Raw genomic sequence first — 57,671 nt, forward strand, 5'->3', positions numbered from 1 at the left:
ACCCGTTGCAACTGGGTCGTAGACTCTTCGGCAGCGACCGCCGGCAAGGTATTGATCGCCAGCAGCAAGGCCAGGCTCAAACGGGATCTAACAGGTGAAAAATGGATCATGAACAGCCATCCCTGCGTTTTGGTTTATGCAGGGATGTGCAATGGACAGCGGCGTTTTATAGAGCCCGATTTAGACCGTTGGGTGATGAGGTTATGCAAAAAATGGCACGTGTGGCTCAGGCCAACTCCATCTCCCTCAGCAACCGGGTATCCAGCCCAAATCGCTCCTGGGAAACCATCCTGAACTGCCCCTCCGCCAATTCGCAGCTCACCAGCAGATTCCACGAGTGGCGGGTTGCCGCCGAGGGAATCAGTACAAACGGATGCTCTGCCAATAACGCATCGGCGAACAGTTGTTGATTGGGGGAAGGCTTGGCGGGGCTCAACCAATAAGGATTCGGCACATCCTCCGGCTGGACGATTTTCACTTTTGCTTCGCTGACGACCTCAAAACACGTGAGCACATAAGGTTCACTGTCCAGCGCATCAAAGCTGTGATTGGCTGCCACCTCCAGAATGGCCGACGACGGATCGACTGATGCATAAACGACTCGCCGCCCGGGTATGTTCCATCGGCCACCATTGAGATTCGAACCCATGCCGCTGTCCCACGTCCCGCCATAAACCTCGGGGTCCAGCCGCCAGGCATACCAGTGCTCGTCCCAGGGCAAGGGATTCATGTGTAAACCCCGTATATCAGCTGCCCCAGATACTGCTCCACCATCTGAAAACCCAGTGAATGCCGGATCAACTCCACCGGTACGCGCCCATTCAGGTAGGTGCTGGGTTTGCGCAGCCACTCCTCGGCCCGTGACTGCCTCCCGAAGGCGCGAGTGGCCTTTTCCAGCACCAACGCATATTGGTAGGCGACGACGCTCTGCTGCGGGTCAAGCCGTACCGTTTTACCTTCCTTCAGTAATCGCCGTACGGTGCTGACCGACTTGCCGGTGATGCGTTTGACCATGTCGCCTTGCAGATAAAGCTCAGAGGTTGAAAGCATGTTGACGACATCGCTCAGCTCAAAACCTTCGTCGGTCAGGTCGACGATCAGAAAGGCATCGTCACCTATGTTCCGGCCATTCACGAGCAAGTCGACAGGTCTGCCCTCGGCCCTCTTTACCCCCGTCAGCCGGGGCACCTTGACGCTGGGCATGGCGACATCCTCCATGGGGCATCTGGCACGATCGGTGCGCCAGTGAAGGCGATGGGAATAAGCAGGCGTTTCGTATTCGAGGTGGGGAGTTCGCATAATCCATCCGTTATCAGAGGCCTGAGCGTCCAAGCCGTTTACGACTTCAATGTCAGCTCCGATGCTATAGATCGCGCTTCCGACGACCAACCTGAGAATGTCGTCGGAAATATCCCCGTTTCTGCAAAAAACTCCCCCGCTTCCGTAGGACGTTACTCACAAATTCCGCGCACTCAACTGCCGAAGTGATAACTCACATCCAGCCACCACTGCCGCCCGTACGGGTCATAGTTACCGGTTGGGTAATACGGCCAGCCGGCCGAGTCATCGTGCTTGATCTGGTTGAGCACGTTGTTCACGGTCAGGCCGACACTGGCGCGGTCGTTGAGTTTGTAGCGGGCGCTGGCGTTGAACACCGTCCAGGGCGACAGACGCCCGTCACCCGCGCCGTTGGTCACGGAGCCGTAACGAATCCCCATCAGCGTCGCCGTGGCCTTCTGATAATCCCAGGTCAGACTGGCGTTGACCTTGCTGCGCCAGTCGTAATTGGTCCGCGACGTGCGCCAGTCCTGAGTCGGCGCTTCGTCCGACTCCTTGTAGAAATGCGAAAGCACCAATGTATAACCCAGCGCCGAGCTGAACGCGCCGTACTCACCAGCACCCCAGCGGATGTTGCTCTTGAAGTCCAGCCCACTGACGCGCTCGCTGGCGGCGTTGATCGCATTGACCCGCACCCGTTGCAACTGGTTGGGGTCAATCGCCGCATTGCCCGGGTTGCGGTCGATGCGCGCCAGGGTCGACTGGCAGTTGGCCGAATTGATGTCCTGGGTGCCGTTGCGGCATTCGTTCTCTTGCTGCAACAGGCGGTTTTCGTCGACGGTGGTCAGCAGGTCGTCGATCTCGACCCGCCAGAAATCCGTGGAGAAATCGAAGTTGCGCGACGGCGACCAGACAAAACCATAGGTCCAGGATTTGCCGCGTTCGGACTCAAGATCCGGGGTGCCGCTCTGGGTGTAGTCGACCCGCCCACGATCACACGCGCCCTGCACGCCCTGGCTGCAACCGTAGTAGTCGATCTGCGCCGGGTAGTAACCGTTGCTGTCGGACTGGTAGATGTAGTTCAGATCCGGCGCGCGGAAACTGGTGCCGTAACTGCCGCGCAGCAACAGGCTGGTGATCGGGCGCCACTCCAGGCCGAGGTTGTAGGTCTTTTGTTGCTCGCTACGGCCGCTGAATTTGTACTGGTCCCAACGTCCGGCGGCGGTGGCCAGCACGGTGTCGGTGACCGGAATGCTGAACTCGCCGCCCGCCGCGTAGCGCTTGCGCGAACCGCCGGAGCTTTGCGCCGGGCTCACGCCATAAAAAGTGCCGTCATTCAGACCGTCGTCCGGGTCGACGCGATATTCCTGTTTGCCCGCTTCCAGCACGCCGGCAAACCCGACCGGGCCGGCCGGCAGGTCAAACAAGTCGCCATTGATCGAGGCGTTGTAGCTGGTGGAAACCGACTTGCTGCGCTGGGTCAGGTTGCTGCGAAACTGCTCCCACTCTTGTGGCGTCAGCGGGCGATCGAGACGCGAGGCGTCCGGGGCGAACACCGGATAACCACCACTCACGCCCAATTGCGGGCCAAGGTAGAAATCCTGAATCGATGACAGCGGCGTGTAGCGTGTGGTTCTGACGCTGCGATATTCCGAACGGTTGGCCGCCAGATCATAGCTCCAGCCAGTGTCGGCGATCTTGTCCGAGAGGCCGAGGGTGCCGGTCCATGAAGTGTCGGTCCACTTGCTGTTGTTGCTGGTGCGGCCACCGATTTCCTCTTCACCGTAACGCCGATACCAGCGCTCAAGATTGCCGCTGTTCTGGTTGATGAAGTCCGGCGAAGTGAAGGTCGGGCCACGGGTGTTGTTCTGGATGTGATCGAGGCCATACATCAAGTCGGCAAACACCTGACCGCTGTCGCTGAAGTGCCAGGTGCCGCGGGTGTAGCCGTCGTAGTTTTCCTTTTGCGTCTGGATCGTCCAGTAATCGTTGTACATCTGATCGGTGCGGCAACGACCCGCGTTGTTCAGCAGCTTGTTATCGAAAGTGCCTTGATAGGCGCCGCAACCGGGGCCGAGGTAGCGATTGTTGCTCAGGTCGCGACGGTAACCGACATCCGCCAGCGGGCCGCTCTGCATGAAGCCGCGATCATCGGCCCAGATCGGATCGCGGTTGGTCAGCTCCAGGCCGAACAAGACGTCGAAGTCGCCCCAACTGCCGCCGCCGCTGATTTGCAGGCGCTGATTGTCGCCACCGCCACGCTCGCTGGTGCCGCCCTTGAGATTGACGTCGATGCCATTGATCTGCTTCTTGAGGATGATGTTGACCACCCCGGCAATCGCGTCCGAACCGTAGATCGCCGAGGCGCCGCTGCTGAGAATTTCGATACGTTCGATGACTGCCGAAGGAATATTCGCCAGGTTGGTGAAGTTGACCTTGCCATCGTATGGCGTCGGATAATCGGCGACGCGCCGGCCGTTGATCAGCACCAGCGTGTGGTTGGGGCCGAGGCCACGCAGGTTGATCGCGCTGGCCGCCGGCTGCCAGGTGTTGCCGTAGTCCTCGCCTTGGGTCATGCCGGTGTTTTGCGTCTGCGTCGCCAGCGCGTCATAGACGTTCTTGTAGCCGCGCGCTTCCATCTCTTCGTGGGTGATGACGTTGACCGGGGTCGCGCCATCGCTCTGCGCGCGGGCGATTCGCGAGCCGGTGACGGTGACTTTTTCCATGCGGTAATCGGCGCTGGTAGCCGGGGCCACGGCGCTGACTTTGGCCGCTACCGGCGTACTCGTCGCGCCTTCGCGCACGCTCAGGCCCTGAGCACTTTGCTCGACTTGCAGGCCGCTGCCGCGCAATGCCTTCTCGACAGCCTGACGCCCGTCCAACGCACCGCGCACGGCACTGCTGCGCTTGCCCTGCACCAGATTCTGGCTGAAGGAAATTGGTACGCCGGTCTGGCGTGAGATATCCAGCAAGACCTCGTCGAGCGGGCCGCTGGCAATGTCGAAGGTGTAGACCTGGGCCGCAGAATCCTGCGCATACACCGCGATCGGCCCTAGCCCCATCGCCAGTGCGGCGGCGAGGGTCAGGCGCGGTAATTGTTGTTTGAATGAAATCATCAAGGGCTTCCCTGTTGAAGGCGTCTGCAGGGAATGAGCAGCGGGCCGGCACTTTTTATAGGGCGGCGATTAGGCCAAGAAGTCATAAACCTATAACCGTATTTCACGCACCTCTGTGTAGGAGCTGCCGCAGGCTGCGATCTTTTGATTTTTGCTTTTCAGATCAAAAGATCGCAGCCTTCGGCAGCTCCTACAGGTAATGCGGTGGGCTTAAGGGCGGGATTGGATGCTGACCCAATAGGGGTTGTGCCAGGTGACGCGGATCGGCAGCGAACGCTCCAGCAATTGCAGGGTGCGGTCACTGTCGTCCAGCGGATAGAGGCCGCTCAGGCGTAGATCGGCCACCTCGGGACTCAGGTGCAGAACGCCCCGGCGATAGCGGCGCAGGCTGTCGATCACTTCGCTCAGCGGCCGGTCGCGCACTTCCAGGCGGCCTTGCACCCAGGCGCTTTCCTGGCCGGTGCTGCGCTCCAGAGCCAGAATGTCCTTAGCGTTGAACAGCACACTTTCCCCCGCCTCCACCACTTGCCGCGCACCACCGGCGGTGAGCACTTCGACCTGCGAATGCAGCATCACCAGCCGGGTAGCATCGTCGACCTGTTGCACGAGAAATTTGGTGCCCAGCGCCCGCATCCGTCCGTGTTCGGTCGCAACCACAAACGGCCGCGCGGGGTCCTTGGCGACGTCTACCAGCAACTCACCCGAGCGCAACGCCAGCAAGCGTTGAGTCGCATCGAATTGCGCCACCACCCGCGTCCGCGCATTCAGGCTTAGCGCGCTGCCATCCTCAAGGGTGAAATCGCGTCGCTCGCCGGTACCGGTCGCCAACTCCCCCGCTTCCGGTAGCCAGCCATAGCGGCGCCCGAGCAACCCGGCCAGCACCGCGACACCGAGCACGCTCAAGCTGCCACTGACAAAGCGCCGCCGGCTCGACGGCGCATTCAGGCTGTGCAGCAGACTGTTGCGCGGCAGCCCGCGCAAGGTCGGGTTGCGCAACAGGTTCAGGCCGCCGCCCATTTGTTCGATGATCCGCTGGTGGCGCGGATCAGCCGCGCGCCACGCTTCGAATGCCGCGCGTTCGCCAGCGCTGGCTTCGCCGGACTGCAACAACGCCATCCACTGCGCCGCCTCGTCGATCACCGCCTCGTCCGGCCTCATGCCTGCATTGCCTGATAGCAACGTTTGAAGGCTTCGACCATGTATTGCTGCACACGGCTAGTGGAAACCCCGAGCCGTTCGCCGATTTCGCTGTAGGTCAAACCGTCGAGCTGATGGTAGAGAAACGCGGCTTTGGCCTTGGCCGACAAGCCATTGAGCAAGCGATCGACTGCCAGCAATGCCTCGATCACCAGCGCCCGTTCTTCCGGCGATGGATGCACCGGTTCCGGCGCCAGCGCCAGGCTCTCCAGATATGCGCGCTCCAGATCCTGGCGGCGCCAGCCTTCATAGACCAGCCGCCGGGCGATGGTGGTCAGCAGCGCCCGGGGTTCACGAATGGCGCTCGGGTCCGGCAGGGCCAGCACCCGTAAAAAGGTTTCCGAGGCGATGTCCTGTGCGCTGTGCGGGCAACCCAGCGTACGGCCAACGGCAGCGCACAGCCAGCGATAGTCCTTTTGGAACATGTGCCCAATCATCCGGTAATGCGGGTTCTGAACATCACCCATGCCTTGCTCCCTGAAACGGGTCCCACCCGCTGCGAAAATCCGTGGTTCTGCCGGGATCGTCCGGCCTTTGATCAGGCGCGACTGTGCAATAGCGCTGCGGACATTTGAAGTAATAAAAAAACAGGATAGGCAAACCTTTGAGAATAAGACGTTCCGTCGCCGCAGAAATATTGACTGACACAACGTTGACCCGGATCAGTTGCCAGCGCGCAACCACTCTCTAATCTGCGCGCTTCATCGAAAGCCAAGGACGGCTCACCGGGAGCCCGCGGCTATCCCTTCAAGGAAGAAAACCATGCGATCACTGAAGATTATTCTGCTGTCCTCGGCCTTCAACGGCCTGACTCAACGTGCCTGGCTCGAACTGCGTCAGGCCGGGCACTCGCCCAGCGTCGTGGTATTCACCGACGAAGCGTCGGTGTGCGAACAGATCGAACACAGCGGCGCCGATCTGGTGATCTGCCCGTTCCTCAAGGACCGCGTACCGCAGGCGCTGTGGAGCAATGTGCGGCGCCCGGTGGTGATCATCCACCCGGGCATCGTCGGCGATCGTGGCGCCAGCGCGCTGGACTGGGCGATCACTAACGAACTCACACGCTGGGGCGTGACCGCGCTGCAAGCGGTGGAAGAAATGGACGCCGGCCCGGTCTGGGCCACCTGCGAATTCAATCTGCCGTCGGGCTTGCGCAAGTCCGAGCTGTACAACGGTCGGGTCAGCGATGCGGCGATTCGCTGCATTCGCGAAGTGGTCGAGAAATTCATCGACGGCGTGCAACCGGTTGCACTGGATTACACCGACCCCAAAGTCCGTGGCCGCCTGCAGCCGAACATGAAACAGGCCGATCGCACCTTCAGCTGGCACGACTGCTCGCGCTTCATCAAACGCTGCATCGACGCCGCGGACGGCCAGCCCGGGGTTCTGGCGAGTCTGGCCGGCGGGCAGTATTACGTGTACGACGCGCACCTCGATCAGCGCACCGGCATTCCCGGCAAAATCCTCGCGGTGCATGACGACGCGGTGCTGGTCGCCACTGGCGATCACAGCCTGTGGATCGGCTCGTTGCGGCGCAAACCACTGCCCGGCGAAGCGACCTTCAAGCAACCGGCGCGACATGTGCTGGCCGGGCAACTGGAGGGTGTGCCGACCCTCGACTGGTCGATCGCCAGCGAGCCATTCAACGACGAGGCGTATCAGCCGATCCGCTACCGTGAATCCGGGCATGTCGGGGAGCTGACGTTCGAGTTCTACAACGGCGCGATGAGCACCGAACAGTGTCAGCGCATGGTTGAAGCGCTGCGCTGGGCCAAGTCTCGGGACACTCGGGTGCTGTTGATCAAGGGCGGGCGCGGCAGCTTTTCCAACGGCGTGCACCTGAGCGTGATCCAAGCGGCGCAGGACCCGGGCGCTGAAGCCTGGGCGAATATTCAGGCGATCGACGATGTCTGCGCCGAGCTACTCAGCGCGCGGCAACTGGTGGTCAGCGGCGTGACCGGCAATGCCGGAGCAGGCGGCGTGATGCTGGCGCTGGCCGCCGACATCGTGTTTGCCCGGGCCGACATCGTGCTCAATCCGCACTACAAGAGCATGGGCCTGTATGGCTCGGAATACTGGACCTACAGCCTGCCGCGCGCCGTCGGCCCGGCGATGGCCGAGCAACTGACCCAGGCCTGTTTGCCGGTCAGCGCCACGCAAGCGCTGCAACTGGGCATGATCCAGGAAATCGGCCCGCGCTGCCCGGATGAGTTTTCGCTGTGGTTGCTGCAACGAGCCAATGCGGCACTGAGCGACCCGACCTACGCCGCCGTGCGCGAGCGCAAGTTGCGCGTGGATCAGGTGCTGATCGAGCAATGCCGGGAAAACGAACTGCAAGAGATGCAGGAAGACATGCTCTACAACCGCAACCAGTTTGCCGAGAAGTGCAGCCACTTCGTCTACAAACGCAAGGCCTGCGGCACGCCGGCGCGATTGGTCGAAGACTGGGCGCGGGTGCGCAAGGTTGAGCTGGCGGGTTGATTTTGTGGTGATCGGCGGACCTCTTCGCGAGCAAGCCCGCTCCCACAGGGTTCTGTGTCGTTCACAAAATCCATGGCCACCGCCCAACCCTGTGGGAGCCGGGCTTGCCCGCGAAGGCGGTGGGTCAGGCGATGTTGGTTTGACGGTTCACGAAATCGATGGCCACTGCAGAGCCTTGTAGGAGTGAGCCCGCTCGCGATGAACGATGACGCGGTGGCGAGCCGGCACTTACAATGCCCGCACCTCAGACACCGGCCCGCCCATGGACATCGACCTCGCCCGCACCTTTCTGGAAATCGTCCGTCACGGCAGCCTCGCTGCGGCGGCGCAGAAGCTGTTCGTCACGCAGACGGCGATCACCGCCCGGGTGCAGAAACTCGAAAGTCAGCTGGGCAGTACCCTGTTCGTGCGCAACCGCGCCGGGGCGAAACTGACCGCCAACGGTGAGGCCTTCGTGGTCTACGCCAATCAACTGGTGCAGACCTGGGAAGCCGCGCGGCGCGACCTGCCGCTGTTGGACGGTTATCACAACGTGCTGCACATCGGTGGCGAAGTCAGCCTGTGCAACCCGTTGATGCTCAGTTGGGCCGCCGAACTGCGCGAGAAAATTCCCGGCCACGCCCTGCGCATGGAAATCCGCGACGGCGAAAACCTGCTGCGCCAACTCGAACTCGGCGTGCTCGATGCCGCGCTGGTCTATCAGCCGGAATACTGGCCGGGCCTGCAGGTCGAGCAGGTGCTGGAAGAAAAACTGATTCTGGTGCGCGCGCCGAACCGCCCGGATCCCTACGTCTACATCGACTGGGGGCCTGATTTCCGTCGCCAGCACGACGCTGCCCTGCCGGAAAAGGCCAAAGCTGCGCTGAGTTTCAACCTCGGCCCGTTGGCCCTGCAATACATCCTCGAACATGGCGGCAGCGGCTACTTCCGTACCCGCGTGGTGCGCAGCTATCTGGAAACCGGCGCCCTGGAAGCAGTGACCAAGGCCCCGGAATTCGGCTATCCAACCTATCTGGTGTATGCCCGCGAGCGCGACTCGGCGACGCTGCAACAGGCGTTCGATCTGCTGCGCCAGGTAATCGCCACCGATGACGACTGGTCGCAACGCTGGAACCCGTTGAGCTGAGTCGGCCGCTTTACACCGGAGCATGGCGCAACTGACCTCAAGGTGCGGCCTGCACAAACGGCCGGATCGGCTAATCTGCCGGGTATAACAACAATACCCACAGGTGAACGCAGTGAGGCAGACCACCGAGGCATTTCGCAGCCGCTACCGTGTGGCGATTCATCCGTTGTACAACCCGTGGCTGCACGGCGCCTTCGTGCTGCTGTTCGGCGTGCTGGCAATCGGCGCCTTCTGGAGCAGCACGCATCAGGTGCAGCCGCTGGAATGGCTGAGCGTGCCGCTGACCCTGCTGCTGTTCAACTTTGGTGTGTACATGGTTCATCGCCACCTCGGTCACCACAAAAAGACTTTCGCCAAGCTGTTCTATGCCCGACATGCCGGTGACCATCACAGCTTTTTCACCCCCGGCCACATGACTTACGACGGCGCCCGCGACTGGCGGGTGATTCTGTTTCCGGCCTGGCTGATCGTCGTGCATACGCTGGTTTTCACCCTGCCGCTGTGGTGGCTGCTCGCGCAGTTCAACACCAATGTCGCCGGGCTGTTCGGCGGCTGCATGGTCCTGGGTTATCTGACCTACGAGGTGTTTCACGCCTGCGAGCATCTACCGCCGAATAATCCGCTGACCCGCCTGCCATGGATCCGCCAGATGCGGCATCTGCACGAGCTGCATCACCGCCGCGAGTGCATGCAGGAGCGTAATTTCAATATCGTTTTCCCGCTGATGGATTACCTGTTCGGCACCCTGTACTGGGAGCCGCAACCCGCCCCGTTGCGCTATTCGAGATCACCCATGACCCGCATGCAGCACCAGATCGATATCGCCGGCGAACCGGTCGCCGTGCTCCGCTACGCCGCCAGCGTCAACCACTGGCCCGAGTGGCACCCGTCGTCGCTGAAAATCGACGGCCCGCAAGGCCCGCTGCATGCCGGCGCGCGTTTCGAAGAAGACATTCATGCCGGCGGCCGCGCCGGCCATTTGCGCTGGGAGGTCACCGAGTATTTGCCCGGTCGCCGCTGGTGCGCCCGGGCGCGGGGCGATCATGGCTTGTCGCTGCTGCTGACCTACGAGTGCGCGGCGCAAGGTGACGGCACGCGGTTCGTGCGCACTCTGGATTACCGGTTCGATGGCCTTGGCATGCGCCTGGCCAATCTGCTGCTGCTCAAGCGCCGCATCGAACGTGAATCGGCAACCTCGATGCAGGCCTTGCGCGACATGGCGCTCAGGCACCTGACGCTGACGGGGCACCTTTCATGAAGCGCCTGCTGTTATTGCTGGTGATCCTCGTCATCGCGTTTGTGCTGCTGATGCCGACCAAGGTGCAGCCGGTGGCGTGGAAACCGCCAGCGGCTCCGTCACTGAACGAAGGGGTTTACGCAGAAAACCAGCGGCTCAAGGCCGTCGAACAGGTTGGCCCGAGCGACATCGACGGCCCCGAAGCACTGCTGCTGGAGGGCGATTACCTGATCACTGGTCTGCATGATGGGCGACTGATCCGCACCAGCCTCGATGGCAAGACGCGCAAAGTGCTGAGTGACACTGGCGGCCGGCCGCTGGGCCTGGCACGGCATCCCAACGGTTTGCTGGTGATTGCCGACGGGGTCAAGGGTTTGCTGTCGCTCGACGCTCAGGGTCAGTTGATTCCCCTGACCACCGAGGCCAATGGCCTGCCCTTCGGTTTCACTGATGATGTGGCGATCGACAAGTCCGGGCACTACGCCTATTTCAGCGATGCCAGCAGCCGCTGGGGCTACGGCCATGACGGTGAGGCGATCATCGAGCACGCTGGCGACGGGCGTCTGTTGCGTTATGACTTCCAGACCGGCAAGACCAGCGTGCTGCTGGACAAACTGCAGTTTGCCAACGGCGTGACCCTCGGCCCGGATGACGCTTATGTGCTGGTCAATGAAACCGGCGCCTATCGCATCAGCCGTTACTGGCTGACGGGGCCCAAGGCCGGCACCCATGATCTGTTCATCGAAAACCTGCCCGGCCTGCCGGACAACCTCGCGTTCAATGGCAGCAATCGCTTCTGGGTCGCGCTGTACGCGCCGCGCAGTGCCTTGCTCGACGGCACCGCCGGGCATCCGCTGCTGCGCAAGATGATCGTGCGCGCGCTGATGGTGCTGCCGAAACCGGTGGAGAAACGCGGGTTTGTCCTGGGGCTGGACCTTGAGGGCAAGGTGATCGCCAATCTGCAGGACGCCAGCAGCGGCAATTACTCGCCGATCACCACAGCGCGCGAGTATGGGGACTGGTTGTATCTGGGGTCGCTGAAGGCTACGCACATGGCGCGATTGCCGTTGGCGGATGCGTTGAAATGATGCATGGCAAATGTGGGAGCTGTAATCCCAATGTGGGAGCGAGCCTGCTCGCGAAAGCGGTGTGTCAGGCAACGATGATGTTGAATGGGCTGGCCTCTTCGCGAGCAAGCCCGCTCCCACAGGGGAACCGCATTCCAATGTGGGAGCGAGCTTGCTCGCGAAAGCGGTGTGTCAGGCAACGATGATGTTGAATGGGCTGGCCTCTTCGCGGGCAAGCCCGCTCCCACAGGGGGATTGCGTTCCAATGTGGGAGCGGGCTTGCTCGCGAAAGCGGTGTGTCAGGCAACGATGATGTTGAATGGGATGGCCTCTTCGCGGGCAAGCCCGCTCCCACAGGGGGATTGCGTTCCAATGTGGGAGCGAGCTTGCTCGCGAAAGCGGTGTGTCAGGCAACGATGATGTTGAATGGGCTGGCCTCTTCGCGGGCAAGCCCGCTCCCACAGGGGGATTGCGTTCCAATGTGGGAGCGGGCTTGCTCGCGAAGGCGGTCTGTCAGTTACCGGATCTGTCGAACTTGTCCGGATCTTCGTCTTCAGGAAGATCTTCGTCCGGTTCTTCAGGAAAAGTGGTGGTGTGCGCTGGGCTGTTGGGCTCAGGGTGCGTGGGAACCGGGTCGAAACCGCCCTGCTCTTCACTGGGGAATCTGGGTGTGTTCATGTGGCACCTCGCAGAGAGTCGCTGAATGAAGACTCTGAACATTCGAGGTGCCGAGGGTGGTTGTCGTTCCAATCAATCCGCAACCGTGGGTCGGCGGATCATCCGGGGATCAGGACGGCGCCTGCAAATGGCTGACTATTTCGTCCTTGACCTTAAGACGCTTCTCTTTGAGTTTTTTCAGTGCGTCGTCGCTGGGGGCGTCCGAGGTGGCCGTTTCGGCCTTGACCACGTCGGCGTCAGCCTGGGAATACTTGTTGATCAGTGAATCCAGTCGTGGATCCTGGGTGCGTTTTTGCTGGATCTCTTCCTTCGTGCAGCTCAAGTCCTGAAACAGGTCATGGGGAACCGGCATGGAACACCTCCGTCAGTTGATCGGCAGCCGACGCGACCGATGCGTCAGCCCGTATCAGAATGGCCTTGGTTGAGGGGTTCTGTCGACCACCTGTCAGACCAGCGGTGGCCGTTCGTCGCCCTTTCGGAAACACGATCAAACCTTTTCCCTCTCCGCTCCCTCCATTGCATAACGTCAACAAAAACCTGTGTGGAGATACATCAATGGACGGATTCAACCTGCGTCATCTCGTTCTGGCTGTCGCTCTGAGCAGCGGCATGGGCAGTGCCTTCGCCGCCACTTCGAACGACTTCGTCGACAATGCCGCTGCCGGTGGCATCGCCGAGATCGAGACCAGCCGCCTCGCCCTGGAAAAAAGTCAGTCGGCCGACATCAAGGCGTTCGCCAACATGATGATCACCGACCACAGCAAGGCCAACGATGAGCTGGCCAGCATTGCCAAGGCCAATGACATCGAAGTCCCTGACACCACCACCCTGGTCAAGCAGGCCAAGGAAAAGATCCTCGACATGCGCGATGAATCCTTCGACGCGGCCTACGCCAACAACCAGGTCAAGGCCCACGAAGAAACCATCGAACTGTTCAAGAAAGAAGCCAACACCGTCACCGACGACAAGACCAAAGGCGCACCCGAGCTGAAAGCCTTTGCGCAGAAAATGCTGCCGGCGCTGGAAAAACACCTGACCGCGGCCAAAGAGCTGCAGGCCAAACACCCGAGCAAGTAACCCGGGCGCTGTACAGCAAAAGGCCGCATTGATTAATGCGGCCTTTTGTCGTTTCAGTGCGATCAACCGCCGTCAGTATCGATGTCGGCATCGGTTTCTTCACCGGGCTTCGGACGATCAGGCTCAGGTTCGAAACCAGGGCTGAACTCGTTGTCGTTGTCGGTGTGTTTGTTCTTCTGGTCCACCGTAGGGTCAGCGCTCTGGACCTGTTCGCTCTCGCCCTTCGGCGGGATTGGCGGGCTCTGCCCCGGCACTTGCGGGTCGATGGCCGGGTCGTTGCGATTAATCGGTTCGGCGTCCGGTTTCTGCTGCTGTTGCGATTGCTCGTTCATAGCCACCTCGTTTTTCAATGCTGGCGCGACTCAAACCCGTCGGCCTTGTATATTCGAAGCCGCTACGGTGCCAACGTTCAAAACATCGCTGGTTTGAGGGGCGCCGACTAGAGTTACCGGGGCACTTCTTGCGCCAGATCAAAAATATCCCTGAGCAACCGAACAACTATTTTGAACGGCAAAGGTCACTGACTTCGCACCGGTCACTTTTTACAGAACCGGCCCAATACGCTACGGAGCAACAGGCACATGGCAGCACTGCAGAACAGCACATTCGATGCGATGAAAAACAAACAACCCCAACTGCTGAGCGAATGGATCAACGGCCTGGAAGCCAGCGGCGCCACCCGCAATCTCAAAGACCATGACCTGCAACAACAGACCAGCGAATTCCTGCAACTGGTGATCAATGGCCTGCAGGATGACAACGGCACCAACATCAATGCGCCGGGTTGGGAAGCCACCCGCCAGTTCCTCGAAAAGCTCTCCCACAGCCGCGCCCAGCTCGGTCAGGATTCGCAACAGACCGCCAGTTTCATCTTCGCCCTGAAGGGCCCGCTGTTTGCCCTGCTGCAAGCGCACTATAAAGAACAGCCAGCGCTGCTCGCCGAACAACTCTGGGAAATTTCCGAACTGTTCGACGCCTTCGGCATGCACACCATCCGCACCTTTCAGAAGTCCCGTGAAGCGGTGATCAAACGCCAACAGGAAGAACTGCTGGAGCTGTCCACGCCGGTGGTCAAGCTGTGGGACGGCGTACTCGCGCTGCCGATGATCGGCACCCTCGATTCGCAACGTACCCAAGTGGTGATGGAGTCCTTGCTGCAACGCATCGTCGACACCGGTTCGGAAATCGCCATCATCGACATCACCGGCGTACCGACCGTCGACACCCTGGTCGCCCAGCACCTGCTGAAAACCGTGACCGCGATTCGCCTGATGGGCGCCGACTGCATCATCAGCGGCGTGCGTCCGCAAATCGCCCAGACCATCGTCCACCTGGGCCTCGATCTGCAAGGCGTGGTGACCAAGGCCAATCTGGCCGACGCGCTGAAGCTCGCCCTCACCCGCCTGGGCATCAGCCTCGGCAAAGCGGTCTGAGCCGATGGAACGTATCCCGATTCTCCAAATGGGCAAGTTCCTGCTGGTGACCATTCAGGTCGACATGCATGACCAACTCGCCCTCACGTTGCAGGACGACTTGTCCGAGCGCATCAGCAACACTTCGGCTCGCGGTGTGCTGATCGACATCTCGGCGCTGGACATGGTCGACTCGTTCATTGGCCGGATGATCAGCACCATCTCCGGGCTGTCGAAAATCATGGACGCCGAAACCATGCTGGTCGGCATGCAGCCGGCCGTGGCGATCACTCTGGTCGAACTCGGCCTGACCCTGCCCGGCGTCAGCACCGCACTGAACGTCGAGCGCGGGATGAAACTGCTGCAGGAACGAGTAGACCGGCAATGACCGTACGCAGCAGCGGTACTCAACCCATCCATATCGAGCAGGATGTCGTGCTCGCACGCCAGACCGCCCGCAAGCTCGCCACCGAATGCGGGATGCGCCTTATCGACCTGACCAAAATGGTCACGGCGGTCAGCGAACTGGCCCGCAACACCATGGTGTACGGTGGCGGCGGCGACATGGACTGGCAAATTCTCGATGAAGATCACAAGGTCGGTCTGCGCTTGACGTTCCGCGACGAAGGCCCCGGTATTGCCGATATCAAACTGGCGATGACCGACGGCTGGACCTCCGGCAGCGGCATGGGCTTGGGCCTGACCGGGGCAAAACGCCTGGTCGAAGAATTCGAACTGGACACCGAGCCGGGCAAGGGCACGCGAATAACGATCACCCGATGGACATGAATATCGCAGGGTCACTGACCCAGGTGCTGCTGATCGAAGACAGCAGCCAGATCGGCCACGCCCGGCGCACCGCGCAACGGCTCGCCGAGCAGCATGGCTTTGATGAGACCGATGCCGGGCGGGTAGCGCTGGTCGCCACCGAACTGGCCAGCAACGTGCTCAAGCACGCCAGCCGCGGCGAAGTTCACCTGCGCCTGCTGCCGCGCCCCAACGGGTACGGCATCGAGATGCTCGCGGTCGATCGCGCACAGGGCTTTGACCTCGACGCCTGCCTGACCGATGGCTTTTCCACCGGCGGCACCCAGGGCATCGGACTGGGTGCCGTGGCGCGGCAGACCGAAGTCTTCGACGTGCATGCCGACGCCCGTGGCGCGGTGCTGCTGGCGCGTCTGTATCCGCGCGGCGACCGGCAGCCCGACTTGCGCTACGGCGTCAGCCAGCACTCGTTGCACAACGACCCGGCGTGCGGCGACACCTGGCACCTGGCGTACAACGGCGCCAATGTCAGTGCGCTGATCATCGACGGTCTCGGCCACGGAGAGGATGCCGAACGCGCGGCCAAGGCCGGCGAGCGGGTGTTCGCCGAGACCCCGTTCGCCAGCCCGGTGCTGCTGATGGAGGATATGCACCGCGACATGATCGGCAGCCGTGGCGGCGCAGCCGCGTTCGCCCAGTTCAATGCCGCCCGCGACGGCCTGACCTTTACTGGCGTGGGCAACATCGGCGCCAGCCTGATCACCGCCGACAAGTCGCGGGGCCTGGCCTCGCACCCGGGCATCGTCGGCGGCCAATACCGGAAAGCCCAGCCCTTTGACTATGCTCACGTGAACGGACATCTATTGATCATGTACAGCGACGGCCTGCAGTCCCGTTGGAATCTTCAAGACTACCCCGGTCTGGTGCACCGCCATCCTGCCGTGATAGCCAGCGTCCTGCACCGTGACTTCTGTCGCGGGCGCGACGATGTCACCGTGCTGGTCGTTGCTCTGGAGGCCGCCCATGGCTGAGTCACCAAGCCTGAATGCCGCCGAACAGGCTGCGCTGATCGCCCGATTGCAGAGCGAGACCGCGGCCCTGCGCGAGGAACTCGACGAGACCAACCAGGGCGTGCTGGCGCTCTATGCCGAACTCGACAACCAGGCCGAAGAACTGAGGCAGGCCTCGGACCTGAAAAGCCGCTTTCTGTCGTACATGAGCCATGAGTTCCGCACGCCGCTGGGTTCGATCCTGAGCATCAACAGCTTGCTCGCCGACGAGCTCGACGGCCCGCTCAGCCCCGAGCAGCACAAGCAGGTGGCGTTCGTCAGCAGCGCCGCCCGCGAACTCAGTGACATGGTCGATGACTTGCTCGATCTGGCGAAAATCGAAGCCGGACGGATCAGTATTTCTCCGGCGTGGTTCGACATGTTCGACCTGTTCTCTGCCCTGCGCGGGATGTTCCGGCCGATCGTCGATGCCTCGGCAGTGGATCTGATTTTCGAAGAGCCGGTCGGCCTGCCACGGCTGTACACCGACGACAAGAAACTCGCGCAGATCCTGCGCAATTTCATTTCCAACTCGCTGAAGTTCACCACCCGGGGTGAAGTGCGGGTCTCGGCGCGCCTGGAAGGCTCGGACAAAGTACGTTTTGCCGTCAGCGACACCGGGATCGGTATCGCGCCGGAGCTGCACGGCGCATTGTTCGAGGACTTCTCGCAGGTCGACTCGCCGTTGCAGAAACGTCTGCGCGGCACCGGCCTCGGCTTGTCGCTGTGCAAGCGCTTCGCCGCCCTGCTCGGCGGCGAGGTCGGGATGGACAGCAAGCCGGGGGTCGGATCGACCTTTTTCGTGATCATTCCACTGGCGCTCGCCCTGGAGAATGTCGATGAAACGTGACATCCGTCTGTTGATCGTCGACGACAACGTCGCCACCCGCTACGCCTTGCGCCGGCGCCTGGAGCGCCATGGCTACGAGGTGCTGGAGGCCGGCACCGGCAGCGAGGGCCTGGCGCTGATCGCGAGCGAGGGACTTGATGCACTGATCCTCGACGTCAACCTGCCGGACATGAGTGGCTTCGACATCGTGCGCATCTTGCGTGCTGATGCACACACCGCGCTGCTGCCGGTGATCCACGTGTCTGCCGCGTCGATCCAGACCGGTGACATCATCACCGGTCTGGATGCCGGGGCGGATGCCTACCTGATTCACCCGGTAGACCCGGACGTGCTATTGGCGACCCTGCGCACTCTGCTGCGGGTACGCGATACCGAAAACGCGCTGCGCGAGAGTGAGGCCCGCTTCCGCGAGATTTTCGTCAATGTCTCGGCGCCGATTGCCGTGCTCGACGCCAACCTGAAAGTGCATGAGTGCAACCACGCCTTCACGCAGATGATTCAGGACAACCGCAACCCGGAAACGCTCAGCGAGTGCTTTGACCAAGACCAGGGCGCGATCCTCAACGAGTTGCGCCTGCGGCTGGTCGATGGCGAGCGCTGGAAAGGCACGTTGAACATGCGCGTACAGGGCGAGGTTCGCGAAACCGAGTGGCAGATTTCGCCATATCGCACGCCGCAGCTGAGCCTGGTATTCGTCGAAGACGTCACCGAGCATCGCCACCGCGAGCGCTCGCACCTGGCACAGCTGGACGACACAACCACCCAACTGGCCAAAGAAGTTGCCGAGCGGGTGCGCGCCGAATCGCAGTTGCTGCAAGTGCAAAAGATGGACGCACTGGGCAAGCTCACCGGAGGCATCGCCCACGACTTCAACAATCTGCTGACCGGGATCATCACCAGCCTCGAACTGATCCAGAAACGCATGGCCGATGCGCGTCCGGACAAGGTGCAGTTCTACGCCGAAGCCGCACTGAATTCGGCGATGAGTGCGGCGTCCCTCACTCATCGTCTGCTGGCCTTCGCCCGCCAACAGCCGCTGGATACCCGGCCGGTGGACATCAATGAGCAGGTGCGCTCGCTGGAAGAACTGCTGATGCGCACCATCGGCGAACGCATCACCCTAAAACTTGAGCTGACTAACAAACCGGCGGTTGCCCTGGTCGACCCGGTGCAGTTGGAAAGCGCTGTGCTGAATCTGGTGATCAATGCCCGGGATGCGCTGCCCAGGGGTGGCAATATCTGGGTCAACACCTATGCGGCGTATTCCCATGGCGACCCGAATCTGGCCGATGGTGCGTATGTCGCGCTCTCGGTGCGCGATGACGGCACCGGTATCGAGCACAGTGTGATCGACAAGGTGTTCGATCCGTTCTTCACCACCAAACCGCTGGGCCAGGGTACTGGTCTGGGGTTGTCGACGATCTACGGTTTCGCCCGCCAGTCCGGTGGCGATGCGCACATCCGCAGCGTCGCACGGCGTGGCACCGAAGTGACCATCATGTTGCCGGCGACGAACGACCCGACCGGCGCCGACATCCCGGCACCGAAGGTGGATCCGCAGGGTGCCGGCGAGCATGTCCTGATTGTCGAGGACATGCCGGCAGTGCGCATGTTCGTCACCGAAGTGCTGGAAGACGCGGGTTACCGCTGCACGCAGGCGGCGGATATCGAAACCGCGCTGGAGCGCTTGCAGAATGATCCGACGATCGACCTGCTGCTGAGCGACGTCGGCCTGCCACGCATGAGCGGTCGGGAGCTGGCGGATGTAGCGCGCGGCTGGCGTGAAAGCCTGCCGATCCTGTTCATGACCGGTTATGCCGAGACCGCGATCAATCGCCAGGTGTTCCTGGGTAGCGGCATGGAAATGCTGGTCAAGCCGTTCCAGATCAGCGAACTGCTGGACAAGGTCCGCCGCACACTTGATGGCGCCTGACACACCGCCACCAGGTTGCTCGGTTGAGAACACAGCCCCTGTAGGAGTGAGCCTGCTCGCGATGGCGTCAGGTCAGTCAATTCATTTCTGGCTGACACTCCGCTATCGCGAGCAGGCTCACTCCTACAAGGGATTGCGGTGTGACATCTTCCGAGTACACCGCAGCCCTCTGTGGGGGCCAGTGGGATCGCCGTGGTTATCGGCTCAAGGCCCGGGCCAGAAACGGTGCGGTTCGGCTCTTCTTGCTCGCGGAGACTTTCTGCGGCGTGCCGGCGGCGACGATTTTGCCGCCCTGATCACCAGCCCCCGGGCCGATGTCGATCACCCAGTCACTCTGCGCCACCACGCGCATTTCATGCTCGACGACGATCACTGTGTGCCCTGCCGTGACCAGGTTGTCCAGTTGCTCCAGCAGTCGGTCGACATCACGCGGGTGCAGTCCGGTGGTCGGTTCGTCCAGCACATAAAGGGTCGCACCGCGCTGATTGCGCTGCAGCTCAGTGGCCAGTTTGATCCGTTGTGCTTCACCACCGGACAACTCGGTGGCCGGTTGCCCAAGCCGCAGATAACCGAGGCCAATGTCACGCAGCACCTCCAGCGAACGGCGAATCCCCGGCTGTTCGCCGAACACCTCAACCGCCTCATCCACCGTCAGTTGCAGCACCTGGGCAATGCTCAAGCCCTGCCACTGAATCGCCAACGTGTGCGGGTTGTAGCGCGCGCCGTGACAGGTCGGGCACGGCGCATACACGCTCGGCATAAACAGCAACTCGACACTGACAAAACCTTCACCCTCGCAGGTCGGGCAACGGCCCTTGGCGACGTTGAAGGAAAACTGCCCGGCGTCATACCCCGCCGCCCGTGCTTCAGGCGTGGCGGCGAACAGTTTGCGCACGTTGTCGAACAGCCCAGTGTAGGTCGCCAGATTCGAACGTGGCGTGCGGCCGATGGGCTTTTGATCGACCTGCACCAGGCGCTTGATCGACTCCAACCCCGCAGTCACCTGACCGCTGCTGGCCTGCGGCGCATCGTCTTCGAGGCTGAGTTCTTCCGACTCGTTCTCAACCAGCGGCCGCCCGAGTTGCGCGCCGACCAGTTCGAGCAACGCCTGACTGACCAGACTCGACTTGCCCGAGCCGGAAACCCCGGTCACCGAAGTGAAGCAGCCCAAGGGAAATTCAGCGCTGAGGTTGTGCAGGTTATTGCGGCTGATGCCATCGAGTTTCAGCCAACCGCTCGGCTTGCGCGCGGTGCGGGTCTGCCGCTGGCTCTCGGCAAACAGGTAGGCGCGGGTCTGCGATTCGTCGATCTCGGCCAACCCTGCCGGCGGACCGCTGTACAGCACCCGGCCACCCTTCTCGCCCGCCGCCGGACCGACGTCGATCAGCCAGTCGGCGCGGCGCATGGTTTCCAGATCGTGCTCGACCACAAACAGCGTATTGCCGTCAGCCTTCAGCCGCTGCAAGGCCTCGAACAGCGCCTCGCCATCGGCCGGATGCAGACCGGCGGATGGCTCGTCGAGCACGTAGATCACGCCGAACAGTTGCGAGCCCAATTGCGTCGCCAGACGCAGGCGCTGCAGCTCGCCGGACGACAACGTCGGCGTGCTGCGCTCCAGCGCCAGATAACCGAGGCCCAGATCGGTCAGGGTGCTGACCCGCTCCAGCAAGTCTTCGGCAATCCTCTGCGCTGCCAGGCGTTTTTCCAGCGACAGGTTCGGCGTGTGGCGCACGTCCGGTGCACTGGCGTGGCCGCTGGCACCGTGCGCCACGCGCTGCTGACGGGCCTCGCGGGTTTGCGCATGGCTGAGGGTTTCGCCGCTTTCCTCGACCTGTTGCAGATAGGTCGCTGCGGCCACAGGCTTCAATACTTCGGCCACTTGCAGCAACGGCATCTGCGACAGTTCACCGATGTCGTAACCGGCAAAGGTTACCGATAACGCTTCACGCTTGAGGCGTTTGCCGTCGCACAACGGGCAAGGGCTGCCAAGCATGAATTGCGCAACGCGCTTCTTCATCAGCGCGCTTTGCGAGTGGGCGAAGGTGTGCAGGATGTAGCGTCGGGCGCCGGTGAAGGTGCCCTGATAACTCGGCTCCATCTTGCGCTTGAGAGCGACCCGGGTTTCCTCCGGGGTCAGCCCGGCGTACACCGGCACGGTCGGGGTTTCTTCGGTGAACAGAATCCAGTCACGCTGCTTTTTCGGCAGTTTCTTCCAGGGAATATCGACGTCGATGCCCATGGTCACGAGGATGTCGCGCAGGTTCTGCCCTTGCCACGCCAGCGGCCAGGACGCCACGGCGCGTTGGCGGATGGTCAGGTTCGGATCGGGCACCATCAGCGCCTCGGTCACCTCGTAGACCCGGCCCAGACCGTGGCACTCCGGGCACGCGCCTTGCGGGGTGTTCGGCGAAAAATCCTCGGCATAGAGCATCGGCTGCCCCGGCGGATAACTGCCTGCGCGGGAATAAAGCATGCGGATCAGGCTCGACAAGGTGGTCACGCTGCCCACCGACGAACGCGTGCTCGGCGTACCGCGCTGCTGTTGCAGGGCCACGGCGGGCGGCAGGCCTTCGATGGAATCGACATCCGGCACGCCGACCTGATCGATCAGCCGCCGTGCATACGGCGCCACCGACTCGAAATAACGCCGCTGGGCTTCAGCGTACAACGTTGAAAACGCCAGCGACGACTTGCCCGAACCCGAAACCCCGGTGAACACCACCAGCGCGTCGCGAGGGATATCGACGTCGACATTCTTCAGATTGTGTTCCCGGGCGCCACGCACCCGAACCATGCCGGCGGGTGCTTTGGAGGTGCGTTTGGAAGTCATGGGCTGTCCCTGCAGAAAAAATTAGGGGCGAAACTGAACCCTGTGGTGAGGGGATTTATCCCCGATCGGCGGCGCAGCCGGCGCAGTCACTGCAAATTCCATGTAGGTGGAAAAATGCTGGGGAGTGCTGCGCACTCCATCGGGGATGAATCCCCTCGCCACAGGGAATCGGGGATTAGCCAGCTAGGCACTGAGCACCGAGCGAATCATCTGCAACAACGCCTCCGGGCCATAGGGCTTGCCGAGCAAATGCGTGTCCGGACTCAACTGGTGGTTGCGCGAGATGATGTCGCGGGTGTGGCCGGAGGTGAACAGCACCGCCACCGGTGGCGTCTGCACCTTGGCCCAGGCTGCCAGATCGGAGCTCTTGATCAGCCCCGGCATCACCACGTCGGTGAAAATCAGATCCACGTCGATCCCTTCCAGCAGCATCTGCATCGCCACGTCGCCATTGCCGGCGGTCAGCACGCGGTAGCCTTCTTCGCGCAGCAACTCCACGGCCGAAGCGCGCACCGCGTCGTTATCCTCGACCACCAGAATGGTCTCGTGGCCGCCGCCCTGGTGCGGGTCGACGCTCGGCGTCTCATCGAGAACCGGACGCAGGCTGCGCGGAAAGTACAGTTGCACCCGCGTGCCTTCGCCCACGGTGCTGTCGATCTCGACGTGGCCGCCACTCTGTTTGACGAAGCCGAACACCATGCTCAAACCGAGCCCGGTGCCCTGGCCGTCAGCCTTGGTGGTGAAGAACGGCTCGAACACTTGCTCGAGCATTTGCGGCGCAATGCCGACGCCGGTATCGCTGACCACCACCCGCACGAAATCGCCGGCGACGATGCCTTTGCCCGCGCAAAAAGTGCTGTCCAGCCGAGTATTAATGGCACTGAGAACAATCGTGCCCTCGCCTTTCATCGCATCCCGGGCGTTGATCGCCAGATTGAGAATGGCGTTTTCCAGTTGATTGCGGTCGACGTTGATGTGCCACGGTTCCTGCGGCAATTGCACGTCGATCTGAATGGTTTCACCGAGGGCGCGCTGCAGCAATTCGCCGACGCCGTCGAAGATCTGCCGCGGATCGCACACCGCCGGTGACAACGGCTGGCGCCGAGCAAAAGCGAGCAGTTGCGACGACAGCTTGGCGCCGCGCTCGACCGCTGCCAGCGAGGCGCTGACCCGGCGCTGCACGTTGGCATTGTCCGGCTCATGCCGCGCCAGCAAATGCAGGTTGCCGGCAATTACCTGCAGCAGGTTGTTGAAGTCGTGGGCCACGCCACCGGTCAGTCCGCCGATGGCTTCAAGCTTCTGCGACTGGCGCAATTGCTCTTCCGCCGCCAGCCGGGCACCCACTTCACTGGCCACCCGCTGCTCCAGGTTGCGCGTGAATTTGAGCAGGGATTCTTCGGCAATCTTGCGTTCATGGATGTCGATCAACACCCCGGGAAAACGAAACGGCGCGCCGTGTTCGTCGAACTCGCAGGCGCCACTGGCGAGCACCCACAGGTAGCTGCCGTCCGCGCGCCGCACGCGGTATTCGGCGTTGTACGGCTCGCCAGTCTGCAGCGAGTGACTGACCCGGTCATGCACCCACGCCAGGTCGTCCGGGTGGATCCGCGACTCATTGACCGATTGCGGCAGGTTGCTCAGGTCCTGATCCGGCGGATAACAAAAGGTCCGGGCGAAACGCTCGTCGGCCGACAGCACATTGTTCTTCACGTCCCAGACGAACGAGCCAAGCAAGGCCCCGGCATTCAGCGCCAGACGCACCCGTTCGTTGTCGGCTCGATAGGCATCTTCTGCCGCCTGACGCAGGCGCTCGGAGCGCACTAACTCGGTGGTCTCGACCACCATCGCCATCACGCCGGAAGGCACGCCGTCATCGTTGGCCACCGGGCTGTAATACAGATCCATCCAGACATCTTCGGGCACGCCATCGCGCAACAGCACCAGTTCCTTGTTGCGGTAGGACAAGGTGCCGCCCGCCAGACAGGTGTCGACCACGTGCCGGTTGAACTCGGCGACTTCCGGCCACCCCAGTTCCACCGGTGCGCCCAGCAGATACGGGTGGCGACCACCGGCAAACTGCGAGTAGGCGTCGTTGTAGATCATGTACCCGGCGTGGCCCCAGAGCATGACCATCGGCAAGGGCGAGGCCAGCATCAATTGCACGGTGCTGCACAGACTGGCAGGCCAGGTGTCGAGCGGGCCGAGTTCGGTGAGGCGCCAGTCGAACGCGCAAATGCGTTCGGCCATCTCGCCTTTCCAGCCGTCGCAACCGTGGCTATCGGATAAAAACTGCATCGATTGACTCGGTGTCCTGTGGTGTTTGCCCGATGTATCGCAACGCTGAACGAACGCGGCGCCCCTGTGTTTCGAGCGCCGCCGGCCGCATTGGTTTCATTGAAGGTATAGCCGATTTCTCGCTGCGGCCCGGGTTCAGACCCCGATCAGGTGTTTGAGCGGATGGTAGCCAGTTTTCATCTTCGCGGCGACGTCGAGAATCGCCTTCTCGATGCCGTTCAAATGCGTGCAGGTCAGTTCGATGGCGGCGTTCTGGTCGCCCGCCTCGATGTATTCGATCAGGCGCAGATGTTCGTTGTCACGGCAGGCTTCATGGCTGTCGTCATCGAGTGCGGCGACATACAGCGAGGCGCGGGAAATCAGCTTCTGGAACCAGTCGAGCAGCACCGGGTTGTTGAGGCTGCGCGCCAGTTTGAGGTGGAACTCGCCGAGCAGGTAAATCAGTTGCTCGTGGTCGCCCGCCGCGTGGGCTGCGTCCTCCAGTAGCAGGTGCTCGCGCAGGTCCTGCATCGCTGCGGTGTCCTTGCGCCGACAGAGTTCGGTGACGATGCCGATCTCGATCAGCCGCCGGGTTTCGAACAGCGAGCGGATCTCTTCGTTGCTCGGCAACGACACCGATGCACCTTTATTCGGCTCGGTGGTGACCAGCCCCTCGGCTTCCAGTTGCTTGAGCGCGGCGCGTACCGACGTACGGCTGACATTGAACAGCTCGGCCAGCGACGCTTCACCCAGCTTCATCCCCGGACGCAGCGAACGCTTGCTGATCGCCTGGTAAACCCCTTGGTAGACGCGGTCGACCGTAGTTTCCAGTTTCTTCTCGGTCATTCGAACACTCCTTTAGCCTCGGGCAAACACGGTTTTCCAGAGTTGTGCGCTGTTTGCACCGATAAGTGTGGCGCAGGATATCGCCTTCGGCCTCCTGATGCAGGGTCTGGATACGATTAGGGCGGGATGACTTCGATTTGCCGACCCGCTCATTGCAAGCGTGGACGGAAGCACCGGGCGGTGGCGAGCGGTTTTGGCCGACGCCAAATAAATTGGCTGCGAAACGCCTTCCCCTTGTGGGAGCGGGCTTGCTCGCGAATGCGGTGGGTCAGTCGCCAATGTTTTACTGACCCACCGCATTCGCGAGCAAGCCCGCTCCCACAGAGGATTTAAGGCGTGCCGGTAATTTTTTAGTCCGTGCCGTATTTCGGCGAACGCGGGCCGTACAACAGGCCGGCGTGCTGACCGGCCGACAACAGGCGATTGCTCGCCACGCCAGCAATCGGGAAACCGGCATCGGTCGAACTGTTGATCACCTGCTTCACCGCCGCCGTGATCAGCATGCCGACCAGGCCGCCACCGCTGTTGTTGCCGCCCTCTTCGCTCGACGCCCGGGCCGAACCGGTCCACAGCGTGGTGCCGGATTTCAGGTCGACCAGTTTGGCGGTGGCGGTCACAGCAGTTTCGCTGCTGATCACCATGTAACGCGTACCGTACTCGGTCACGGTGATGTACAGCGCAGCGTCGGCGCCGAAGATTTCCTTGAGCTTGTTGGCCGGTGCCTGATGAATGTCATCCGGGGTGGTCAGGCCGTTCTGGCGGAAGGTTTCGTCCACCAGGGTGATCGGCAGCACGTAATAACCGGCCTCGGCCAGTGGGAACGTCACTTGCGACAACAGGCTGTACGACGCCTTCACGTCGGGCGAGGTGTTCAGCGGTGGCAGCACCAGAATGGTCTTCGGCCGCGCCTGCTTGTACGCCGAATAATCCACGGTCTTCGGCGCGACGCAGCCACCGAGTACGGTCAAGGCCAAACCGGCGGCCAGCAGTTTCAGGGTACGCGAGATCATTTGGCGTCTCCGGTCTTGGCATTTTTAAGCAGAAAATCCATGTACGGGCCGGACTCGGGGAACAGCGCTTTCTCGGTGCGGAACTGCTGCACCATCTGATCGTCCTTGCCCATGCTCAGGTACAGCAGACCCAAGTGCGCGTGGTAACCCGGCGGCACGGCCTTGCCGGTGGAGCGGATCTTCTGCAGGTCGCGCTCCAGCACTTCGGCCTGGGCTTCCTTCGGCTCTTCGCCTTTGAAGTATTCGTAGACCTGCGGTTGGTAGTCTTCCCACTGGTACAGGGTTTTCGGGCTGCTGCAACCGGCCAGCAAGGCGCTGGCGGCCAGCGTCAGGGCCAGCAGCGACCGCGACAAAGTCAGATTCATGGGTGTTGCTCCTTGCAATGAATAACGATCAGTTGCCCGGTTTCCAGGCACCGGCGTTCATACCATCGACCAGACGATTGATCGCCTCGCGCATGGCCAGATCGAGGACTTTGCCGTTGAGGGTGGAGTCGTACGCGGCGGTGCCGCCGAAGCCGATGATTTCGCGGTTGGACAAGGCGTATTCACCGGCGCCCTGAGTCGAATACACCACTTCGGAGGTGCTGATGTTGACGATGTTCAGGTTGACCTTGGCGTAGGCGACCTGGGTCTTGCCACGGCCGAGAATGCCGAACAGCTGGTGGTCGCCGGTTTCTTTGCGGCCGAACTCGGTGACGTCACCGGTGACCACGTAATCGGCGCCCTTGAGGCGCTGGGCCTGGCCCTTGATCGCCGCTTCCTGCTGGATCTCGCCCATGTTGTCGCGATCCAGTACCGAGAAACGGTTGGTCTGCTGCAAGTGAGTGATCAGGATGGTCTTGGCCTGGCCGCCGAGACGATCGACGCCATCGGAGAAGATCCCGCGCATGTAGCTGGAGCGGTTATCGAACTTGCCCACCGCCATCGGTACGCGCGCGCCGGTCCAGACTTGCGTGGCGCTCTCGACCTTGGCCACCGGCAGTGCGCGGGAGCTTTCGGTGGCGCACCCGGCAAGGGAGCTGGCGAGGGTGCCGAGCACGGCAATCGCAACGCCTGAGACCAACATCCGGGAGATCATTCTCACTGTGCATTCCTTCTGAAAAAAACGGTGTGTCCCGGCACGGCTACGCGGTGGGGAGCGGAAAAGGGGCGGCATTATGACAAAGTGCCACCATTGGTGACAGAGATTTTTGACGCCAATCAATTGGCTTGTTTGGACACACACAAATCCCCCATGTGGGAGCGGGCTTGCTCGCGAAGGCGGTGTGTCAGCCACTTATTTGCCAACTGACACACCGCCTTCGCGAGCAAGCCCGCTCCCACAGGGGGGGATTTGTGGTGTCCTGGGGTTTAGTGAAAGTCGCGGCTTTGTACGCGGATGCCATCGAGCAGCGGACTCAGGTCGCTCAGCCTTCCGGCGATCAAATGCCGTACTTCGCCCTCCCGCTCCCAGCGGCCATCGACCTTGAGCAATTGCGAGCCGACCAGCACCTGACGCTGGCGCTCGGCCAGATCGCGCCAGACCACCACGTTGACGTTGCCGAATTCGTCTTCAAGGGTGACGAAGGTCACGCCGCTGGCAGTGCCCGGTCGCTGCCGTCCGGTGACCAGCCCGGCAATGCTCACTGGCCGGCCGTGTTCGACCTCCAGCAACTCCCGCGAACTGCGGCAACGCCGCGCCTTCAGCTCGCCACGTAGCAGCGCCAGTGGATGCGGCCCCAGCGTGGTGCCGATGGTCGCGTAATCGGCCTGCAGGTCCTCGCCGACGCTCGGTTTGGGCAGCAGCACATCCGGCTCTTCCTGACTCGGCAACCCGGCAAACAGGCCCAGTTGTTTCTGCACCCCGGCCACTTCCCAGCGCGCGCGATGCCGATGCCCGGCCATCCCGCGCAACGCGCCGGAGTCAGCCAACAGCGCCTGAGCGCGGCTGTCGAGCGCGGCGCGTTCGCCCAGATCGGCGACATCGGCAAACGCCCCCCGCGCCCGCGCCGCTTCGATGCGCCGGGCGTCGTCCTCGCGAAAACCCTTGATCATCCGCAGGCCCATACGAATCGCCGGTTGCGCGCCGCTGATCGGTTCCAGGCTGCAATCCCAGTCGCTGGCGCGCACGTCCACCGGACGGATCTGCAATTGATGGCGGCGCGCGTCCTGCAGAATCTGATCCGGGCTGTAGAAGCCCATCGGCCAACTGTTGATCAACGCGCAGGCGAACGCCGCCGGTTCGTGGCACTTGAGCCAGCAACTGGCGTAAGTCAGCAAGGCGAAACTGGCAGCGTGGGATTCGGGAAAGCCGTAACTGCCAAAGCCTTTGATCTGCTCGAAGATCTGCGCGGCGAATTCCTCGGTGTAGCCGTTTTTCTTCATGCCGGCGGCCAGTCGCGCCTTGTGCGGCTCCAGCCCGCCGTGGCGTTTCCACGCGGCCATGGAGCGACGCAACTGATCGGCCTCGCCGGGGCTGTAGTCGGCGGCGACAATGGCGATCTGCATCACCTGTTCTTGAAACAGCGGCACGCCGAGGGTGCGTTTGAGCACCACTTCAAGTTCCGGCGAGGGATAGGTTTCCGGCTCTTCCTTGTTGCGACGGCGCAGATACGGATGAACCATCCCGCCCTGAATCGGCCCCGGGCGGACGATCGCCACCTCGATCACCAGATCGTAGAACTTCGCCGGTTTCAGCCGCGGCAGCATCGACATCTGCGCCCGCGATTCGATCTGGAACACGCCAATGGTGTCGGCACGGCTGATCATCTCGTAGGTCGCTTTGTCTTTATCAGGGATCGTCGCCAGGCTGAGATCCAGATGCCGATGACGGCGCAGCAAGTCGAAACAACGACGGATCGCACTGAGCATGCCGAGGGCGAGGATATCGACCTTGAGCAGCCCGACCGCGTCGAGGTCGTCCTTGTCCCACTGAATGATCGTGCGCTCGGCCATGGCGGCATTTTCCACCGGCACCAGCGTATCCAGCGGTTGCTCGGAAATCACGAAACCGCCGGGGTGCTGCGACAGGTGCCGGGGGAAGCCGATCAGTTGCCCGGTCAGGCTCAGCACCCGACGCAGCACCGGGCTGTCGGGGTCGAAGCCGCCTTCGAGCAAGCGTGCCAGCGGTGGTGTTTCATCGCTCCAGTGACCGCAGCAATCGGCCAGTGCATTGATCTGATCCGGCGGCAGCCCAAGGGCCTTGGCCACGTCACGCGCCGCACCGGCGGCGTGGTAAGTGCTGACCACCGCCGTCAGCGCCGCCCGCTGCCGGCCATAACGGCGGAACACGTATTGCAGGACTTCTTCGCGGCGCTCGTGCTCGAAATCGACGTCGATGTCCGGCGGCTCGTTGCGTTCTTTCGACATGAAACGTTCAAACAGCAGCGTGGTGCGGTCCGGGTCGATCTCGGTGATACCCAAGGCGAAACACACCGCCGAGTTGGCCGCGGAACCACGGCCCTGACAGAGGATTTTTTGCTTGCGGGCGAAACTTACTACGTCGTGCACGGTGAGGAAGTAGCTTTCGTAGCCGAGTTCGGCGATTAGTCGCAGCTCATCGTCGATTTGCTTGAGCACCTTGGCCTGCGGCCCTTTCGGCCAGCGCCAGGCAATGCCTTCTTCGGTCAGTTGGCGCAACCAGGAACTGCCGGTATGCCCCTCCGGCACCAGCTCCTTCGGATACTCATAGCGCAACTCGCCCAGCTCGAAAGTACAGCGCCGCGCCAGTTGCACCGAGGCGTCGAGCAACGCCGGCGGATACAACTCGCGCAACACCTCAAGGCTACGCAGATGGCGCTCGCCGTTGGGATGCAGGCGCAATCCGGCCTCGGCCACCGGGACGTGATGGCGGATCGCAGTCATGGTGTCCTGCAAGGCGCGCCGGCCACGGGCGTGCATGTGCACGTCGCCGCTGGCCACGGCGGCGATCTGCAGTTGCTCGGCCAGACTCAGCAGTGCCGCCAGCCGCCGCTGATCGTCCTGCCCACGATGCAGCTGCACCGCCAGATACAGACGCTCGCCGAAAGTCTGTTTCAGCCAGCGCCCCTCCTCCACGTCATCGATGCTGTCCGGCACCCACACGGTGAACAACCCCGGCAGCGGCTCACTGAAATCCTCGCGCAGCACCTGATACTGGCCCTTCTGCGTACGCCGCCGGGCCTGAGTGATCAAGCCGCACAAGGCCTGATAGCCCGCAAGATTTTCCACCAGTAGTAGCAGTTTCGGGCCGTTGTCGATGCGGATTTCGCTGCCGATGATCAGCGGCAGCTCTACCGATTTCGCCGCTTGCCAGGCCCGGACGATCCCGGCCAGCGTGCACTCGTCGGTAATCGCCAGCGCCTGATAGCCGTGTTTTTTCGCCCGCTGAAACAACTCAAGGGCACTGGAGGCACCGCGCTGGAAACTGAAGTTCGACAGGCAGTGCAGCTCGGCATAGCCGTGGCTCATGCAAACCAGCCCTGCAGCCACAACGGCCCGCCCTCGCCCACGGCCCGATAGGCCCAACCCTGCTGACCGGCGCGGTTCTGGATCAGGTAGTAATCGCGGCGCACATCGTCGCCGTCCCACCAACCGGATTCGATGCGCTCCGGGCCCATGAGAATCCGCGCTGAACCTTCGGCCACGCTCTGCGGTTCGCCGAGCAGCCAACCCGGACGCTGCACGCTCGGCAAACCGCTGCAACGCTGCTTGTCGACGCCGTTCTGCCACGCACATTCGGGGCGGTGGTCGGCCTGAAAGCGCAAGCCCTGCACCGCGTCATCGCCAAGCCGTGCACGCAGGCGTTCGCGCAATTGCTCCCAGGGCAAGGTCTGTTGCGGACGGTCATCGAACAGTTCCTGAAACTGCGGCACGAAACTCGGCAGGTCTTCGGCGCGCAGGCGAAAGCCGCGTACCGGGGCCTCGACCTGGACTTGTTCCAGTCGCCCACGAGCCAATTCGAAGAGCATCGCCGGATCGCGCTCGGCGCTGAGCAGACCAACCTTGATCAGCGTGTCCGGCAGCCCGGCGTGCTCCAGATGCAGGTCGAAACGCTGCACGCCGCTGTCACGCCCGCAGAGGAACGCCGACAGGTCAGCGGTCAGACGCCGCAACGGGAACAACAGTGCCTGATGGGATTGCACGTCGAAATTCAGTTCGATGCGCACATCGAAACGATCCGGCGGCAGGTAGAACGCCAAGGCCAGCGGCCGTGCGCCGAACAGAGTGTCGAGGTGTTTGAGCATCGACGCTTCGAAGCGCCGGGCCAGGGCCTGACGCGGCAGGCTTTGCAACTGGTTCAGGTTGCGCAGGCCCATGCGCGCCAGTGCCGTGGCGACCTGCGGCTCCAGCCCGACACGGTCGACGGGTAATTGCCCGAGGTGATGTTGCAAGGCTTCGCCGTCGGGCACCACCAGGCCGTCGTAGGCATTGGCCAGCACCCGCGCCGCCACCGGATTGGGCGCGGCGACGATGCGATGGCGGAAGCCCAACTCGGTCAGCTCCTTGCGCAGCCGTGCTTCGAACTGCGCCCAGGAGCCGAACAGGCCCAGGCTCGACTCGATCTCGAACACCACGGTACGCGGGTAATGCACGCTGACTTGCGCGCTGAAACGATAGGCCCACGCGGCGAGGAACTGCTGCCAGTGTTCGACCTCGGCGAGGTCGTAGTCGGCGGTGGCAAAGCCTTTGCTCAGAGCTTGGGCAGCGGTCATCGACTGGCCGGCGCGCAAGCCTAGTTGACGCGCCGCTGCATTCACCGCTTGCAAGACCCGGCGCTGGGCCGGGCCACTGAGCAGCACCAACGGCTCATCGGGATCGGCACGCTGACGCAGCACCGCGTCGAGGGCCAATTGCGGGAACAGAATACACACCCAGCGCATGACGACCTCAGTGCCCCACGGTAAACGCAATCGGCGCGGTGCGCGCCAGCCCGCCACGGCATTTGAGCACGCGCAACTGCGCCGGTCTGGCGTCGATGGCAATGCGCAACGCGGCCGGCGACGGGTTGATCGCCTCGCTCAACGGGCGCCAGGCAAACGCCAGGGTCTGGCCGGTTTCTGCCGCTACCTGCAAACGCCGCAACGCCCGATCATCAGCCTTGTGCGGCCAGCACAGCACCGCGCCGCAACTGCCCGAACGCAGGCATTGCTCCGCCGCCCACAAGGCATCGCGTTCGCTGGCCTGAATCACCGACAACTGGCGCAGATCGACCCCGGCGTTCGCCCACGCCTGCGGGTACGGCACGAACGGTGGCGCCACCAGCACGATGCGCTCGCCCGCTGTCGACAACCGCGCCAGCGTTGGCCACACCAGTTGCAGCTCGCCGACCCCGGGGCCGGCCAGGAGGATTTCACTCAACGCCGCTTCCGGCCAGCCGCCGCTGGGCAGTGCCGCATCCAGCGCGGCATGCCCGGTGGGTTGCGGGCTGGCGGCCGGTGGCGCAGGCCGGCCCTTCCAGACCTGGCCGCCATTGAACAGCGTATCGAGTGCAACGACGGCGCCCATCAGCCTTGCCTCACCAGACCGCAGAACACCCCTTCGATGGCCAGATCCTGATCGTCGCGCACGACAATCGGCTGGTACGCCGGGTTGCGCGGCAGCAGGCGCACTGTAGTGCCGACACGTTCGAAGCGTTTGATCGTCACTTCACCGTCGAGGCGCGCCACCACGATCTGGCCGTTGAGCGCCTCGGGATTGCGCTTCACTCCCACCAGATCGCCGTCGAGAATGCCGTCCTCGATCATCGAATCGCCCTGCACCCGCAGCATGTAGTCGGGCGCACGGGAGAACAGCGCCGGGTCGAGCATCAAGCGGTTATGGATGTCGGCATCCGCGCCGATCGGCGCACCGGCAGCCACCCGGCCGAGCACGGGAATGTCGAGCAGCTCCGGCCGCGCGGGTTGCCCGAGCAGGCGAATGCCCCGGGCCTGATGCGGATTGACCTCGATAAACCCGGCTTCGGTGAGCGCCAGCACATGCTTGCGCGCCACGCTGCGCGAGGCAAAACCAAAAGCCTCGCTGATTTCAGCGAGGCTTGGGGGCTGACCGTGTTCGGCGATGCGTTCGCGGATAAAGGTCAGGATGGCGGTACGGCGGGGAGTGAGATTAGTCATGGAGTACATTTGTACTCCTGTGGGATTTTACTGACAAGCACCGCCAGTCGGCCCAAACCGACCATCCACAAAAATCAAAAGATCGCAGCCTCGTTTCACTCGTCAGCTCCTACAAATAAGACGACTCGGGAACTGCGGCAGCTCCTACAGGGAACGGGCGTCAGTTCAACCCACGCTCGGTCAGAAATGCCGAGATGTAATCGATGAATGCGACGACCTTGGCCGTGGCCCGTCGATGGCTGGGGTACACCGCAAGAATGTGCGGGCCGAAGGTGTCGGGGTCGATTTCATACTCAGCCATGACTTGCACCAGACGCCCGTCGGCAATGTACGGCGCGGCGCTCCACAGCGGCGTGTGCAGCAAACCGCGTCCGGCCAATGCGCTGGCCAGTAGCAGGTCATAGTTGTCGCTGCGCAAACGCGGCGCCGTCGGTTGTGCCAGGCTCAGCCGCTGGCCGTCGCGCTCGGCCCACCAGAACTCGCGGCTGAGCAACGGGTGCTGATACAGCAGCCATTCATGCTGTTCGAGGGTTAGCGGAGTGACCGGCAAACCCTTGCGCGCCAGATAGTCCGGGCTGCCGCACAAGGCCAGGCGATTGCTGCCGACCACCCGGGCGATCAGCCCCGGCAAGTCGTCATGGCCTTCGCGCAAGGCCAGGTCGTAGCCGCTTTCCAGCAAATTGACGAACGCGTCGCACAGATCCACTTGCAGGCTGATCTGCGGGTATTGCTGCAAAAAGCCGTCGCACACCTGATCGAGAAACGCCCGCCCGTAAGCCAGCGGTGCGGTGATTTTCAGGCTGCCGCGCAAACCGTGCTGCAACTGCTCGATTTCCTCGCTGGCCTCCTCCAGTCGCTGCAACACCAGCCGCGCGGTTTCCAGATAGACCCGGCCGATTTCGGTCAGCAAAATCCGCCGCGTGCTGCGTTCGAACAGCCGCGCACCGAGTTCCGTTTCCAGGTGATTGACCGCTTTGGTCAGGGCCGACGGGGTCTTGCCCAACTGCTCCGCCGCGCGGCTGAAACTGCCGAGTTGCGCGGTGACCACGAACATTTTCAGTGCACCCAGCTTGTCCATGCTTTTTCCATTCAGGCAAAAACGTTTTTCGTGAGGGAGGCGTTCTGTCGGCCAGTGTCAGCCACTAATCTGGCCATCAGACGCAATAACAAGGAAATCTTCAATGAAAAGATTCATTCCGAGTCTGTTGGTGAGCGCTGTAAGTTTTGCCTCGATGGAAGCCATGGCCGCCACTGATCTGGTACTGGTCAACGGCAGGATTTTCACCGCCGACCGTTCGCAACCGAAGGTGCAGGCGTTGGCCGTGGAAAACGGCAAGGTGCTGAAAGTCGGCAGCGATGCGCAGATCAAGGCGCTGATCGAGCCTGGTACACAGGTGATCGACCTCGGCGGCAAGACGCTGATGCCGGGCTTGATCGACAGCCATTCCCACGCGATTTTCGGCGGCCTGGAGATGGTCTCGGCCAACATGGAAGACGAAGTCGTCGCCCTCGACGAACTGGAAAAACGCCTGCGCGCCTGGCGTGACGACGGCAAGGCCAGACACGGCGATGTGCTGAGCATTGCCGGCATGAGTTCAGCGTACTGGGCGCAGGCCGAAGCGCTGGGCAAAACCTTCAACCACGGCGAGTGGGCTGACGTGCCGGTGGTGTTCACCGGCAGCGATCACCACACCGCGTGGGCCAACAACGTGATGCTCAAGCGCGCCGGCATCGACGCGGCGTTGCTCAAGACCCTGCCCGCTGCGGAACAAGACACCATCGGCAAACTGGCCAGCGGCGAGCCCAACGGTTTTCTGGTCGATGCCGGCTGGGACCGGGTCGCCGCCAAAATGCCGGTGCCGAGCCCGGCCGATATGCTCACCGCAGCCAAATCCGCGGTGCGCTTCAACAACAGCCTCGGCATCACCGCGTGGATGGACCCCGCCGCCAACGCCGCACCGGGCGAGGCCGTGTTCGCGCTCAAACCCACCGAGAAAACCGTCGGCGTGCTGCCGGCCTACAAAGCGCTGTCGGAAAGCGGCGACATGAGCGTGCACGTCGCAGCGTTGCTGGTCGCCAACCCGAAAAGCCTGCCGGCCGATCTCGATACCCTGGATAAGGTGCGCCAGCAATTTCAGGGCATCCCCAACCTGACCCTGCCCGGGGTCAAGATCTTCGCCGATGGCGTGATCGAGTACCCGGCGCAGAGCGCGGCGATGATCGACCCGTACCGCAACTCGCACAAACAGGGCGAACTGCTGATCGATCCAGAGCATTTCGGCGAACTGGTCAGCGCCATCGACCAGCGCGGCTGGCTGGTGCACATCCACGCCATCGGCGACCGTGCGGTGCGTGAATCACTCAACGGCATCGAACGCGCGCGCCAGGATCGGCAGAGCGGCATCACTCACTCGATCACCCACCTGCAGATGGTCAATCCGAAAGAGTTCGCCCGTTTCAAGCCGCTGAACGTGATCGCCTCGATGCAATTGCTGTGGGCCAGTGCCGACGACTACACCACCGACATGATCAAGCCCTACGTCAGCGCCCTCGCCTTTCGCTATCAATACCCGGCGCACTCGCTGCTGAAACAGGGCGCGACGATTGCCGGTGCCAGCGACTGGCCGGTGTCGTCGCCCAACCCGTTCAACGCCATGGCCCAGGCCATCACCCGCGTCGGCCCGCTGGGCGTGCTGAATGCCGACGAGCGTCTGGATCGCGAAACCATGTTCTACGCCTACACCCTCAACGCGGCGCGCACGATTGGCCTGGAGAAGCAGATCGGCTCGCTGACGCCGGGCAAACAGGCGGACTTTATCGTGCTCGACCGCGACGTGTTCAGCGTCGACAACAAGGCCCTGCATGACACCCAGGTGCTGCAAACCTGGTTCGGCGGACGTCAGGTCTATACCGCCAGCCAATAACAACAGGATCCCCCTCGCTTTTGTGGGAGGGGGCTTGCTCCCGAAGGCGGTGCGTCAAACCCACATTGATGTCGACTGACACACCGCTTTCGCGAGCAAGCCCGCTCCCACAGGGACTGTGAGGGTGGCCGAGATTGCATTCCCTCCATAGTTTTCGTACTGCCCAAAAATAATCATAACATCGGGACTTCTCCATGAAAGCCTTGCCCCTGTTCGCCCTCGGTTTTTCCAGTCTGCTGCCCTTGAGCAGCCAGGCGATCCCCCTGAACGACGACTTCGCCGTGCTGGTCGACCTGACCCTGGCCAGCGACTACCGCACCCGCGGCATCTCGCAAACCCAGAATGACCCGGCCATGCAGGCCGGTCTGACCTTGGCCCACAGCAGCGGTTTGTACGTGGGGGCCTGGAGTTCCAACGTCGATTTCGGCGGTGGCCTAAAAACCCGGCAGGAGGTCGATTACTACGCCGGCTGGCTGTGGCAGGCGAGCGAGGACATCAGCCTCGATCTGGGTTACCTCAAGTACGCCTACCCCAAGGAAAGCCAGTTCAACCAGAGCGAGGTCTACGGGATTCTCGGCGTCTACGGGGTGAAGCTGGCGGCGTATTACTCCAGCGATGCGCCGGGGGTCGACAGCAAGCAGAGCTCGCTCTACACCTATATCGGTTACGAAACCGGGCTGCCGTTCGATTCCGGGCTGAAACTGCGTTACGGCAACATGGACTTCAAGGACCCGCACCTGTACTCGGCGTCCGGGCATGGCGAGGACAGTTATCGGGAGTGGGAGGTCAAGCTGACCCACAACCTGGCCGGGGTGGTGTTGGGCCTGAGCTACATCGACACCGATCTGTCGCAGAGCCAATGTCTGAGCAACTGGGGGTTCAAGGATGTGTGCACGGCGACGGTGGTCGCGAGCGTGAGCAAATCCTTCTGAAAATCATGACTCCCCTGTGGAATCGGGCTTGCTCCGGAAGGCGTTCCGACGAAGGCGGTGTGTCAGGCGCCATGAATGTTGAATGGACGACCGCCTTCGCGAGCAAGCCCGCTCCCACAGGTTTAGATTTGCGCCCGAGTTTTGTTACAGGATGTTTACGAATTTTTTACTAATGTTCTTCTACAGTTACGCGCATTACTGCGCGGGTTCCATTCGAGTAGAGGAATGTTTGTAATGGCTTTGGGCAAAGGACTGCGTTTACCGTCCATCACCTCCACCCGCCTGGTGCTGCTGTTTTCCCTGGCCATGGTGGCGCTGTACAACCTGGCAACCTGGAAGGCGCTGGGTACGTTGATCACCCTGCAAGGTGCGCACAAACTGGCGTTTTTTGCTTCGTTCGGGCTGTTCCTGTGGGCGGCGATCACCCTGCTGCTGACCCTGGTGTCGTTTCGCTGGACGCTGAAACCGGTGCTGAGCGTGGTCGCTCTGCTCTCGGCTTGCGCTGCGTATTTCATGAACGAATACGGGATCACCATCGACACGGTGATGATCCAGAACGTCTTCGAAACCAACCCCGGCGAAGCCGCTGCGCTGTTCAACGGCAAGCTGCTGGCTTACGTGTTGCTGCTCGGCGTGCTGCCGGCGGCGCTGATCTGGCGCTGGCCGGTGCGTTATCGACCGTTCTTTCGCGGCTTGCTCAACAAGCTGCTGGTAAGCGCCGCCTGCGTGCTGGTGATCGGTGCCTCGGTGGGCGCGTTCTATTCGACCTACGCGCCGATCTTCCGCGAAGAAGACAAGCTCACCCACTTCATCAACCCGACCAACTACATCTACGCCATCAGCAAATACACCAAGCAGCGCCTGGGCATCAAAAAGCACTTTGTGGTGCAGGCCATCGGTGAAGACGCGGTGATGAGCGCGAAAGCCGCCGGCCGCGAGAAGAAGTCGCTGATGGTGTTTGTGGTCGGCGAAACCGCCCGCGCCGATCACTTTTCGCTGAACGGTTACGCGCGCGAGACCAATCCCGAACTGAGCAAACTGGACGTCTTCAACTTCACCCAGGTGCATTCCTGCGGCACGTCCACGGCGGTGTCGGTGCCGTGCATGTTCTCGATGTTCCCGCGTGAGGACTACAGCGACAAGAAAGGCAAAACCTACCAAGGCCTGCTGGATATCCTGCAACGCGCCGGCGTGCAGGTGCTGTGGCTGGACAACAACAGCGACTGCAAAGGCACCTGCCTGCGCGTGCCGCACCGTGACATCGCGAAGAACCAGCCGGGGCCGTTCTGCGACGGCAACAACTGCCTCGACGAAGCGCTGCTGGCCGACCTGCAGACTTACATCGACAGCCTCAAGGGCCACGCGATCATTGTCCTGCACGCCGACGGCAGCCATGGCCCGGAATACTACGAGCGTTATCCGCAAGCGCTCGAACGCTTCAAGCCGATCTGCCACACCAACCAGTTGGGCAGTTGCAGCCGTGATGAACTGGTGAACGTGTACGACAACACGATCCTCTACACCGACCACTTCCTCGCCAAGGTCATCGAGTTGCTCAAGCGTAATCAGGACACGCTGGACACCTCGATGCTGTACGTCTCCGACCACGGCGAATCGCTGGGTGAAAACGGCCTGTACCTGCACGCGGCGCCGTATGCGTTGGCGCCGGAAGCGCAGACGCATGTGCCGATGGTGATGTGGTTTGGCAACAACACTCTGGCGCAACTGGGGATTGATCGCGATTGCCTGCAAGGCAAGACCGGGCAGCCGGATCTGAGCCATGACAACCTGTTCCATTCGGTGCTGGGATTGTTTGAGGTGAAGACCGCGCTGTATCAGCCGGGGCTGGATGTGTTTCGCGGGTGCCGGCCATCCATGACGGCTGGGCAATAACCCGGAGTTGCACCTATACCCTTGTAGGAGTGAGCCTGCTCGCGATAGCGGTGTGTCATTCAACAATGATGTCGGCTGATACACCGCTATCGCGAGCAGGCTCACTCCTACAAGGGGCTGTGGCACATCAAGAATCGAGCTGTGCCAGATAGTCCCACGGGTAGATCCCGCGTTGATGGCCATCGCTGAACACCAGTTGCACGCCATAGCCCTGCGGGTTGATTTCGATCAGGCGGACGCGCTCATCGACCAGCGGGGTCATGCCTTTCAGGCGAAACGCGCGGCACTGCGAGCACGGGCACTGGCGGCGCAATTCGGCGTGATTGAACAGTGATTCGCGGCCGTCCGGCCAGCTCAGGCGCAACGTCTGCTGGCGCTGCGAATTGCCCACTGACAGCGGATTCATTGCAGCTGACTCAAGGCAATCCGCACTGCTTTGCGCACTTCCGGGTCGCCATCGTCCTGCGCCGCCTGCAACGCCGCCACCGCGCCGCGATCATTCAGTTCGCCGAGGGCCAGCGCAGCTTCCTTGCGCAGGTTGCTGATGCGATGGCCGAGGGTCTCGATCAAGGCGTCCAGCGCCGGTGCAAAACGCAGGCGACCGAGGCTGCGAGTGGCGCGCAGGCGGACTTGCCAGTAGTCATCGTTCAAGGCGTCGATCAACGCCGGGCCGGCGTCGCTGTGGCCGACTTTGCCCAGGGTTGTCGCGGCTTCTTCGCGCACTTGCCAGGCAGTGTCCTGCAGCGCTTGACGCAGGGCCGGCAGCACCTCAACGCTGGATGCCAGACCCAGGGCACCGGTGGCGGCGCGGCGCACTTCGGTGTCCGGGTCGGCACTGGCCAGTTGCGCCAATGCCGGCAGTACGTCCAACTGTTTGAGCCAGCCGAGCACCCCGACGGCTTCGCGACGCACATTGGCATCGGCATCGCTCAATGCGGTGATGGCGGCTGGTGCGGCATCGGCGAAACGCAACTCGCGCAGAGCCCTGAACGCGGCGATTCGCACACTGACTGCGGCGTGATCGGTCCACGGCAGAATCACCCGGCCTGCGGCTTCAGTTTTGAGCAGGCTCAGACTTTGCGCGGCGGCGGCCTGCACTGCCGCAGACGGATCGGTCAGTGCCTGACACAGCGCAGCCACCACCGGTTCGTCTTCCCACGCTTCCAGCAGCCGCGCAGCTTCGGCACGGACTTCTTCGGCGGGATCTTCGCTCAGTCTTTCGACCAGCCACAGCAGGCCGTCAGGCTCCTCCAGATCCGCCAGTTCAATCAGGGCAATACGTCGCACACCGGCATCGTCTGCGGTCAGACGCGGTTGCAGGGCGAGGATGTCGTCGTTGTCGGTCACAGCAAAAAATGAGGTCATAGGGCAAATCGCGGCAAAGGGTTTTCGGGAGGCAGGCCGAGCGGGTTGAGGCGCGGCAGCGGTCGGGAGTTGTCGTGGCGCAGCAGGTCGAGGCAATGGCGCTTGAGGCGAGAGAATTCGGCGCTGGTCACCAGTTCGCTGGTGCGCGGACGCGGGAAGTCCAGGCGCAGGTCTTCGATGATTCGACCCGGACGTGCGCTCATCACCAGCAAGCGGTCGGCGAGAAACAGCGCCTCGTCGATGTCATGGGTGACGAACACCACGGTAGTGCGAATCCGCGTCCAGATGTCCAGCAGTAGCTCCTGCATGTTCAGGCGGGTCAAGGCATCCAGCGCGCCGAACGGTTCGTCCATCAGCAACAGCCGTGGACGATTGACCAGCACCCGAGCAATCTCCACCCGTTGCTGCATGCCGCCGGAAAGCTGATCGGGCCAGCGCTCCGCGAAGCCGTCGAGGCCGACCAGTTTGAGCATTTCATCCGCCGCGCGATGGCGTTCAGGCTTGGCGATGCCGCGCATCTTCAGGCCGAAAGCCACGTTGTCGCGCACCGTGCGCCATGGAAACAGCGTGTGGTGCTGGAACACCATGCCGCGCTGCGGCGACGGCCCGGACACTTCGCCGCCATCGACTTTGAGGCTGCCGGTGTGGGCGCTCAAGTGACCGGCCAAAGCGCCGAGCAAGGTCGATTTGCCGCAACCGGACGGGCCGAGAATGCACACGAACTGGCCTGGCTCGATCTGGCAATCCAGACCTTGCACGGCTTCGAAGGCTTGTTGCCCCTGACCGAGAACGATCGACAACTGGCGAATATCGATCCGCCCTTCGGGGGTTTGCATTGCGCTCATCAGGCTTTTCCTCGTGGTCGATGCCAAGGCGTGAACAGCCCGCCCAAGCGCTTGATCAGCAGGCTGCTGCCCATGCCCAGCACACCGATCAGCAGCATGCCGACGACGATGTCGGCGTAGTTCTGAATGGTGTAGGACTCCCAGGTGTAGTAGCCGATGCCGAACTGCCCGGAGATCATCTCGGCGGTCACCAGACAGAACCACGAGGTGCCCATGCCGATGGCGAGGCCAGTGATGATGCTCGGCGCAGCCCCCGGCAGAATCACTTCAAGCAAGATCGCCCGGCGCCCTGCCCCGAGGCTTTTTGCCGAGGCGATCAGGCGCGGGTCGACGCCTTCGACGCCGTGCACGGTGTTGAGCAGGATCGGGAACAGCGCACCGGTAAAAGTGATGAAGACCATCGACAGCTCCGACGACGGGAACATCAGGATCGCCAGCGGAATCCACGCCACCGCCGGAATCGGCCGCAGCACTTCCAGCGGTGGCAGCAGCAGGTCTTCGGCCCATTTCGAGCGGCCGATGGCCAGCCCCAGAGCGATGCCGATCACCAGTGCCGCGAGGTAACCGGCGAACACGCGGCCGAGGCTCGCGCTCAGGTGCTGCAGCAGCTTGCCGGAGTCGCCCAGACCCAACGCCGCTTCGATCACGGCCAGCGGGGTTGGGACGTTGGCGAAGGTGACGAGGCCGAGGTTCCAGTGGTGGCTCGCGGCGAGTTGCCAGAACAGCAGGCAGAGCAGCAAAGAAGCAGCCCTTGGAACCCAGCGCTTAACAGAACTGAACATAAATATTCCTTTCACCACGTCCCCTGTAGGAGCTGCCGAAGGCTGCGATCTTTTGATCTTGCTTTTTAAAATCAAAGTCAAAAGATCGCAGCCTTCGGCAGCTCCTACAGAGGGGCGCGGTGTTCTCGGGTTAGCGGGTGGCTACGGCCTGGGTCGTGGCATCGGTAAAGTCGAAAACCTTGCCGCCCTGCGCCGCCGCATATTGCTGCGCTTGGCCCTTGAGCAGAAACGCGCTCAAGCGGCCCTTGGCATCGCTGGCAAACCACGCCTGATCGGCAAGCAGCTTGATCCCGCTGTCACTGGCCTGGGCATACACCGCGCGGATGTTTTTGCCTTCCTGCTTCAGTGCGGCGAGCGCGGTGAACGCCGATTCCGCCGAGGCGTACCGGCGCACCTTGGCTTCGCCGCGCACCCAGATTTCGGCGACGTGGCTGAAGTCTGTGATCGCTTTGCCGGTCGCCGCATCCAGCGCTTTCAACGGCGTTTGCGCGTAGTTGGCGAGTTGCGCGGTGTAGTCCAGATTCGAAGCCTTGAAGGCGGCGCGGATGTACTGATCGTCGATGAAGGTGTTGAGGTCGAGGCCGCGATCAGCCTTCTTCAGCAGCTTCAGGGTGTCGATCGCCGTGCCCACTGCCTGACGGTATTCCGGCTTCCAGCTCAGGTCGCGGGTCTGCACGCCGAGCGGGCCGTGGAACAGGTAGTTAACCTCGGCATCGACGCCGGTGACCTTGGCGATCAGCTCGCTGTACTTCTCAGGCTCAGCAGCCAGCAACTGATTGGCCTCGATGCTCGCCCGCAGGTAGGCGACGACGATTTCCGGGTACTGTTTCGCGTAAGCCTGATCGACCAGCGCGCCGTGGAAAGTCGGCGCGTTGGCCTGGGCGCCGTCGTAGATCTTGCGGGCGAAACCACGACTGGGGAACAGCTCGGCGAACGGCACGAAATCGGCGTGGGCGTCGATCTTGCCGGCCTGTAACGCGGAGCCGGCGACCTCCGGCGGCTGGGCGATGATGTTCACGTCTTTCAGTGGATCCCAGCCCTGCTCCGCCACCGCGCGCAGCAACATGCCGTGGGCGGTCGAGGCGAACGGCACCGAGATGGTCTTGCCCTTGAGCTCACTCAACGCCTGCACCCCGGACGCACTCGGCACCACGATGCCGTTGCCGCTGCCCTTGATGCTGCCCGACAACACGCTGATGAACAGGCTGTGCTTGCCGGCGGTTTCGAACGCCACCCCGTTGAACGCGCCGGGGAAATCGGCCATGGCGCCGAAATCGAGTTTGCCGGCGACCATCTCATTGGTCAGCGGCGCACCGCTGGTGAAGTTCTTCCACTGCACGTCGTATTTCGCGTCTTTATAAGCGCCGTCGTGCGGCAGGTATTTGTCGAGCAGACCGAGCTCGCGAATCAACAGCCCGCCGGCGGCGCAGTTGATGGTGGTGTCCTGGGTGCCGATGGCGATGCGGATGGTTTCGGCCGAGGCCGACAGAGTGAAGGTTGCCAGTACCAGACCGGCGAGTGCTGCACGCAACATGGTGTGTTTCCCCTCGAATCATTTATTGGATGTTCGTCTCCGCCGCGATCAGGGCGCGGTGGGAAACGAGGGGTTTCGGTTATTCCAGCGTCCGGGGTATGCCGGATGGCTTTTTGAGTTACCAACATTCCAGTGTGGGAGGGGGCTTGCTCCCGAATGCGGTGTTTCAGTCAATAAGGATGCCAGCCATGCCGGCCTCTTCGGGAGCAAGCCCCCTCCCACAGGGGATCTCCTGTCTGCTGGTATTTGTATCAGCGCAGGAGGTAAGGGATGTCGACTTTGACGGCACCTGTCGGGCAGTCCTTTTCACAAGGCATGCAGTACCAGCATTCATCAAATGCCATGTAGGCCTTTTGCGTGGCCGGGTTGATCGCCAGCAGGTCCATCGGGCAGACGTCGACGCACACGGTGCAGCCCTTTTCGGCGATGCATTTGTCCTCGTCCACGGTGACCGGGGCGTTGGAGCGGAAGAAGATTTCCTGGGCTTGATAGGCCATGGTTCGGACTCTCTCTGGTGATGCATCAAGCGGCGAACGCGCCTACCCGCAAGCGGTCGTAAGCCTGCATTTCTTCGGCATCGAGCGGGATGATGTACGGCTCGACAGGTTTCTTGAAACTGGTCATCCGGCCGTCTTCGCCCTTCTTCAGGTGGCAATGGCATAACCATTCAGCGTCGTTGCGCTGCGGGTGATCGACGCGATAGTGGTACAGGCCCCAGCGACTTTCAGCGCGGAACAGCGACGCACGGGCGGCCATTTCGGCGCAGTCGCGGATCACGCTGGTTTCCATCGCGCGCATCAATTCGTGGGCATTGTTGGCCTTCATCTGATCGAGGTCGCGTTCGATGTCGCTGAAACGCTGCAAGCCGATCTGCATCTTCTTGGTCACTTTCGGCGGTTGCAGGTAGTCGTTGACGAAGCGCCGCAGCTTGTACTCGACCTGCGCCGGCGGCAGCCCCTGTTCGCGATCCAGCGGTGCGTAGACCCGCGCTTGCTCTTTCTCGATCTGCCCGGCATCCAGCGTCGAGAACTCGCGCCCGGCGACGAAATCCGCGGCGTTGTGCCCGGCGAACCAGCCGTAGGTGAACGCGCCAAGCATGTAGTTGTGCGGCACGGCGGCCATGTCCCCTGCCGAGTACAAGCCTTTAACCGAAGTCTCGGCCCGCTCGTTGACCCACACCCCGGACGCCGAATGGCCGCTGCAAAAGCCGATCTCAGAGATGTGCATCTCGACCATTTGCGTGCGGTAATCAATGCCACGATTGGCGTGGAACTGACCACGACTCGGACGCTCGTTGCTGTGCAGGATTTCCTCGATGTTCTGGATGGTTTCCTCGGCCAGGTGATCGAGCTTGAGAAATACCGGGCCGTTGCCGCTTTCCAGTTCCTGGTGAAACTCCCACATCATCTGCCCGCTCCAGTAGTCGCACTCGATGAAGCGTTCGCCCTTGTTGTTGGCGGTGTAGCCGCCGAGCGGGCCGGTCACATAGGCGCATGCCGGGCCGTTGTAGTCCTTGATCAACGGGTTGATCTGGAAGCATTCGAGGTTGGCCAGCTCGGCCCCGGCGTGATACGCCATCGCGTAGCCGTCACCGGCGTTGGTCGGGTTCTCGTAGGTGCCCATCAGGTAGCCCGAGGACGGCAGACCGAGGCGACCGGCCGCACCGCACGCAAGAATCACCGCTTTGGCCTTGATCACATGGAAGTCGGCAGTTCGGCAATCGAAGCCCATCACACCGTTGACCGCGCCCTCCTCGTCGGTGAGCAAACGGGTGCAGACCAGCCGGTTGGTGATGCTCACCCGCGCACGTTTCAACTGCCGGTAAAGGACCTTTTTGATGTCGTGCCCTTCCGGCATCGGCAGCACGTAGGCGCCCATGTGGTGGACTTTTTTCACCGCGTAATCGCCGGTCTCGTCCTTTTCGAACTTCACGCCCCAGCGATCCAGTTGCTCGATGGTTTCGAAGCTGTGAGTGGCATAGGCGTACACCGCCGCCTGATTGACGATGCCGTCGTTGGCGATGGTGATTTCCTTGGTGTACTGCTCCGGCGTCGAGTGCCCGGGGATGATCGCGTTGTTCAGGCCGTCCATACCCATGCTGATCGCGCCGCTGCGTTTGACGTTGGCCTTGTCGACGAGCAGCACGCGCAGGTCGCGGTTCTTCTCTTTGGCCTTGATCGCCGCCATCGGCCCGGCGGTGCCGCCGCCGATCACGACGATGTCGTATTCCTGTTCCAAGGTCTTGCGGGTCATGTCACGCCCCTTTTTGCCGGTCGATCCGCAGGCGGTACTGGAACGCATCGCCACGGTAGTAAAGGTGTTCGAAGTCCAGCGGCTGGCCGTGGGCATCGTGGGTCAGACGCTCGATGCGCATGATCGGCGAGCCGGCTTCGACGTTCAGCGCCTGGGTCAGGTCGCTGTCAGCCAGCACCGCGTCAATCGCCAGATCAGCGTGGCCGAGGGCGATGCCGCAGTCGTTTTCCAGAATCAGGAAGATGTCGCGAGTCACCAAATCGGCCTTCTCCAGCCGTTCGCCGACGGCTTTGGGCAGGTAGGTGATTTCCAGCGAGATCGGTTCGCGGTTGATCAGCCGAACGCGTTTGATCTGCGCCACGGTCTCGCCTTCGGCGACTTGCAGGCGCTCGGCGACACGTTTGTCGGCGGGGATGAATTTGAAGCTGCGCAGGCGGTTGATCACCTCGTAGCCGCGCCCGGTCATGGACTCGGCGAGGCCTTGCAGGCTGCTGACGTTCTGAAAGGTTTTCGGCTTGGCGACGAAGGTGCCTTTGCCGTGAATCTTGAAGATCAGCCCTTCCTTCTGCAGATCGCCCAGTGCCTGGCGCACGGTGATGCGGCTTACTTTGAACAGCGTGCCGAGTTCGCTTTCGGACGGCATCTGGCTGTCTTGCGGGTATTCGCCGTCAAGAATACGTGCGCGCAGGACATCGCGCAGTTGGGTGTGCAACGGGACGCTGCTCAGGGAAAGTACGTTATCGGTCATCAGGGATCACTTGTTATAACGAGTTATGACGTGATCTTAGAGACGTTATGACAAGTTTGAGAAATATTGTTTGGGCATAACCTTAGACACGACGACACACAGTCCATTGTGGGAGGGGGCTTGCTCCCGAAGGCGGTGTGTCAGCCGATGGAAATGCCAGCAATGCCGGCCTCTTGGGGAGCAAGCCCCCTCCCACAGGGAGATTGTGTTGTGATCTGTGGATCAGTGGCGTTTAAGGATCTGATCCATGACCCAATCGGTCTTCAGGGCTTGCGCGGCGACAGCCGGATGCTGCGAATCACCACGGATATGCGCATTCATGCCCAGCACGTGATGCCACTGAATGTGCTCGTGATGCGCGATTTCCAGGCTGATCTGCTCATCGGCAAATAGCTGCACCGGATGCTCGTCAAACACGGAGAACGCGATCCGACCCTGACTGCCAATGATCTCCACCCGATCCTCGCGCCGATCCGCCACAAAGCTCCAGCAACCCATGCCCAGCGCTCCGGAGGCAAACCTCCAACTGGCGCTGACCGCATCTTCCGCCGCATATAACCCGGCCTGGCGTGCGGTGAAACCGGCGACTTCGACGACATCGCCGAGCAGGTACTGGAACAGGTCGAAACCATGGCTGGCGAGGTCGGCAAAGTAGCCGCCACCGGCCACGCTCGGGTCGGTTCGCCAGTTGGCGCTGCCGTCCAGATCCGCCGCCGATGGGGCCTTGGTCAACGTCCAGCTCAGGTGTCGCACCTCACCGATGCGGCCCTGCTCCAGCCACTGCCGAACCTGGGCAAAGCGCGGCAACGAGCGGCGGTAATAGGAAACAAACAGGTGCAGACCGGCATCAGCAAACGCCTGCTGCATCTCGCGGCTTTGCCCGGCATTGAGCGCCATCGGTTTCTCGACGCAGCAATGCTTGCCGGCGGCAGCGACTTTGAGGCTGTACGCGTGGTGGCTGTCGGGTGGCGTGGCGATGTACACCGCGTCCACCTCGGGATCGTTGATCAGCGCATCGACGTCGGTGTAGACCCGGGCGATGCCGTGGCGCGTGGCGTAATCGCTCACCGCTTCGAGGCGGCGGCCCATCACCGCCACCAGCGCCGAACCGGGCGCCTTGTAAAAGGCCGGCCCGCTCTTGCGTTCAGTGACACTGCCGCAACCGATCATGCCCCAACGCATCACATCCATGCTCAACTCCCTATGTTTGAAACACTCAGCCGATGCGCAAGGCGCGCAAATCGAGGTGGCCATCCTTGATGGGCGGGCACCAGTAGTAGCCGCCGGTAATCGGCCGGCTGATGCGATACAGGCCATCAGTGATGCCGTCTTCCAGACCGCTCATGCGCCGCAATTGGGCTTCGAAGGCGTCCAGCGAAACACCGAATGCGAGGAACATCAGGCCGGCGCGATCGCCGTCGATCCACGGCATCGAACGGCGCACAACGAACGCTTCGGGGGCGAAGCTTTCCTGGGCAGTGCGTTTGACGTGGGCGGAGACTGGCGCGTCGTCGATCTCTTCGTTGTCGCTGAGGCGACGGCCCATGATGTTGTCCTTGTCTTCGGCAGACAATTTATGGAAACCCTTGAGGTCGTGCTGCCACTGCTGGATCGCGGCAAAGCTGCCACCGACCAGACCATCAGCGCCCTCACCCAGCAACGCGGCGGCAATTGCGGCGTCATCGTGGGGGTTTTCGGTGCCGTCTTCGTAGCCGGTCAAGTCGTGGCCGTCCTTGTGGCGGAAGGCCTCCTGCATGTCTACCAGGTGCAGCGCCGGGGCCAGCGCGGCTTCGAAGGCGTGGCAGCGATTGAGCAATTCGCCACGATCGACACCGTGCAGCCAGACCCACAGCGCGTGCTGGGTCGACGGGTTTTCCACGCCGACGCCGCTCATGGCCGGAAAACTGCGCAGGCCGTCGATCTGCACGTTCAGCGATTTGGTCAGGGGTTCACCGAAACCGACCACCGCCGACTTGCCGTCCACCAGGTTCAGCAGGTTGTCGATCGCCTGCGGCAGTGCTTCAACCGACGCAAGGGCGAAAAACAGATGTCGTGCTTGCGCAGGAACGGGGGTGGCGAGAATGCCCGGCTGGTAGTAACTCATGTGAACTCCTTGGGAAAGTGCGCGGGAGTTTACCTGTGGCCGGAGGGTTTGTGGGGCTGAAATACTGATGAGTGGCGCACGGAAGCCTGTGGCGAGGGAGCTTGCTCCCGCTCGGGGGCGAAGCACCCGCAAACCCCGCCGGCATGGTGTGTCTGGAGAAATGGCGTGGCAGGTTTTGGGTCTGCTGCGCAGCCCAGCGGGAGCAAGCTCCCTCGCCACAGGGGACCGATGTCTAAGCGGTGCTTGCATCCTGTCGCCACGCACTCGGGCTCATCCCCGTCCAGCGCTTGAACGCCCGGCGGAAGCTGCGCACGTCGCTGTAGCCGACTTCTTCGGTAATCCGCTCGATCGGCATGTCCGGATTGGCCAGCAGACTCATGGTCCGCGCCTGACGCACCTGCTCCAGCAACGCTTCGAAGGTCAGCGCGTGCTCGGTCAAACGGCGGCGCAAGGTGCGGCTGCTCATGTTCAGGTCGCCGGCGATTTTTTCGATATGACTGCCCCGGCTCAAGTCCCTGGCAATCGCCCGCTCCACCGCCTGAATCAGATCAAGTTTCTGGTGCACCTGCGCCGCTTCCAGCTCCAGCAGCGCCACCGCCTGACGCAGCGCCAGCGAATGATGATTGGGCAGGTTGACGTCCAGCCATCGCGCGTCGATCAGCATGCGATTGTGCAGGCAGCCGAAGCGCACCTCCGGCCCAAGCAAACGGTGGTATTCGCTCAGGTAATCCGGCGCGGCGTGCACGAACTCCACGGCAATCGCCTTGAATTCATTGCCCGCCAAGGCCCGGCCATACACCAGCAGGCTGGCAAAAAACTCTTCGACGGCGAACACCTGCACATCGGCAAACGGTAAGCGGCATTCGGCATCGAGATGTACCTGATCGCCAATCACATCGACGCTGGACACCACGATCCCGCCGGAGGTGTGCTGGTGGCGGATGCCGAGGGCAAACGCATCGCGCAAGGTCTTGCATAGCGACAGTACGTGGCCGAGCAAGCCTAGCGTCCCCAACACATTCTGCGCGCCGACCCACAGCCCCAGCCCCTGATTGGGCAGCACTTTGAGCGCGCGCTGAATCATCGCCACGGCCTGGCGATAGGAAATCCGCTGCGCCGGATCCTGCAGATCTTCGAGGGTGAAACCCAGGCCACGACAAAGGCTTTCGGGGTCGATGCCTTTGTTGTGCACGACTTCAGCGAGGGTTTGCAGGAGGAACGGCGAGACCAGCGCCAATTCGAAAGTGGGGTCTTGGACTTTTACGTTCATGGGGGCTGACATTCCGGATCACGCTTGATTGTTATTTTTGTTACCGGTTATGTCGAAGGAAGTTAGCACAGGGTTGGCCGAGTGTCCGCAGAAGCCCCCCTAACTGTCCGCCAATACCCTGCCCCGTCGGGCGCCAAGCGCTTATTTCTAGGGTGCCGGACGTTACGCGTACCGGCGCCACGTCCCACCACAATAATAATGAGGACAGCCATGAGCCCGAACCGCGCCACTTTCCCCTTGCGTCTGGCACTGACTTTGCTCGGTTGCACCGCGTCCCTGCCGGCCCTGGCCACCGAAGCCGGCGTCGACAACATCGGCCCCGGCACCGACGGATTCTTCATGCTGCCGCTGGAAGTCGACAGCCTGCCGCAGAACATGGTCGCGTTTAACCTCTACTACAACCATTACAAGTCGACCAGGCTCAACATCAGTTCGTTGGGCGGCAAGGTACCGAATGTCGAAATCGAATCCACCGCGGTCATTCCGCGCATCGATTACCTGAGCCCGGTGCGCGTATTCGGCGGGCGTCTGGCCGGCTACATCGCCCAGCCCTGGCTGAAGCAGGAAGTCTCGGTATTCGGCCTCAGCGATACCCGCGAAGGCATGGGCGACACCACGATTGCGCCAATCATCCTGTGGGACATGGGCAAGAATCTGACCCTCGGCGCCGCCGTGGAAATCACCGTGCCCACCGGTGAATACAGCGTCGATCGGCTGGCCAACACCAGCAACAACTTCTACACCTACAAACCGCTGTTCTCCTTCACCTGGCTGCCGACCGACAAGACCGAAGTGTCGATGAAGACCACCTACAGCTTCAACGAGAAGAACAAGGACACCGACTACAAGTCCGGGCAGATCTTCCACTTCGATTATTCGGCCAGCTACAAGATTACTGACGATGTGATGCTCGGCCTTAACGGCTATTACCTCAAGCAGACCACCGACGACAAACAGTACGGCCACACCGTGCAATTCGCCGGGCAGGATGTGGACGACGGCGTGCGCGGCCAGGTGTTCGCAATTGGCCCGGCCTTGCATTTCACCTTTCTCAAGTACGCCAGCGCGGAGATTCGCTGGGCCAAGGAATTTGACGTGGAGAACCGGCCAGAGGGGGAAATGTTGTGGGCGAAGGTGAGTATTCCGTATGCGTTCTGAGTGCATTTGTAGGAAGGTGCGCGCGGATTTGTAGGCTGGAAAGCTGAAAAACAGAGTGGAGGAATAGGCCTACAACGGCGGTCGAGATTGCCGGACAACGGAGGGAAACGTCCGGCAGACTCCAAAGGGGCGCTTGCAGATACTGGGCTTCGTTATCCCATGGTTCTTCAAGAGCTCATGGGGTACCTCGTCTGCCAGTGACGACAATGGGCCATTCCCCCTTAAACTGCTGAGATTGATCATGGAGATCACAATGAGCTTATTACTTTCCCCGTTTTACTCTGACTTCGAATCCGAAGAAGAGGCAGAGAGCTACGATCGCTGGTTTCGTGCCAAGGTGCAGGAGGCACTCGATGACCCCAGCCCTGGCATTCCCCATGATGAAGCTATGGCAATGCTTGACCAGATGCTGGAAGAGATGCGCAGGAAGCGCCGCGCTGCTGCTTGAATGGAGCGATCAAGCTCTGAACGATCTGGCTGACATTATCGATTACGTTGAACAATACAACTCCAGCGCTTCAGTAGCTCTACAGCACAAGGTTGGTGCAGCAACGCAAAGGCTTTCATCAATCCCCTATGGTTACCGGGCCGGTCGAGTGCCAGGCACTCGGGAAATGGTGGTCAATCCGAACTATCTGCTGGTCTATCGAGTGAACGGGCGCATCAAAATACTGACGTTAGTCCACACCCGACGAAAATACCCACGAACCTCATCAACATAAAAAAGGGCGGCCAAAAGGCCGCCCGAAGCGTACTACACGAGAGTCTTTTACAACGTCAGCTGCCCGCGTTCCTCCTCAGTCAACTGCTGCTTCGCCTGTTCATCCAGTGCCCCCGCTCCCAGCACCTGCACCGGGCTGTTCGGGTTGTAGCCGGTCGCCGGCGCACGACTGGCACCATCACGGTTCGGCGCCAGTTGTTCGTTGCCGAAACTCAACACCTGCACGGTGAACACCGACGCCTGGTTCTGCCGCGCAGCCGCTTGTTGCTGACGCGCCACGTCCTCAGCGGCCTGGGTTGCCGAAGACGCCGCCGAACTGGCCGAGGTGATCGCGCCGGTGTTCACCGACGCCACCACCGGTACGCCAGTGGTTTTACCTTGCACGGCGATGTTGGCGGCGTTGACCACGGTCAGCGCGGCGATGTTGACGTTGCCCGAGACGCGAATCCCCGCCTCGCCCGCATCAATGGTGCCCAGCGGCGCGATCAGGTCGATGTCGCCGGGGGCCACTTCGGCGATCGGGTTGAGCGTGGCGATACCAGCACCGGTGCTCGGCACCGAAGGCGACAGGGTTACATTGCCCCAAGTGTCGTAAACCCGTTTCGGCGGGGTGTAGACCACAGTGGTTTTCGAGCCGCGACCGGCGTTGATGTCGCCCTCGGCCGACCAGCCGAGGATCGAGCCACCGAAGGTGGTCATGATCCGGCTCTGGCCGAGCAGGATGCTGCCCTGGGAATACAGCTGAATGTTGCCCGAGCCCTGGGTGATAATCCCGGCGGTGGACGGTGGCGCCGCGCCTTCGATACCAAACACCTGACCGCCACCCGGCGTGAGCATCTGAATATCGCCGCCGAACAGGGTCTTGACCCCTGCTCCACCATACAGCGTGATGTCGCCGTCGTAACGGAGCGGATTGCCCGCCACATCGGTGCTCGGGAACAGTGCGGCGATGGCGTTGCGACCGCGCAGATAACTGCCTTTGCGCGGGCCATCGGTGTCGTTGTACTCCAGCCCACCGGCGCGCAGTTCAGCGAAGTACACCTGGCGGGCGAAGATTGCCTGTTCGGCACTTGGCAGCGCGGCGTAGAACGCCTGTGCCTGCTCTGCGTCGCCGCTGAAGCCGTAGCCGAGCGTCAGCCAGCTCTGCAACTCGTCGAGGTAGGTCTTGACCACTTTGCCCGGCTGGCTGTTGAGAGAGGCATTCGGATCAGCAAGGTTTTGCGGGCTCAGGTAACGGGCGATGAACTTTGTGTAATCCGGCCCCTGCGCGCCTACGCCCGCCTGCAGTACCACGTTGGCGCCAGGCCGCGAATCCCCGGCCACTATCGCGCCGAGGCTGGTAATGCTGGCGCGATTTTCCAAGAGGATGTTGCGCCCGGCATTAATGTCCAGCGTGCCAGGGCCGGCGATATCGAAGCTGCTGTAGAGAATGTCGCGGCCCGCCGACACCCGCGATATATCTCGCGGATTGTTATGAACGAACAGGTTGCCGGTCGAGGTAATGCCCTCCTGACCGACGCCCATTTCCTCGGGCTGCACGGCTGTCGGTTGGCCCAGGTTGGTTCCGGATGCCACGATGTCACGTCCGGCAATCATCCAGACAGGGCCTGCTGCTTCGTACCAAGTGCGTTTCGAGGTATCGAAACTCAACGTCTCGCCACTGCGTATCCCTACCAGATCGCCGGTCAGGGCATAGAACCGTGCGGGCCCCTGCACATCATTCAAACCGGAATAACTGTCGGGACCAAAAGCGAACAATGGATAACGTGAATTACCATCCGGCTTAACACCGTCAGTGCCGTAGTTGCTGTTGAGTGGCTTGTTGGGGTTGTTGCTGGAAAAGGCGAGGAATGAAGGCCTGAACGGGGTGGCGATGGCCAGCGGGCTGGCACCGGACTGATTGATTGCGTAGCCGCCGGCATAGATGGAATCGCCCGCCAACAGTTCGAGTTGCCCGGATGTAGAAGGCGCCAAAAGCAGGGAATACGCGGTTTTCGGCGCAGCATTGCCGACACCGTAAGCCGCTGATGGCCCCGCATAAATCGAACCTTGAGCTGCAACGGCCCGAAGAATCGCCGGGTAGACAAAACGACCATCGGTGGGCGAGGTATTGGCGCCCCTCACAGGAGACAGACTCCCATCGACCTGCGCCGACTGAGTGCTGGGCGTGAGATTGCCACCGGCGGAAAACAGATCGATGGCCGTGTGATCGGTCCACAGTGAGAAGCCGCTCAGGATGCCGCCGGTAAGGATGTTGCCGTTGCTATCGAGCAGTGGCGTGGCGTTGAATTGGCTCACACGACCGGGATCGGCAGCGCCGCCCAGCACCAGGTCGCCACGGGTGCTGAGGCTCATGCCCGAGTCGCCGGGAATCAGCACCAGGCCACCAGAAGCGTTGCTGGTCGTCGAGGTGAAAGGATCCAGCGGTCGGGTTTCACGGACATCATGCAATTGTGAAATCGCACCGTATTGCAGATTGACGCCGCCCAGCGCCCCTCCGCTCAATTGCGCCGCACCGCGCAAGTTGATCAACGCGCCTTGCAGGTCGTGCCTCGGCGGCTGAGTCCCGTTATCCCCGGCCCGCGCTTGCAGCGATGGGTTGAATGCGCCGCCGAGGTGAATGTCCATATCGCCACCGCCGGTCATCTGCACGCTGCCATCGTCGGCGACACGCCCGGTGCTGCCCACGGCAACGATCAGCCCCTGGCTGCGTGGATAATTGACCGCATCGCCCAACGGTCTGAGCATGCCGGCGTCGCCACCGGCACGCAGGCTGATGTTGCCGCCGCCCAGGGTGCCGAATCCGGTGAAGCCCACCAGGTAAGGTTCGGTATTACCGTCAGGTGTCATCAACTGCGTGGCATAACTGCCGAAGTTGATCCACCAGGCCGTCGGCACATCCGTGCCTCCGGCACCTTGGCGCCACAGCCAGTTACCCACTGACGCACTGGCGATCTGTTCGCGGAAACCGCCATTCACCGATTGTGCTTTCGTGCCGACGGAATCGCCGGAAACCGAGCCACCGGCATTGATTGTCAGATTGCCGCCCATCTGCGGATACCAGGCCTGATAGAGGCTGTCGCTGCCACCGTCGACCCATTTTTCATAAGCGGCACCGGCGCTGCCCAACACCGAATTGCTGTCCGAAAGATGCCCGCGCGGCTGGTTATAGAGCGGATCGATATTCGCTGATTGGGTACCAGCGGTGTACACGCCGAACGGTGAATCCATGCTCAGATTGCCTGCGGCGATCAGGTCGAGATCACCCGTGCCGGTGCGTAGAACACTGTACATCTGCGTATGGGCCTTGGCCGTTTTCCCGGGATTGTTGCCGATGCACAGTTCCGGCTGCAGATCACAAATGAATTGAGCCTCCTCGGGAACCGGTTCGTAGTCCGGCCCCATTCCGCTGCCTGGCGCCCAGACCCAACGGGCCATGGGTACGCACAAGTCGGCAATCTGCTGGCAATACTCGAGCATGTCATCAGGGACCGGCTCGTAGGGAGTAAAGAAGGGATTATCGGGAGCCCAGACCAGCTTGCCCGCCGCTGTGGTGATGTTGACGCCGTAATGACTGTCCGCCAGCCGCAGATTGCCATCGGGGGTGACAGGCTTCACGGCACGGCTGTCGGCCGCAGCAAGATCTGCACCCGCCACCACGCGCATCGACCAGGAAGCACTGCCCGACGGCAACATGCTGGCCACCGCCCAGTTCTTGCCTTGTTGTGTGCCGTTGAACGGGCGCAACTCGATCAGCGAAGTGCCTTCGGCGAGCTTCACATCGGTCATCGACGGAATCAGCGAACCGCGCAGCAAGGCCAGTTCGCCCTTTAATTTCACCCCGGAGAAGGTCGTCAGATCGGCATCGTAAACGCTGGGCAACGGCACACCCTTGGGCCAGTTCAGCGCTTGCAGGGCGGTGGCCTTGTTCAAACGGATCCCGGCACCCAGGCGAGTGTCGGCAGGCAACGTCACGCTATCGCTGAGCAGCGTACCGGCGGCGAACAGCAGATTACCGTTGCTGTCGTGGATCGCCCCCGCCAGCACGGTGCCGGCACTGAAGGTATACGCCTCACCCAACACTGCCTGAGTCGGCAGCAACGTGCCGCTGGCCAAGACCGCGCCCTGGAGGGTCACGTCGTAATTGAGCGTGGCGCCTATCGGGAACTGCGTGCCCTCGGCCAGCGAAACACCGCTGCCCGGCACGATCAGATCGCCGCCGAACGGCTGCACACCGGCAATCAGTTTCCAGCCGGCATCGTCCTGGGTTTCCGGTGGCGGTGCGAAGCCATCGTTGATGCTGCCGTAAATATCGAGGTTGCCACCGGCGCGAATGACCAGGCTGCCCGCTTCCCCGGAACCGTACACCGACGGGTTCAAGCGCGTTTGCGGATTGAGGCTGGCGTAACGGTAACCGGACAAATCCAGATCGCCCTCCACCACCAGATCACCGTCAGCCGTCTTGCTGGCGATCTCCACACCGGGCCGCAAATGGAACGCATCGGCATACGTGGCGTTATTCAGCCCCGCGAGTTTGCGTTGCAGCAGATCGTTGTTGCCCAGTGCGGCGTTGATAAAGTCATTGCTGTCGCCGTGAGTGCGTTCAAGCATGGCCTGATCAATCACCTGATACGGCCGACCACTGACCGCCTGATCCACACCATCGCGGGCATCGGTATAGCGGCGCAAACCGTTGAGACCGATGGATCGTGCGCCCTGAATGGTCAACACATCGCTAGCGTCGATGGCGATGTCATTGTTGCCCAGGCGTGGCGCGTTCAGTTCCAGCGTGCCGCGCAGCATTCCATCGTGTTGCCCGGCGAGGAAACCGGGCACGGCATCAGTGCCGTGGCGCAGGTCGATACGCGCGCCGCTGCCCAACGTGAGCAAACCATCGCCGGAATTCAGTTCGACCGTGGCGCGGTTGGGCGCATCGATGATCTCGCCGTAGCTGTCGACGCGCAGCACGCGACCATGGGCATCGAGCACGCTGCTGCCAGTCAGCGTCAGGCCATTTTTCGCCGACAGACGAATGCTGCCGACTCGTTCGCCGCTGGCATCGATCAGACCGGTCGCCGTCAGGCTGCCATTGTCCACCGAGACATTGATTTCGCCGGCCTTGAGACCGTCGCCGATCACCAGATTGCCTTGCTTGAGTTGCAGGCTGCGGCTGCCGTACACCTGCCCGGCATTCAAGCGCTGATTGAGCGCGGCGAACTGCTCGGTGGCGTCACCTCCCAGGCGCTGCGCGCGAATGTCCACGCCACCGGCCTTGTACGGCACCAGCGTGCCCCCGGCGTCGTAGTAACCGCTGCTGCCGCCGACAATCTCGCCTTGCAGATCGACCATCCCGGCCGCATCGGCCAGAGCGACGACGCTGAGGTTACCGGCCTGATTATTCTTCGCCGACAGGTCGATCCGCGAGCCCGCAGCCTGACGGATATTGCCGTTGGCGCTGTACAGCGAGACGTCGCCGCCCCAGCTGTATTTGCTGACATCGTTGAACGGCAAGGTACGTCCGGACAGATCCAGCACGGCAGCGCTGCCGAGGGTCAAATCACCTTCGGATTTCACCGTCAGCTTGCCGCTGGCCAAGGCGATACGGCTGTCGAGCACGACATCGCGGGCTTCAAGGTTCAACTCCGCCCCCAAGGCATTGGCCACCCCGGCAGCCCCGGCGCCGCTGAGTGTCAGGCTGTTGCCAGCCTTGAGCAGGCTGACCGATGCCGCCTCACCGGTGAGCAACGGCGTGCGCAGGTTCAGATTGCCGCCACTGTAGCTGTAACCCTTGAGCGGATCGTACGCGCCCTGCTCCTGATACACCGCCAGGCTGCCCTTGTG

The 57,671-nt window shown here is 62.1% G+C and carries 49 protein-coding genes and 1 pseudogene (2 of these 50 running past the window's edge); 18 read left to right on the forward strand and 32 right to left on the reverse strand.

Translation table 11 applies throughout. The annotated features are described in order from the left end of the window. From CKW11_RS02825 to CKW11_RS02850, 6 genes are all read right to left on the reverse strand, one after another. A protein-coding gene (locus CKW11_RS02825) for a TonB-dependent receptor (protein WP_095136249.1) crosses the window boundary here: on the reverse strand, positions 1-110 show its 5' portion. It extends 2,533 nt beyond the left edge of the window; the window shows 110 of its 2,643 coding nt (coding positions 1-110); its start codon is at positions 108-110; its stop codon lies beyond the left edge, outside the window. Positions 111-226: 116 nt separating this feature from the next. Beyond that, positions 227-730 (reverse strand): RES family NAD+ phosphorylase, encoded by a 504-nt coding sequence (locus tag CKW11_RS02830; protein WP_027613695.1) that lies wholly within the window; start codon positions 728-730, stop codon positions 227-229. Beyond that, positions 727-1,203, reverse strand: coding sequence for an antitoxin Xre/MbcA/ParS toxin-binding domain-containing protein (locus CKW11_RS02835; RefSeq protein ID WP_177439966.1), 477 nt, complete (start codon positions 1,201-1,203; stop codon positions 727-729). Before CKW11_RS02835 ends, CKW11_RS02830 begins: the two co-directional genes overlap by 4 nt. Before the next feature lie 269 nt (positions 1,204-1,472). Then, the gene (locus tag CKW11_RS02840; RefSeq protein WP_095136253.1) at positions 1,473-4,394 is read right to left on the reverse strand and encodes a TonB-dependent receptor; all 2,922 of its coding nucleotides are present in this window, start codon (positions 4,392-4,394) and stop codon (positions 1,473-1,475) included. Between the two features lie 210 nt (positions 4,395-4,604). After that, positions 4,605-5,552, reverse strand: coding sequence for a FecR domain-containing protein (locus CKW11_RS02845; protein ID WP_095136255.1), 948 nt, complete (start codon positions 5,550-5,552; stop codon positions 4,605-4,607). Beyond that, complete coding sequence (locus tag CKW11_RS02850; RefSeq protein ID WP_027613691.1) at positions 5,549-6,058, reverse strand: sigma-70 family RNA polymerase sigma factor; 510 nt, start codon at positions 6,056-6,058, stop codon at positions 5,549-5,551. Before CKW11_RS02850 ends, CKW11_RS02845 begins: the two co-directional genes overlap by 4 nt. A gap of 295 nt (positions 6,059-6,353) precedes the next feature. On the opposite strand from CKW11_RS02850, the gene CKW11_RS02855 reads away from it, so the two are divergent. The 4 genes from CKW11_RS02855 to CKW11_RS02870 all read left to right on the forward strand — a co-directional run bounded on the left by CKW11_RS02855 (position 6,354) and on the right by CKW11_RS02870 (position 11,523). After that, positions 6,354-8,072, forward strand: a complete 1,719-nt coding sequence (locus CKW11_RS02855) for a hydrogenase maturation protein (protein ID WP_095136257.1) — start codon at positions 6,354-6,356, stop codon at positions 8,070-8,072. 262 nt (positions 8,073-8,334) lie between these two features. Continuing rightward, positions 8,335-9,198 carry a LysR family transcriptional regulator gene (locus CKW11_RS02860; RefSeq protein WP_095136762.1) on the forward strand — a complete coding sequence of 288 codons (864 nt, stop codon included), beginning with the start codon at positions 8,335-8,337 and terminating at the stop codon, positions 9,196-9,198. Positions 9,199-9,310: 112 nt separating this feature from the next. Continuing rightward, positions 9,311-10,456: an SRPBCC family protein gene (locus CKW11_RS02865; protein WP_095136259.1), complete on the forward strand. Its 1,146-nt coding sequence runs from the start codon at positions 9,311-9,313 to the stop codon at positions 10,454-10,456. After that, entirely contained in the window at positions 10,453-11,523 is a 1,071-nt protein-coding gene (locus tag CKW11_RS02870; protein ID WP_095136261.1) for an SMP-30/gluconolactonase/LRE family protein, read from the forward strand. The genes CKW11_RS02865 and CKW11_RS02870 overlap by 4 nt, the downstream gene beginning before the upstream one ends. A 492-nt stretch (positions 11,524-12,015) precedes the next feature. Here CKW11_RS02870 and CKW11_RS28630 read toward each other — a convergent pair whose 3' ends face one another. Both CKW11_RS28630 and CKW11_RS02885 read right to left on the reverse strand, forming a co-directional pair. Continuing rightward, complete coding sequence (locus tag CKW11_RS28630) at positions 12,016-12,180, reverse strand: hypothetical protein (RefSeq protein WP_166495921.1); 165 nt, start codon at positions 12,178-12,180, stop codon at positions 12,016-12,018. Positions 12,181-12,289: 109 nt separating this feature from the next. Further along, entirely contained in the window at positions 12,290-12,532 is a 243-nt protein-coding gene (locus CKW11_RS02885; RefSeq protein WP_042559423.1) for a DUF465 domain-containing protein, read from the reverse strand. A 203-nt stretch (positions 12,533-12,735) separates the two neighbouring features. Here CKW11_RS02885 and CKW11_RS02890 point away from each other — a divergent pair, with 203 nt between their 5' ends. Further along, positions 12,736-13,257: a DUF4142 domain-containing protein gene (locus CKW11_RS02890; RefSeq protein ID WP_095136267.1), complete on the forward strand. Its 522-nt coding sequence runs from the start codon at positions 12,736-12,738 to the stop codon at positions 13,255-13,257. 62 nt (positions 13,258-13,319) lie between these two features. Here the strand turns inward: CKW11_RS02890 and CKW11_RS02895 are convergent, their stop codons facing one another. Further along, on the reverse strand, positions 13,320-13,589 hold the full coding sequence (locus CKW11_RS02895) for a hypothetical protein (protein WP_095136269.1): 270 nt from the start codon (positions 13,587-13,589) through the stop codon (positions 13,320-13,322). Positions 13,590-13,838: 249 nt separating this feature from the next. Between CKW11_RS02895 and CKW11_RS02900 the strand changes: the two genes are divergently transcribed. From CKW11_RS02900 to CKW11_RS02925, 6 genes are read left to right on the forward strand one after another with little or no spacing between them, the layout of a single operon-like run. Then, positions 13,839-14,690, forward strand: a complete 852-nt coding sequence (locus CKW11_RS02900; protein WP_095136271.1) for an STAS domain-containing protein — start codon at positions 13,839-13,841, stop codon at positions 14,688-14,690. A 4-nt stretch (positions 14,691-14,694) separates the two neighbouring features. Continuing rightward, on the forward strand, positions 14,695-15,057 hold the full coding sequence (locus CKW11_RS02905; protein WP_095136273.1) for an STAS domain-containing protein: 363 nt from the start codon (positions 14,695-14,697) through the stop codon (positions 15,055-15,057). Then, entirely contained in the window at positions 15,054-15,458 is a 405-nt protein-coding gene (locus tag CKW11_RS02910; protein WP_003225570.1) for an anti-sigma regulatory factor, read from the forward strand. Before CKW11_RS02905 ends, CKW11_RS02910 begins: the two co-directional genes overlap by 4 nt. Further along, a complete protein-coding gene (locus tag CKW11_RS02915) occupies positions 15,455-16,465 on the forward strand; it encodes an ATP-binding protein (RefSeq protein WP_095136763.1) in 1,011 nt (336 codons plus the stop codon). The genes CKW11_RS02910 and CKW11_RS02915 overlap by 4 nt, the downstream gene beginning before the upstream one ends. After that, the gene (locus CKW11_RS02920) at positions 16,458-17,333 is read left to right on the forward strand and encodes a sensor histidine kinase KdpD (protein WP_095136275.1); all 876 of its coding nucleotides are present in this window, start codon (positions 16,458-16,460) and stop codon (positions 17,331-17,333) included. The genes CKW11_RS02915 and CKW11_RS02920 overlap by 8 nt, the downstream gene beginning before the upstream one ends. After that, positions 17,323-19,266 carry a response regulator gene (locus tag CKW11_RS02925; RefSeq protein WP_095136277.1) on the forward strand — a complete coding sequence of 648 codons (1,944 nt, stop codon included), beginning with the start codon at positions 17,323-17,325 and terminating at the stop codon, positions 19,264-19,266. Before CKW11_RS02920 ends, CKW11_RS02925 begins: the two co-directional genes overlap by 11 nt. A gap of 196 nt (positions 19,267-19,462) precedes the next feature. On the opposite strand, the gene CKW11_RS02930 is transcribed toward CKW11_RS02925, so the two are convergent. The 3 genes from CKW11_RS02930 to CKW11_RS02940 form a co-directional block, all read right to left on the reverse strand. Next, positions 19,463-22,096 (reverse strand): excinuclease ABC subunit UvrA, encoded by a 2,634-nt coding sequence (locus CKW11_RS02930; RefSeq protein ID WP_095136279.1) that lies wholly within the window; start codon positions 22,094-22,096, stop codon positions 19,463-19,465. A 183-nt stretch (positions 22,097-22,279) separates the two neighbouring features. Continuing rightward, positions 22,280-24,391 carry a hybrid sensor histidine kinase/response regulator gene (locus CKW11_RS02935; RefSeq protein ID WP_095136281.1) on the reverse strand — a complete coding sequence of 704 codons (2,112 nt, stop codon included), beginning with the start codon at positions 24,389-24,391 and terminating at the stop codon, positions 22,280-22,282. A 135-nt stretch (positions 24,392-24,526) separates the two neighbouring features. Continuing rightward, on the reverse strand, positions 24,527-25,216 hold the full coding sequence (locus CKW11_RS02940; protein ID WP_095136283.1) for a GntR family transcriptional regulator: 690 nt from the start codon (positions 25,214-25,216) through the stop codon (positions 24,527-24,529). Positions 25,217-25,338: 122 nt separating this feature from the next. On the opposite strand from CKW11_RS02940, the pseudogene CKW11_RS28750 reads away from it, so the two are divergent. Continuing rightward, positions 25,339-25,416, forward strand: a pseudogene (locus tag CKW11_RS28750) (flavin reductase family protein); the annotation flags it as partial. Between the two features lie 150 nt (positions 25,417-25,566). On the opposite strand, the gene CKW11_RS02945 reads toward CKW11_RS28750, so the two are convergent. The 8 genes from CKW11_RS02945 to CKW11_RS02980 all read right to left on the reverse strand — a co-directional run bounded on the left by CKW11_RS02945 (position 25,567) and on the right by CKW11_RS02980 (position 34,379). Beyond that, on the reverse strand, positions 25,567-26,226 hold the full coding sequence (locus CKW11_RS02945; RefSeq protein WP_095136285.1) for a DUF799 domain-containing protein: 660 nt from the start codon (positions 26,224-26,226) through the stop codon (positions 25,567-25,569). Continuing rightward, on the reverse strand, positions 26,223-26,591 hold the full coding sequence (locus CKW11_RS02950) for a DUF4810 domain-containing protein (RefSeq protein WP_003225593.1): 369 nt from the start codon (positions 26,589-26,591) through the stop codon (positions 26,223-26,225). The genes CKW11_RS02945 and CKW11_RS02950 overlap by 4 nt, the downstream gene beginning before the upstream one ends. 28 nt (positions 26,592-26,619) lie before the next feature. Continuing rightward, positions 26,620-27,306, reverse strand: coding sequence for a CsgG/HfaB family protein (locus tag CKW11_RS02955; RefSeq protein ID WP_177439976.1), 687 nt, complete (start codon positions 27,304-27,306; stop codon positions 26,620-26,622). A 272-nt stretch (positions 27,307-27,578) separates the two neighbouring features. Next, positions 27,579-30,677 (reverse strand): error-prone DNA polymerase, encoded by a 3,099-nt coding sequence (locus tag CKW11_RS02960; RefSeq protein ID WP_218235210.1) that lies wholly within the window; start codon positions 30,675-30,677, stop codon positions 27,579-27,581. After that, positions 30,653-32,068, reverse strand: coding sequence for a DNA polymerase Y family protein (locus tag CKW11_RS02965; RefSeq protein WP_095136291.1), 1,416 nt, complete (start codon positions 32,066-32,068; stop codon positions 30,653-30,655). Before CKW11_RS02965 ends, CKW11_RS02960 begins: the two co-directional genes overlap by 25 nt. 7 nt (positions 32,069-32,075) lie before the next feature. Further along, positions 32,076-32,693 carry a translesion DNA synthesis-associated protein ImuA gene (imuA, locus tag CKW11_RS02970; protein ID WP_095136293.1) on the reverse strand — a complete coding sequence of 206 codons (618 nt, stop codon included), beginning with the start codon at positions 32,691-32,693 and terminating at the stop codon, positions 32,076-32,078. Continuing rightward, positions 32,693-33,310, reverse strand: a complete 618-nt coding sequence (gene lexA, locus CKW11_RS02975) for a transcriptional repressor LexA (RefSeq protein ID WP_095136295.1) — start codon at positions 33,308-33,310, stop codon at positions 32,693-32,695. The genes imuA and lexA overlap by 1 nt, the downstream gene beginning before the upstream one ends. A 151-nt stretch (positions 33,311-33,461) precedes the next feature. After that, the gene (locus CKW11_RS02980; RefSeq protein WP_095136297.1) at positions 33,462-34,379 is read right to left on the reverse strand and encodes a LysR family transcriptional regulator; all 918 of its coding nucleotides are present in this window, start codon (positions 34,377-34,379) and stop codon (positions 33,462-33,464) included. A gap of 103 nt (positions 34,380-34,482) precedes the next feature. Here CKW11_RS02980 and CKW11_RS02985 point away from each other — a divergent pair, with 103 nt between their 5' ends. The 3 genes from CKW11_RS02985 (at position 34,483) to CKW11_RS02995 (ending at position 39,050) form a co-directional block, all read left to right on the forward strand. Then, the gene (locus CKW11_RS02985) at positions 34,483-36,225 is read left to right on the forward strand and encodes an amidohydrolase (RefSeq protein WP_095136299.1); all 1,743 of its coding nucleotides are present in this window, start codon (positions 34,483-34,485) and stop codon (positions 36,223-36,225) included. Positions 36,226-36,419: 194 nt separating this feature from the next. Then, positions 36,420-37,157 (forward strand): TorF family putative porin, encoded by a 738-nt coding sequence (locus tag CKW11_RS02990; protein ID WP_095136302.1) that lies wholly within the window; start codon positions 36,420-36,422, stop codon positions 37,155-37,157. A gap of 234 nt (positions 37,158-37,391) precedes the next feature. After that, positions 37,392-39,050, forward strand: a complete 1,659-nt coding sequence (locus tag CKW11_RS02995) for a phosphoethanolamine transferase (RefSeq protein ID WP_095136304.1) — start codon at positions 37,392-37,394, stop codon at positions 39,048-39,050. A gap of 127 nt (positions 39,051-39,177) precedes the next feature. Here CKW11_RS02995 and CKW11_RS03000 read toward each other — a convergent pair whose 3' ends face one another. The 11 genes from CKW11_RS03000 to CKW11_RS03050 form a co-directional block, all read right to left on the reverse strand. Further along, entirely contained in the window at positions 39,178-39,456 is a 279-nt protein-coding gene (locus tag CKW11_RS03000) for a DUF971 domain-containing protein (RefSeq protein ID WP_095136306.1), read from the reverse strand. Beyond that, positions 39,453-40,415 carry a HEAT repeat domain-containing protein gene (locus CKW11_RS03005; RefSeq protein WP_095136308.1) on the reverse strand — a complete coding sequence of 321 codons (963 nt, stop codon included), beginning with the start codon at positions 40,413-40,415 and terminating at the stop codon, positions 39,453-39,455. Before CKW11_RS03005 ends, CKW11_RS03000 begins: the two co-directional genes overlap by 4 nt. Beyond that, on the reverse strand, positions 40,412-41,260 hold the full coding sequence (locus CKW11_RS03010) for an ABC transporter ATP-binding protein (RefSeq protein ID WP_095136321.1): 849 nt from the start codon (positions 41,258-41,260) through the stop codon (positions 40,412-40,414). The genes CKW11_RS03005 and CKW11_RS03010 overlap by 4 nt, the downstream gene beginning before the upstream one ends. Next, the gene (locus CKW11_RS03015) at positions 41,260-42,042 is read right to left on the reverse strand and encodes an ABC transporter permease (RefSeq protein WP_095136323.1); all 783 of its coding nucleotides are present in this window, start codon (positions 42,040-42,042) and stop codon (positions 41,260-41,262) included. Before CKW11_RS03015 ends, CKW11_RS03010 begins: the two co-directional genes overlap by 1 nt. A gap of 130 nt (positions 42,043-42,172) precedes the next feature. Then, positions 42,173-43,576: an ABC transporter substrate-binding protein gene (locus CKW11_RS03020; protein ID WP_095136325.1), complete on the reverse strand. Its 1,404-nt coding sequence runs from the start codon at positions 43,574-43,576 to the stop codon at positions 42,173-42,175. A gap of 251 nt (positions 43,577-43,827) precedes the next feature. Further along, positions 43,828-44,073, reverse strand: a complete 246-nt coding sequence (locus CKW11_RS03025; RefSeq protein ID WP_003225615.1) for a ferredoxin family protein — start codon at positions 44,071-44,073, stop codon at positions 43,828-43,830. A gap of 25 nt (positions 44,074-44,098) precedes the next feature. Next, on the reverse strand, positions 44,099-45,829 hold the full coding sequence (locus CKW11_RS03030) for a fumarate reductase/succinate dehydrogenase flavoprotein subunit (RefSeq protein WP_095136327.1): 1,731 nt from the start codon (positions 45,827-45,829) through the stop codon (positions 44,099-44,101). 1 nt (position 45,830) lies between these two features. Further along, positions 45,831-46,577: a GntR family transcriptional regulator gene (locus CKW11_RS03035; protein WP_095136329.1), complete on the reverse strand. Its 747-nt coding sequence runs from the start codon at positions 46,575-46,577 to the stop codon at positions 45,831-45,833. 222 nt (positions 46,578-46,799) lie between these two features. Beyond that, a complete protein-coding gene (locus tag CKW11_RS03040) occupies positions 46,800-47,768 on the reverse strand; it encodes a Gfo/Idh/MocA family protein (protein WP_095136331.1) in 969 nt (322 codons plus the stop codon). Between the two features lie 25 nt (positions 47,769-47,793). Continuing rightward, positions 47,794-48,681: a Dyp-type peroxidase gene (locus CKW11_RS03045; RefSeq protein ID WP_095136337.1), complete on the reverse strand. Its 888-nt coding sequence runs from the start codon at positions 48,679-48,681 to the stop codon at positions 47,794-47,796. 232 nt (positions 48,682-48,913) lie between these two features. Further along, a complete protein-coding gene (locus tag CKW11_RS03050; protein WP_095136338.1) occupies positions 48,914-49,951 on the reverse strand; it encodes an AraC family transcriptional regulator in 1,038 nt (345 codons plus the stop codon). Positions 49,952-50,161: 210 nt separating this feature from the next. Here CKW11_RS03050 and CKW11_RS03055 point away from each other — a divergent pair, with 210 nt between their 5' ends. The 3 genes from CKW11_RS03055 (at position 50,162) to CKW11_RS03065 (ending at position 51,831) form a co-directional block, all read left to right on the forward strand. Beyond that, positions 50,162-51,109 (forward strand): transporter, encoded by a 948-nt coding sequence (locus CKW11_RS03055; protein ID WP_095136340.1) that lies wholly within the window; start codon positions 50,162-50,164, stop codon positions 51,107-51,109. A 253-nt stretch (positions 51,110-51,362) separates the two neighbouring features. Next, positions 51,363-51,557 (forward strand): stability determinant, encoded by a 195-nt coding sequence (locus tag CKW11_RS03060; protein ID WP_095136765.1) that lies wholly within the window; start codon positions 51,363-51,365, stop codon positions 51,555-51,557. Next, on the forward strand, positions 51,490-51,831 hold the full coding sequence (locus CKW11_RS03065; RefSeq protein WP_177439977.1) for a type II toxin-antitoxin system RelE/ParE family toxin: 342 nt from the start codon (positions 51,490-51,492) through the stop codon (positions 51,829-51,831). Before CKW11_RS03060 ends, CKW11_RS03065 begins: the two co-directional genes overlap by 68 nt. 47 nt (positions 51,832-51,878) lie before the next feature. Here the strand turns inward: CKW11_RS03065 and CKW11_RS03070 are convergent, their stop codons facing one another. Beyond that, positions 51,879-57,671: the 3' end of a filamentous haemagglutinin family protein gene (locus CKW11_RS03070; RefSeq protein WP_095136341.1), read on the reverse strand. 6,702 nt of this gene lie beyond the right edge of the window; only the last 5,793 of its 12,495 coding nucleotides appear in the window; its start codon lies off the right edge, out of view — the gene reads right to left on this strand; the stop codon is at positions 51,879-51,881.

This window comes from Pseudomonas sp. Irchel s3a10 (assembly GCF_900187525.1).
Classification (GTDB): Bacteria; Pseudomonadota; Gammaproteobacteria; order Pseudomonadales; family Pseudomonadaceae; genus Aquipseudomonas; species Aquipseudomonas koreensis_G.

Coding starts and splice junctions, on each gene's coding strand:
- CKW11_RS02830 (WP_027613695.1), bottom strand. CDS start 730: ATGAATCCCTTGCCCTGGGACGAGCACTGGTATGCCTGGCGGCTGGAC.
- CKW11_RS02835 (WP_177439966.1), bottom strand. CDS start 1,203: ATGCCCAGCGTCAAGGTGCCCCGGCTGACGGGGGTAAAGAGGGCCGAG.
- CKW11_RS02840 (WP_095136253.1), bottom strand. CDS start 4,394: ATGATTTCATTCAAACAACAATTACCGCGCCTGACCCTCGCCGCCGCA.
- CKW11_RS02845 (WP_095136255.1), bottom strand. CDS start 5,552: ATGAGGCCGGACGAGGCGGTGATCGACGAGGCGGCGCAGTGGATGGCG.
- CKW11_RS02850 (WP_027613691.1), bottom strand. CDS start 6,058: ATGGGTGATGTTCAGAACCCGCATTACCGGATGATTGGGCACATGTTC.
- CKW11_RS02855 (WP_095136257.1), top strand. CDS start 6,354: ATGCGATCACTGAAGATTATTCTGCTGTCCTCGGCCTTCAACGGCCTG.
- CKW11_RS02860 (WP_095136762.1), top strand. CDS start 8,335: ATGGACATCGACCTCGCCCGCACCTTTCTGGAAATCGTCCGTCACGGC.
- CKW11_RS02870 (WP_095136261.1), top strand. CDS start 10,453: ATGAAGCGCCTGCTGTTATTGCTGGTGATCCTCGTCATCGCGTTTGTG.
- CKW11_RS28630 (WP_166495921.1), bottom strand. CDS start 12,180: ATGAACACACCCAGATTCCCCAGTGAAGAGCAGGGCGGTTTCGACCCG.
- CKW11_RS02885 (WP_042559423.1), bottom strand. CDS start 12,532: ATGCCGGTTCCCCATGACCTGTTTCAGGACTTGAGCTGCACGAAGGAA.
- CKW11_RS02890 (WP_095136267.1), top strand. CDS start 12,736: ATGGACGGATTCAACCTGCGTCATCTCGTTCTGGCTGTCGCTCTGAGC.
- CKW11_RS02895 (WP_095136269.1), bottom strand. CDS start 13,589: ATGAACGAGCAATCGCAACAGCAGCAGAAACCGGACGCCGAACCGATT.
- CKW11_RS02900 (WP_095136271.1), top strand. CDS start 13,839: ATGGCAGCACTGCAGAACAGCACATTCGATGCGATGAAAAACAAACAA.
- CKW11_RS02905 (WP_095136273.1), top strand. CDS start 14,695: ATGGAACGTATCCCGATTCTCCAAATGGGCAAGTTCCTGCTGGTGACC.
- CKW11_RS02910 (WP_003225570.1), top strand. CDS start 15,054: ATGACCGTACGCAGCAGCGGTACTCAACCCATCCATATCGAGCAGGAT.
- CKW11_RS02915 (WP_095136763.1), top strand. CDS start 15,455: ATGAATATCGCAGGGTCACTGACCCAGGTGCTGCTGATCGAAGACAGC.
- CKW11_RS02920 (WP_095136275.1), top strand. CDS start 16,458: ATGGCTGAGTCACCAAGCCTGAATGCCGCCGAACAGGCTGCGCTGATC.
- CKW11_RS02925 (WP_095136277.1), top strand. CDS start 17,323: ATGAAACGTGACATCCGTCTGTTGATCGTCGACGACAACGTCGCCACC.
- CKW11_RS02930 (WP_095136279.1), bottom strand. CDS start 22,096: ATGACTTCCAAACGCACCTCCAAAGCACCCGCCGGCATGGTTCGGGTG.
- CKW11_RS02935 (WP_095136281.1), bottom strand. CDS start 24,391: ATGCAGTTTTTATCCGATAGCCACGGTTGCGACGGCTGGAAAGGCGAG.
- CKW11_RS02940 (WP_095136283.1), bottom strand. CDS start 25,216: ATGACCGAGAAGAAACTGGAAACTACGGTCGACCGCGTCTACCAAGGG.
- CKW11_RS02945 (WP_095136285.1), bottom strand. CDS start 26,226: ATGATCTCGCGTACCCTGAAACTGCTGGCCGCCGGTTTGGCCTTGACC.
- CKW11_RS02950 (WP_003225593.1), bottom strand. CDS start 26,591: ATGAATCTGACTTTGTCGCGGTCGCTGCTGGCCCTGACGCTGGCCGCC.
- CKW11_RS02955 (WP_177439976.1), bottom strand. CDS start 27,306: ATGATCTCCCGGATGTTGGTCTCAGGCGTTGCGATTGCCGTGCTCGGC.
- CKW11_RS02965 (WP_095136291.1), bottom strand. CDS start 32,068: ATGCGCTGGGTGTGTATTCTGTTCCCGCAATTGGCCCTCGACGCGGTG.
- imuA (WP_095136293.1), bottom strand. CDS start 32,693: ATGGGCGCCGTCGTTGCACTCGATACGCTGTTCAATGGCGGCCAGGTC.
- lexA (WP_095136295.1), bottom strand. CDS start 33,310: ATGTACTCCATGACTAATCTCACTCCCCGCCGTACCGCCATCCTGACC.
- CKW11_RS02980 (WP_095136297.1), bottom strand. CDS start 34,379: ATGGACAAGCTGGGTGCACTGAAAATGTTCGTGGTCACCGCGCAACTC.
- CKW11_RS02985 (WP_095136299.1), top strand. CDS start 34,483: ATGAAAAGATTCATTCCGAGTCTGTTGGTGAGCGCTGTAAGTTTTGCC.
- CKW11_RS02990 (WP_095136302.1), top strand. CDS start 36,420: ATGAAAGCCTTGCCCCTGTTCGCCCTCGGTTTTTCCAGTCTGCTGCCC.
- CKW11_RS02995 (WP_095136304.1), top strand. CDS start 37,392: ATGGCTTTGGGCAAAGGACTGCGTTTACCGTCCATCACCTCCACCCGC.
- CKW11_RS03000 (WP_095136306.1), bottom strand. CDS start 39,456: ATGAATCCGCTGTCAGTGGGCAATTCGCAGCGCCAGCAGACGTTGCGC.
- CKW11_RS03005 (WP_095136308.1), bottom strand. CDS start 40,415: ATGACCTCATTTTTTGCTGTGACCGACAACGACGACATCCTCGCCCTG.
- CKW11_RS03010 (WP_095136321.1), bottom strand. CDS start 41,260: ATGAGCGCAATGCAAACCCCCGAAGGGCGGATCGATATTCGCCAGTTG.
- CKW11_RS03015 (WP_095136323.1), bottom strand. CDS start 42,042: ATGTTCAGTTCTGTTAAGCGCTGGGTTCCAAGGGCTGCTTCTTTGCTG.
- CKW11_RS03020 (WP_095136325.1), bottom strand. CDS start 43,576: ATGTTGCGTGCAGCACTCGCCGGTCTGGTACTGGCAACCTTCACTCTG.
- CKW11_RS03025 (WP_003225615.1), bottom strand. CDS start 44,073: ATGGCCTATCAAGCCCAGGAAATCTTCTTCCGCTCCAACGCCCCGGTC.
- CKW11_RS03030 (WP_095136327.1), bottom strand. CDS start 45,829: ATGACCCGCAAGACCTTGGAACAGGAATACGACATCGTCGTGATCGGC.
- CKW11_RS03035 (WP_095136329.1), bottom strand. CDS start 46,577: ATGACCGATAACGTACTTTCCCTGAGCAGCGTCCCGTTGCACACCCAA.
- CKW11_RS03040 (WP_095136331.1), bottom strand. CDS start 47,768: ATGGATGTGATGCGTTGGGGCATGATCGGTTGCGGCAGTGTCACTGAA.
- CKW11_RS03045 (WP_095136337.1), bottom strand. CDS start 48,681: ATGAGTTACTACCAGCCGGGCATTCTCGCCACCCCCGTTCCTGCGCAA.
- CKW11_RS03050 (WP_095136338.1), bottom strand. CDS start 49,951: ATGAACGTAAAAGTCCAAGACCCCACTTTCGAATTGGCGCTGGTCTCG.
- CKW11_RS03055 (WP_095136340.1), top strand. CDS start 50,162: ATGAGCCCGAACCGCGCCACTTTCCCCTTGCGTCTGGCACTGACTTTG.
- CKW11_RS03060 (WP_095136765.1), top strand. CDS start 51,363: ATGAGCTTATTACTTTCCCCGTTTTACTCTGACTTCGAATCCGAAGAA.
- CKW11_RS03065 (WP_177439977.1), top strand. CDS start 51,490: ATGAAGCTATGGCAATGCTTGACCAGATGCTGGAAGAGATGCGCAGGA.